Source organism: Janthinobacterium sp. PSRC1-1, from assembly GCF_049897525.1.
In the GTDB taxonomy this organism is placed as follows: domain Bacteria; phylum Pseudomonadota; class Gammaproteobacteria; order Burkholderiales; family Burkholderiaceae_D; genus Janthinobacterium; species Janthinobacterium tructae.
This window is the reverse complement of record NZ_JAFCWK010000004.1, coordinates 171986-227132: the sequence shown is the minus strand read 5'-3', so window position 1 is coordinate 227132 and position 55147 is coordinate 171986. Positions and strand designations below refer to the sequence as shown.

Sequence of the window (55147 nt, the reverse complement as noted above, 5' to 3'; positions counted from 1 at the left end):
CGGCACCGCTGGACAACAGCAGCGCTGCGCACAGCATGGCACCGGCGCGCCACGCCGGCAGGGATCGTTCAGCAGAGGGGGCGATTGCTGTGCCGCGGAAGAAAGACAACAAGTTACTTGGCCTTCCCTTGGTTCGCCACGGCCGCTTGCGCTGCCGCAATCGCTGCCGGGTCGCCCAGGTAGTAATGACGGATCGGTTTCAGGTCGGCGTCCAGTTCATACACGAGCGGCTGGCCGTTCGGGATGTTCAGGCCGACGATATCGCTGTCGCTGATGCCATCGAGCATCTTGATCAGCGCGCGCAGGCTGTTGCCGTGGGCCGAGATGATGATTTTCTTGCCGGCGCGAATGGCCGGGGCGATTTCCTCGTCCCAGGCCGGCATCACGCGCGCCACGGTGTCTTTCAGGCATTCGGTCAGCGGAATCGACGCTTTCGGCAAGCCGGCGTAGCGCGGATCGTTGAACGAGGCGCGCTCATCGTCTTCCGCCAGCGGTGGCGGCGGCGTGTCGTAGCTGCGGCGCCACACCAGTACTTGCTCGTCGCCATACTTGGCGGCCGTCTCGCCCTTGTCCAGGCCTTGCAGGGCGCCGTAGTGACGCTCGTTCAAGCGCCAGTCGTTCTTGATCGGCAGATACATCATGTCCATCTCGTCGAGCGCCAGCCACAGGGTGCGAATGGCGCGCTTCAGGACGGAAGTGTAGGCCACGTCGAACGTAAAACCTTCCTGCTTGAGGATCTGGCCGGCGGCCCTGGCTTCGTTGACGCCCTTTTCCGTCAGATCGACGTCGGTCCAGCCGGTGAAGCGGTTATCGAGATTCCAGGTGGACTCGCCGTGACGCATGAAAACGATTTTGTACATAGTTCTATCTTCTCAAGGGGTTCAAATCAAAAAAGCAAAACGTAAAAAGACCTCGTCCAGCTTCTATTTTATAATGCGCGGATTGACTTAAACCATTGGACCCTACGTGAAATTCATTATCGACCACATTTTTCTGTTTGCCATCGTCATTATTTCCGGCGGCGCCCTCCTCTGGCCACTGCTGTCGATGCGCGGCAAACGCGCGACCGTGCTGGAAGTCACGCAACTGATCAACCGCGGCAAGACCATCATTGTCGACGTGCGCAGCGCGGAAGAATTCGCCACGGGCCACTTGCCTGACGCAAAAAATATGCCGCTGCCGGAACTGGCAAAACGCCTGGGCGAGCTGGAAAAATTCAAAACGCGCCCCATTGTAGTGGTTTGCCAGAAAGGTTCGCGTTCGGCAACGGCCGTCGGCCTGCTGGGCAAAGCCGGTTTCGCCGAGGCAACGAGCCTGGAAGGCGGCATCGACGAATGGAAAAAGCAGGGTTTGCCATTGAAAACCTTGTCGCTGGCGAAGTAAGCCGGCCTTAACCGAAGGAATCATCATGACCGTACCAGTAATTGTTTACAGCACCGCCGTGTGCCCGTATTGCGTGCGCGCCGAGCGCCTGTTGGAAGCCAAGGGCGTGACCGTGCAAAAGATCCGCGTCGACCTCGACCCGGAAGAGCGCATCAAGATGATGGAACGCACGGGCCGCCGCACGGTGCCGCAAATCTATGTGGGCGAAACCCACGTGGGCGGATTCGACGATTTGTATGCGCTCGATCAAGCCGGCAAGCTGGACCCCTTGTTAAATGGCGCGGCAGCCTGATATAAAGCGGGTTCGAGAAATTGCTTGGTTTTTTGTCGTATTGTTTTGATACAATTGCCCTCGCACCTGATCTGGCCGCGCCTACCCGGCGCGGTTTGAATACCGCAAGCACCATATTTGAACGGTGTGCCGTTCTTGTCCTTTACAACGAAAGCGTTCCATGTCTGACGAAAATCTGCAACCAGTCTTCCAAATCCAACGCGTCTACCTGAAAGACATGTCGCTGGAACAACCAAATTCCCCAGCTATTTTCCTGGAACAAGAAGCACCAGCGATCGAAGTGGCTCTGGACGTGGGCGCGGCGCCTCTGGCCGACGGCATCTTCGAAGCCACCGTGACCATCACCGTGACCGCCAAAGTCGGCGATAAAGTCGCTTTCCTGGTTGAAGGCAAGCAAGCTGGTATCTTCGAAGCACGCAACATTCCTGCCGATCAACTCGATCCGCTGCTGGGAATCGGCTGCCCGAACATCATCTACCCTTACCTGCGCGCCAACATCGCCGACGTGATCACCCGTGCCGGCTTCCCGCCAGTGCACCTGGCCGAGATCAACTTCGAAGTGTTCTACCAACAACGTCTGCAAGCTATTGCTGACGCCGCTGCAGCAGCTCCAGCAGCCAGCGAAACGCACTAAGAACATCTCACCAAACCTGCTGCGCGGCGCGCCTTGCGGCCTGCGATGCTCGCTGTGCTCTAGCACAGCTGCGCTTCTCGGCCACAATGCACTGCCGCTCGCGACGGTTTTGTGAGTGTTCTATACTGCAGGTAAGAAACGGCGGCCTGGCCGCCGTGTTTCGTTAAGGTTCAAAATATCATGTTGAAAAGTGCGCTCTTGAGCAAGTTCCGCTGGATCGCCGGCGCCGTGCTGCTGCTGGCCACCGCCGCCAGTCACGCCGTCGATTTCAAAACGGTGGGCGCAAACCCCGTGATCCTGTACGACGCGCCGTCCGCCAAGGGTGGCAAGCTGTACGTGGCGCCACGCGGCATGCCGCTGGAAGTCGTGCTCAGCTACGGCGAATGGGTCAAGGTACGCGACGCCAGCGGCGAAATGGCCTGGACCGAAGCCAAGGGCCTGTCGGCCAAGCGCAACGTCGTGGCGCGCGCCGCGAACCTCAAGGTGCGCGCCAGCCCCGATGACACCGCCTCCGCCATCATCCTCGTCGACAAGGGCGTGCTGCTGGAAATGAGCGAGCAGCCAAGCGCCGGCTGGATTAAAGTGCGCCACAAGGATGGCCAGAGCGGCTACGTCAAGACCAGCGAAGTGTGGGGCTTGTAAGCACCGCGTCCGTCCCCCCTGCCCCGTTGAGGTTGCATGCAAGTTTCTCCTGAAGTCACTCCCGATAGTATTCCCGCCGCCCGCAAGATCACCATCCTGGGCGCCGGCGCCTGGGGCACGGCCGTGGCCATGGCCCTTGCCGGCCGCCACGACGTGCTGCTGTGGGGCCGCAACAGCGAAGCCATGGCCGCCATGGCCGCCAGCGGCGAAAACAGTTACTTGCCCGGCTTCCCTTTGCCGCCGCAACTGCGCATCAGCGCCGATTTCGACGCCGCCGTCGCGCATGCCGGCGGCGAACACGGCCTCCTGATCGCCGCCTGCCCCGTGGCGGGCCTGCGGCCGATGCTGCATCAACTGAAAGATCAACTGAAAGACAAGGCCATCGGCAACCTGGTGTGGCTGTGTAAAGGGTTTGAAGGCGGCACGGGCCTGCTGCCGCACCAGATCGTGCAGGAAGTGCTGGGAGATACCATCCCCGGCGGCGCCCTGTCCGGCCCCTCGTTCGCGCAGGAAGTGGCGCGCGGCTTGCCGTGCGCGCTGACCATCGCCTCGCACAGCGCCGCCTTGCGCGGCGCCGTCGTCTCGGCCTTGCATGGCGGCACCATCCGCGTGTATGCGAGCGAAGACCTGGTGGGCGTGGAAGTGGGCGGCGCCGTCAAGAATGTGCTGGCGATCGCCACCGGCGTGGCCGACGGCCTGGGCCTGGGCTTGAATGCGCGCGCCGCGCTGATCACGCGTGGCCTGGCGGAAATCACGCGCCTGGGCACGGCCCTCGGCGGCCAGACGGAAACATTCATGGGGCTGACGGGCATGGGCGACTTGATTCTGACCTGCACGGGCGACCTGTCGCGCAACCGCCGGGTCGGCCTGGGTCTGGCGCAAGGCAAGGCGCTGGCCACCATCGTGGCCGAACTCGGTCATGTGGCCGAAGGCGTGCCGTGCGCCAAGGCCGTGCGCGAACTGGCGCGCCGCATGGGCGTCGACATGCCGATCACCAACGCGGTGGCCGGCGTGCTGTTCGATGGCGATTTGCCGCACGTGATGGTGCAGCAACTGCTGTCGCGCGATCCGCGCGCCGAGGCGGCCTGAGCGGCCCCGGTCTACCGGCCCGCCTTGGCCATCAATATCGTCAGCAGCAACAAACTGTCTTCGCGCGCTTCCAGGGCATGCGCCTGGCCGCCGAGCAGATACAGCATCTGCCCCGGCCCCAGCAGGTGCACGCCGCCATGCGCCGTCACCGCCACCTGCCCTTGCAGGCACAGCAGGGTGATTTCACCGAAGACATGATGCTCGGGCATGGTCTTGCCCTTGGGCATGCACATGCGGATCAATTCCAGTTCGTCCGTCTTGGCCAGCGCGATGGCGGAAAACTGCGACAGGTCGTCGCCATCCCTGCGCAATACCTCGATCACCTGTCCTGAACTTGCGTGCTCCAGCGCCATCATGTGCTCCTTCGGCAATTACTCGGGGACTTCCTCCGGCTCTTTCGCGCCGCGCATCCACTCGACCAGCGGCCATGCGTCCTGCAAGCCTTGCGCCAGGGTCGGCAGCAGTTTCTCGGGCTCATTGACGGGCAGCGGTACTTCGGTCCAGACAAAAAAGCTTTTGAGCTTGATGAATTCGATATGTTCGGCGTCCGCGTCAAACCCCTTGGGCGGGCGCTGCAGCTTGCCCTCATTCTGGATGGTGCCGAAACGGGCCTTCAAGCGCTTATTTTTCAGCACTTTGGAAAAACCTGGCGCGTCGTTGACCATGTGTTCGCGCAGCGCCTTCAGGCGGCCTGGCGGCGGCATGTATTCGCCGGCGCCGAACAGTAAATGTCCCTGGCCATCGATCTGCAGATAATACGTGGGACCGCCCGCCTTGCTGGGGCGGCGCATGTCGTTCGGCGCGATGGCGGCCGAAAACCGCGTTTTATACGGGCTCTTGTCGTGCGCGAAACGCACGTCGCGGTTGATGCGGAACATGGCCTTCTTCGGATTGCAGTATTTCACGGCCGGGTCGAACTTGCCGAGTTCAGCAATGAGCGACGTCACCAGCGCCAGGAATTCCTCGCGCAGGATGTCGTAGCGGGGCTTGTTCATGACAAACCAGGGACGGTTGTTGTTGTCGCTCAGTTCACGTAAAAATTGGGTCAAATCACGCACATGCATGTGTCAAATTCCGATCAGCAACTATTTGGAAAGCTCTTTCGGGATGGGGCGCTTGCCCACCATCACGTCGAGCGCCGCTTCGCGATTCTTGCGCAGCACCGTCATTTTAGCTTTTTCGCCGGGCGGCAGTTGGGCGATCAGGTTCAGCATTTCCGTCGTGTCGCCGACGGGTTTGCCTTCCACCGTCAGCAGGATGTCGCCGGGCACGATGCCCGCCTTGTCGGCCGGGCCATTGCGCACCACGCCGGCGATGATGGCGCCGCTTGAGCGCTGCAAGTTGAAGCTTTGCGCCAGCTCGGGCGTGATGTCCTGCGTTTCCACGCCGATCCAGCCGCGCACCACGTGGCCATCCTTGATGATGGCTTCCATCACGGTTTTCGCCGTCGAGACGGGAATGGCGAAGCCGATGCCGACCGAGCCGCCGCTTTGCGAGTAAATCGCCGTATTGATGCCGATCAGATTGCCGCGCGTGTCGACCAGGGCGCCGCCCGAGTTGCCGAAGTTGATGGCCGCATCCGTCTGGATGAAGTTTTCAAAGCTGTTGATGTGCAGGTTGTTGCGGCCCAGCGCGGAGATGATGCCCATGGTCACCGTCTGGCCCACGCCGAACGGGTTGCCGATGGCCAGCACCACATCGCCCACGCGCGCCAGTTCCGACTGGCCCAGCACGATGACGGGCAACTTGTCGAGGTTGATCTTGATGACGGCCAGGTCCGTTTCCGGGTCCAGGCCGACGATCTTGGCAGGCGCCTTGCGGCCATCGGTGAGCACCACTTCGATTTCGTCGGCGCCTTCGACCACATGGTTGTTGGTCAGCACATAGCCTTCATGGCTGACGATGACGCCGGAACCGAGGCTGTTTTTCAAGTCCTCGCCATCCTCGGCGTCCGGGTCGCGCTCGCCGAAGAAACGTTTGAAGAAGGGATCGCGCGCCAGCGGATGGGCGCCGCGCTTGGGCACTTGCAGGGTGAGGATGTTGACGACGGCGGGCATGGCGCGCGCCGCCGCGTCGCGGTAGGAACCGGGCGCCAGGCTGCTCGACGCCGTTTCCACCACGGGCACCGGCTTGGCGGGAGAGCCCAGCTGCTGTACCCGGCTGGCCGGGCGCAGCGCGCCGTACACAAAGTACAGCGCCAACGCGATCGTCACGGTTTGCGCAAACAATAACCAGAATCGTCGCATAGTTCTCAGCCCAGGTCAGCCGGCCGGTGCCGGAACGACTTATTTTGCCAGATTGTTGCTGTTGCGTGCGTTCTGCTGCAGGGAATCGCGGATTTCACGCAGCAGCACGATGTCTTCCGGCGTGGCCGGCGCCGGTGCCGGCGCGACCGGTTCGCTGCGGCGGGCCTTGTTCATCAGGCGCACCATCTGGAAGATGATGAAGGCAAGAATGATAAAGTTGAGCAAAATGGTCAGAAAATTACCGTAGGCCAGCACGGCGCCCGCCTTTTTCGCTTCCACCAGCGTCATCGTCGTGGCTTGGCCATTCAGCGGCAGGTAGTAATTGGCGAAATCGAGGCCGCCGAAAATCCGGCCGATGGGCGGCATGATCACGTCTTGCACCAGGGAATCGACAATCTTGCCGAAGGCACCGCCAATGATGACACCGACCGCCAGATCGACGACGTTGCCTTTCATTGCAAATTCTTTAAATTCTTTCATCATTGCCATGAATTTCTCCTTTGGATAGATATAAAAACATGCCGATCATACTATTGATTCCTGGGGACACCAACTTGTGGTTGTCGGCGAGACCAATTCGTGCACAGCCGGACGCGTCTAGTTCGAAAGAACTAGCCACCTCCTGCAAAAGTATATAAATTATGGTACAAGCAACGTTTTTGTTCTATTCGTTGTTTGCTTCACTTATAATTTGCGGTTGCCAGAAGTGGATTTTTCACTTCCGGATAATCAACAAGAAACTGGCATGGGCTGCGCCATAGTCCGAAGTTCCGCAGGGATGTTGCCACTTTACCGCGCAAAGACGCGGGTTGCGGCAATCAGTGGGAAAGAGCTTCGGCGACGGGTTTTTCGCGGCTGCCACTCATAATAAAGATTCGCATTTTGACTGATTGGGGTTTGCATGAGTAACGAAAAGCAGGTCGATTCAGGCCGTCGCGGCTTGCTCGTCGCCACGTGCGCGGCGGGCAGTGTAGTTGGATTGGCAACCGCGGGAGCCTTGGTAAGCACCTTCCAGCCGTCGGAGCGCGCGAAAGCGGCTGGCGCGCCGGTCGAAGTAGACATCACCACCTTGCAACCCGGCGAAATGCGCACCGTCGAATGGCGCGGCAAGCCGGTCTGGATCCTGAAGCGCACGCCGGAAATGATCGCGTCCCTGAAAAAGACCGATGGCAAAGTCGCCGATGCCAATTCGCAACGCAATCCCGCCGAATTCACGCCACCGTACTGCATGAACGAAGCGCGCTCGATCAAGCCTGAAATTCTCGTCGCCGTCGGCATCTGCACCCATCTGGGCTGCTCCCCTTCCTCGAAATTTGCCCCCGGCCCGCAACCGTCGCTGCCCGATGACTGGGAAGGCGGCTTCCTGTGCCCTTGCCACGGCTCCACCTTCGACATGGCAGGCCGCGTGTTCAAGAACAAGCCGGCGCCGGACAACCTGCAAGTGCCGCGCCATATGTACCTGAGCGACACCAAATTGCTGATAGGTAAAGACGAGAAAGGCGAGGCTTGATCATGGCAGCTTTTAAAGAAACGAAATTCCCGGCAGACGCTCCCGTCGCCGAAAAAGCGCTGGGCTGGGTCGATGACCGCTTTCCCCTGACCAAGCTGTGGAACGACCAATGGGGCAAGTACTACGCCCCGAAAAACTTCAATTTCTGGTACATCTTCGGCTCGCTGGCCATGCTGGTGCTGGTCTTGCAGATCGTCACCGGCATCTTCCTGACCATGCACTACAAACCGGATGCGGCCCTGGCCTTCAATTCCGTCGAGTACATCATGCGCGAAGTACCGTGGGGCTGGCTGGTGCGCTACATGCACTCGACGGGCGCCTCGGCCTTCTTCATCATCGTCTACCTGCACATGACGCGCGCCCTGCTGTACGGCTCCTACCGCAAGCCACGTGAACTGATCTGGCTGTTCGGTTTCGCCATCTTCCTGTGCCTGATGGCCGAAGCGTTCTTCGGCTACCTGCTGCCATGGGGCCAGATGTCGTACTGGGGCGCCCAAGTGATCGTCAACCTGTTCGGCGCCATCCCGTTCATCGGCCCTGACCTGTCGTTGTGGATCCGCGGCGACTATGTTGTGTCCGACGCGACCCTGAACCGCTTCTTCGCCTTCCACGTGATCGCCATCCCGCTGGTACTGCTGGGCTTGGTTGCAGCGCACTTGATCGCCCTGCATGAAGTCGGCTCCAGCAATCCGGACGGCATCGAAGTGAAAGAAAACCTGGGCGCCGATGGCCACCCGGTCGATTCGATTCCGTCGCATCCGTACTACACCGTGCATGACCTGTTCGGCGTATCGATCTTCCTCGTCATTTTCAGCGCCGTCGTGTTCTTCGCGCCGGAAATGGGTGGCTACTTCCTGGAATACAACAACTTCCTGCCCGGCGACTCGCTGAAGACCCCGCTGCATATCGCGCCAACCTGGTACTTCACGCCGTTCTACTCGGTGCTGCGTGCCACCACGGCCGACTTCATGTACGTGCTGATGGGTGTCGTGGCGGCCTACGTGGTGTTCATCTGGCTCAAGTCGCGCCTGTCGACGACCGTCAAGTCGGCCATCGCCGGCATCGCCATCGTCGCCATCATCGGCATGCTGCCGCAAGTGCTCGATGCGAAATTCTGGGGCGTGGTGTTCTTTGGCGGTTCCGTCGTGATCCTGGCCTTCCTGCCATGGCTCGACCATTCGCCCGTGAAATCGATCCGCTACCGTCCGAACTGGCACAAATATGTGTACGCCATCTTCGGCCTGTCGTTCCTGATCCTGGGCTACCTCGGCACCCAGGCGCCAACGGATACGAAAACCATCGTGTCGCAAGTGTGCACCCTGATTTACTTCAGCTTTTTCCTGCTGATGCCATGGTGGAGTGCCATGGGCAAGTTCAAGACCGTGCCGTCGCGTGTGACGTTTCACCCGCATTAAGCCGCTCTCACGCCACGCTCAAAGGACATACATCATATGAAGATTGCAAAAAAACTGCTCGCCATCCTGGCCTTCGTGCCCGCCATGGCTCTCGCCAGCGAAGGCGGCTTTCCGCTGGACAAGGCTCCTGACCGCCAGACCAACATGGCAGCGCTGCAGCATGGCGCCAAATTGTTCGTCAATTATTGCCTGAATTGCCACGCCGCCGTGTCGATGCGCTACAACCGCCTGCGCGACCTGGGCTTGACGGAAGACCAGATCAAGCAGAATCTGTTGTTCTCCGGCGATAAAGTCGGCGACTTGATGACGACCAGCCTGGCACCGCAGGACGCCAAGGCCTTCTTTGGCGTCGTACCGCCGGATTTGTCGGTAATTTCGCGCGCGAAATCATCTTCCGCTGGCACAGGCGGCGACTACCTGTATACTTACCTGCGTACGTTCTATAAAGACGACACTCGGCCGACCGGCTGGAACAACATGGTCTTGCCGAATGTTGCCATGCCGCATGTATTATGGGAATTGCAAGGTGTCCAGACTGCCAAGTTCGTGGAAGAAAATGATCCGCACGAAGCTGGCAAGAAGATCCACAAATTTGCCGGCTTCGAGCAGGTCAAGCCCGGCACGTTGAACAAGATCGAGTATGACAATGCGGTAGCCGACCTGGTCGGCTACATGGAGTGGATGGCCGAACCGGCACAGCAAACACGCAAGCGCCTGGGCGTGTGGGTGCTGCTGTTCCTGTCGGTCTTTGCTCTGCTGGCATGGCGCCTTAACGCGTCGTTCTGGAAGGAAGTCAAATAAGTGAGGCGCCGGCCATAGGCCGGTTTATGCCTGTTTCTGCGTTGTCCGCATGAGTGGACAAGCGACCTGGGGTGAGCCGTTCGCGGCTTCACCCCCTTTGTTTCTAAGGAACTATAAAAAATGATGGTTCTCTATTCGGGTACAACCTGCCCATTTTCGCAACGCTGCCGCCTGGTCCTGTTTGAAAAAGGCATGGACTTCGAAGTGCGCGACGTCGACCTGTTCAACAAGCCGGAAGATATTTCGACCATGAACCCGTATGGCCAGGTGCCTATCCTGGTCGAGCGCGAACTGATCCTGTATGAATCGAACATCATCAACGAGTACATCGATGAGCGCTTCCCGCATCCGCAACTGATGCCGGCCGATCCGCTAATGCGTGCCCGCGCGCGCCTGATGCTGTTCAATTTCGAAAAAGAACTGTTCGTGCACGTGCACGTGCTGGAAAGCGAACGCGCCAAGAGCAACGACAAGGCCCACGACAAGGCACGCGCGGAAATCCGCGACCGCCTGACGACCCTGGCGCCGCTGTTCCTGAAAAACAAGTACATGCTGGGCGACGAATTCTCGATGCTCGACGTGGCTGTCGCGCCGCTGCTGTGGCGCCTGGACCACTACGGCATTGAACTGTCGAAGACGGCCGCACCGCTGATGAAATACGCCGAACGCATCTTCTCGCGTCCAGCCTATATCGAAGCGCTGACGCCATCCGAGAAAGTGATGCGCCGTTAAGATATTCCCGGCAAGCCACGCTTGCCGGGGTATCTGTGTCTTTTGAATTACCGGTGCGCCGCCTTGCGGGGGCGCTCCCGCCTCACAGTGCCTACCATGTCTGAAATCTCAACCAAACCCTATATGCTGCGCGCCATCTACGAATGGTGCACCGACAGCGGCTACACGCCTTATCTCGCGGTCAAAGTCGATTCGCGCACCACGGTACCGATGGAATACGTGAAAAAGGGCGAAATCGTGCTCAACATCAGCTTCGGCGCCACCAGCGGCCTGAAGATGGACAACGACGCCGTCCGCTTCCACGCCCGCTTTGGCGGTGTCTCGCGCGAAATCTACGTACCGGTCGACAACGTGATGGCCATCTACGCCAACGAAAACGGCCAGGGCATGGCCTTCGAGCCCGTGCTGGGCAACGATGACCCCGACGCGCAGCCGACCGACAGCCCGGCCTCCGCCGACCTGCCGCCGCCAGCGCTGGCCCCGGTCTCCAGCGCCCCGACCCTGTCGTCCGTGCCGACCAGTTCCCCCGAACAACGCGACAACGCCACGCCCGGCGACGACGAGCCACCAAAAAAAGGCGGCCGCCCGACCCTGACACGCATTAAATAGCGTATAATTCGCAACGCGCAGTTTTTGCCGACTTAGCTCATTTGGTAGAGCAGTTGATTTGTAATCATCAGGTGGCCAGTTCGAAACCGGCAGTCGGCACCAGAATATTAAGGGCTTACAGAAATGTAAGCCCTTTTCTTTTGGGCCAGTACCAACCAAGTGCCAACGCCAACTTATTTATAGTTGCGCCTCGCTTGATTACAAGCAATCACACCTCACGTACTACTTTCCATCTTGGATTCTTGTCAACGTCCCTGGCAACGATGGGCGTAAATCATCGTGGTTTCCAGACTGGCGCACAGTGGACCCCTTTTTGCCGCATGGCGACATGCAGGAGAACGTTGGCCGACGTCCCCGTCCAGCGACAAAGCCATCCAGCCGATACGCTGGCGCTTATCGATTTCGTTTGACAATTATCAAAAATACTGTACATTTATACAGTTAAACTGATTTAATCTACTTTCCGCACATATTGCATAGGCCAGAGCATCATGCACGGCAATATGTTGACAGCGATGTACTTTGTGCGTAGATTGATCTCAAATAGCTATCCAAATTGCTCAAAATTGATGCGATGGAGGCTCAAAATTATGCAAAACTTATACTCCGAAAAGAAGGCCGCGCAGGTTGCCGCCTACTTCTTATTTCAAGCCCAAGGCCGCCTTCCTGTACTTAAGCTAATGAAGTTGCTTTATCTAGCAGAACGGCGCTCATATGAAATGTACGGCGATCCGATCATTGGCGACAAGCTTGTTTCTATGGATCACGGACCAGTTCTGTCTCAAACATTGAATCGCATTAACGGAATGTCCTCATCTGAAGATAATGGGTGGGATGCGTGGATCGCGGATCGTGAGGACCATGCTGTGGCTTTGCGTGACGCAAGTCGGATTCGCTCGCCGGAGCAAGACCTTCTGGAATTATCTGAAGCCGAGTTTGAAGTTCTGGCAGAAACTTGGCAAGATTTTGGTCACTTGAGCAAATATCAGATTCGCGACCTCACTCACAAAATTTGTCCTGAGTGGGAAGATCCTGAAGGCTCATCAGTACCCATCACGTTAGAAAAATTGTTCGAAGTACTTAAATTCAATAATGAACAGACACGATTACTAAAAAAACAATTGCGTGAGCAGCAGGCGATCAACGCCGCTTTTACATCGGTGGCATGATGCCCGGGTGGTTACCGCAAGCCAAGGAAACACTCCTCATACCATCTGGCCCTGGTGGTTTGTTTCATTTATTTGTAGTACTAAATGACCCAGCGCCCATCGATGGCTATCCTGACAACATGTGCGCGCTGGTATGCGTTTGTTCGACCTATCCGAACGTCCCGTTCGATGCAACTTGTGAGCTTCAGGTCGGAAGCCATCCTTTCGTAGAACATCACAGTTACATCGCCTACAAGCATACTCGGCTGGAGCCCGCGGCAACATTGTCGCAATTGGTGAAGAGCGGGGTGTTTCGTGTGCATCGTCCTTGCGGAGACCCGCCTTTTTCAGAGATCAAAGCCGGGCTGAATGCATCGAAATTCACGAAGGGTGCCTTCAAACGACTACCAATTTAGTGGCGATCGAGGTGTCAACCCTGTATCAATGCCATAGTTAGATTACACGCAATAACTTCTTGCTTTGATAGGCACAGTTAGAGGATGTGATGATTTGGGTCCAGTTCGAAACCCATACCCGACACTAGAATTAAGTAGAAAATCATGGGTTACGTGCTTCGGCAGCTAACCCTTTTTCTTCTCAGGCGCCTGCGGGATGCTTCAGGTGCCATTGACGCTCATCGCGCCCCGAAGTGAGCACATAGCGTGGGACGCAACGCCGACTATCTCCACCCACACACCAACAAAATCAACTGAAGTCCGGGCTTTAACCGAAAACAATGTTGCCAGCATGATGGCAGCCTTCGCCAGATTCGCAATCGCATTGCTGCACCGCGCAATGACTATCAGCACATTTAGGCGCAAGATGAGCACGTGCTTGCGCAAAGCAGGCTCCCGATGTCTGGCTTGCCTACCTGGGAAACATCATGTCCGCACACACTTACAAGCTCATCGAACTGGTCGGCACGTCGACCGAGAGCAGCGATCAGGCGATACGCGATGCCATTGCCAAGGCGGCGCTGACGGTCAAGCATATGGACTGGTATGAAGTGACGGAATCGCGCGGGCATATCGTCGATGGCAAGGTGGCGCACTTCCAGGTCACGCTGAAGGTTGGCTTCCGGCTCGAATAGGGTAAGGTGGCAACTCACCGCCGCCCGACAACCGCCCGGCTCTCCAGCCACTCCCGGCCGCCGGCCTCCAGCGCGGCTTCGATCACCTTTTCCGGCAAGCTGTAGACGGTCGCCCAGCTGGCGCGGCCATCCTGCGTATTCGCGGGGAAACTGTGCGTCTCGATGGGCCAGTGGTATTTGCGTTTCAGCGCTTTGACGATGGCGGCCAGCGAGACGCGGCCTTGCAGCGGTTCGGCGCCGGACTGGTCGCGGTTCGACAGCAGCACGGCCAGGACCTGGCCGCGGCCCGTGCGCGCGCCGGGGAAGGTGGGGGTTTTGTTTGCCATGGCCTATTTTACCGGGCAATGTCGGACGAGATACGATGTGCCGCACCTTTGATCTGGCGCAAGCGCCGCACCAGCTTTGCGGCCACGATGGGTATTTCGCCAGGCGTGCCGGCGCCCCTCCGGCAGCCTGGGCCACTCATCACGGGGCACAGGAGCCTATCATGCACCGCCTGAACATCCACGCCATGCAATGGCAACCCGTTGCCGATATTTCCGCCGTCGACCCGCTGCTGCCCGCGGATCTGGCCTGCTTTCGCGAATTGCGCGACGTGCTGCAGCGCTATGGCGCACTCGACCGCTTCGGTATTTCCCTGATCCACCGCCATTTCGACATCGCCGACGACGAGGAGCTGATGGAATACACGGATGTGCAGCAACGCACCTTGACGGTCAAACCTGTCAAGAAAAGCGACATCGACTGGCAGCACACGACCATTACCAACTGGAAATTGACGGAAGGTGAGGAAGTGGCGCGCATCGGTTGCGGTTGCGCAAGCAATTCGGGTGGCCACCTGGGCTATCATCGCGGTACCTGAGGCGGGCCGGCGCCGCCCGCCAAGCGGCGTCGGCCTTTCTTACACTTCGCCCTATCCAGCTCAGCCCGCTTTGCGCAAGTAGTTGATTCAATTTACTTTTTTTGTGTGGCATGCAAGCTGCTTATCCCTGTCTACGAGATGAATCCAGGCAAGTCATTCTGGATTCTTTGTCCCCCGGATTTTCCGAGACTGACCACGATAAGAGGCTGCGATGAACGTCGATCACACACGAAGCAAGACCCTGGGCTGGCTGGGTGCACTGGCGGCGGCAAGTCTGCTGGCCAGCGGCCAGGCGCAGGCCGGCGCGTACGGCCTGGCCGTCAATGAGTTGAACAATTTCCGCATCACCACCAGCGCCGGCAGCTTGTCGCTGGCCGGCGCCAACCGCAATGCCAGCGACAGCGCCTTCTTCGAAGGTGGCGTGGCCGTCAATCCGCGCGCCGTCAATACGGGGCCGGCCGCCAACGCCGACGTGCTGCAAGTGTGTTCGGGGGGCGGCTGCAGCGGCTTGCCGCAAAACCACTACGCACCCAGTCCCAGTTCCACCCTGGAATTCGCGCGCGGTGATGCGCACGCCTTCGGCAATATGCTCAATGGCGGCGCCAGCGTGCAAGCCGTGGCGGAAGCACAGCGCAACACGGTCGGCGCCGCCACGGCCACGGCCGGCGACACGCTCACCGGTTCCGTCAACCTGACCCTGTCGAGCGCCGGCTTCATCACCTTCAGCTTCATGGGACGGCGCGACTTGCGCACCAGCGTGACGACCATGGGCGACAAGTCGAACGTGTCGATCATGGATATCTTCAATATCTCGTGCAATGCCGCCAGCCCCGCCGGCTGCCTGTCGCACGCGAACGCCGATGGCGTGATCTTCCAGTTCGCACCCGATGGCGATGCCAACAATGGCAGCGACGTCAATGGCAACCATACGGTCGGCAGCCTCGACCCGTTCAGCCTGAACATGACGGCCGGCACCAACGATCCCGCCACCGGGCGCGCCTTCACGAACGGCTTTTCGATGTTTTCCCTGACCTCGAATTTCGCCCTGCCCGCCGGCAGCTATACCTTGAACTTTGCCAAGTCCACGCGCACCGACATCGTCGTCATCGATCCCCAGGCCGTGCCGGAACCAGGCAGCCTGTTCCTGCTGGGCATGGGACTGGCGGCCCTGGCTTTTACGCGCCGCCGCCAGCCGACATAATCAGCAGTATGAAAAATACGCGGCGCCCGCAAAGGCGCCGCGTGTTTTTCATGCAGGCAGAAATGTTTTAACCTAGCCGCGCCAATGCCTGGCGCGCCAGTTGCAACTGCTGCAGATAATAGCGGTGCAACATGGCGGGGTCGCTCAGGTCGCGCCCCAGTACCAGGCGCAGCTCGCTGGCCGGGCAGTCGGCGGCCTGGGTCTGCACCTGGGTTTGCACTTGCAGCCCCAGCTGGCGGGCCAGCTGGCGCGCCGCCTGCTCTTGCGCGGGCCGGTATTCGACGCGCGTGCGCGCCACCTGGAAGCTGGTGTCATTGGCCAGGCGTACCACCTGCACGGGAGCGCCAGCCAGGCTGCGCGCCAGCGCGGCGGCCATGCCCGGCACGCCGTTGCCATTCACAATTTCCAGCCGCGGCTGCGGCGCGGACGCCGCCGGCATGGGCCGCTCGGGCACTGCGGCCGGTACGCTGCGCACCGCTGCCGGTACGCGCTGCAAGCGGGCCATGCCATCGCTCTGCGTGATCTCCACGCGCGCCATGGCGGGCGCCTCCGGCACCGGTGCAGGCGCGGGCACGGGCACAAGCTGCGGCGCCGCCGCGCCGCGCAAGACCGCCAGGTCGCGCCGCAAGTCGTGTTCCCGCAAGCTGGCCGCCTGGCGCCGCATGAGGGCGGCGCGCTCGTGCTGTCCCAGCCGTTCGAGTACCTGCGCCAGGTGCTGCCAGGCCAGCGCATTGAGCGGATCGAGCAGACACGCCTGTTCCAGCACAGGCAACGCTTGCGCATCGCGTCCGTCCAGAGAATAGGCATGGCCGAGATTGCTGAACAGATAGGCCTGCTGCGGCCGCGCCATACCCGTTTCCTGCGTCAAGGCCAGCCAATGGGTGATCGCCGCATCATGCTCGCCGCGCTGCGCGTGCAGCACGGCCAGGCCGTTGCGCGCGTTCACGTGGCGCGGCGCATGGCGCAGCGCTAGCTCATAGGCCGCCTGCGCGGCGGACAGGTCGCCCCGTTCGAAATGCTGGCGCCCCGCCACATAGGCGGCATCGGCGTCAGGCCACGCCGCCACCGGCGCATGCGCCAGTTGCGTGGTACAGGCGGCCAGGCCAAGGCAGGCACAGGCGGCGGCCAGGCGGGAGAGCGTCAAGCGCATGGTGACTCCTTTCAGCGGCTGGCCATGGCCGGCACGAGCACGCGATAGACTTCGATCACGGCCGGCCCCATGAGCACCAGCATCAGGGTGGGAAAGACGCAAAATATCAGCGGGAACAGCAGTTTCAGGGCGATCTTCGCCGCCGCCTCCTCGGCCAGCAGGCTGCGCTTGCCGCGCAGGTTTTCCGAATGCACGCGCAGCGAATCGCCCATGCTGGTGCCGAAGCGTTCCGATTGGATCAGCATGGCGACGAGGGTGTCGACATCTTCCACGCCACTGCGCAAGGCCAGGTTGCGCAGCGCCTTTTCCTTGGAAAAGCCGGCGCGCATTTCCATCAGTACCAGTTGCAATTCCTGCGCCAGCACCATGCTTTTGATGTGGATCTCGCCCGATACCTTGACCAGCGCACGCTCCAGGCTCAGACCCGCTTCCACGCACACGGTCAGCAAGTCGAGCGCATCGGGGATATTTTCAAAGATGTCGCGCTGGCGCCGCTTGGCCGTGCTGGCCAGCACCAGGTTCGGCAGGTAATAGCCGACCGTGGCGCTGACGCATAGCAGCAACAACAGCACGCTGCGCATCTGCGCCGCCATGGCGCTGGCCGCGTACAGCCCCAGCACGGTGGGAAACAGCAGGGCCAAGACGCTTTTCGCCGCAAAGTACAGGGCCGGCGCGCTCGCTTGCCGCCAGCCCGCATTCATGAAACGCGTGCGCAGCGGCGAGCGCTCCCAGCCCTCTTCCGGCAGCGACAGCTTGCTGAACGGCTGCGCCACGCGCGCCACGCGCTCCACCCAGCCAGAGTCGGCCACCGCATCGCTGGCCGCCGGCGCCGTGGCGCCGAACAGGCGCTGGCGCAAAGCGCCGGGAAAGAAGATCAGCCACGCCAGCAGGGCAAGCGCCACCACCACGACGAAGACAATCACGAGAAACAGCAGTTGCGAAGCGCTCATGCCACCCCCTGTTGTTATATCCTGATACGTATCACATTGCGCATCCAGACCACGCCCAGCGCCACCATGCCGGCCGCGTACCACAGCAATTTGATGCCGCTGGGATCGGTCCACAGCAGGCGGATGTATTGCGGGTTGACCAGCGCCATGACGCCGATCATCACCACCGGCATCAGTCCCAGCACCCAGGCCGACATGCGCCCCTCGGCCGACAGCACGCGCACCTGCCCCAGCAGTTTCAAACGGGCGCGGATGATGCGCGCGATGCTGACCAGCACTTCGGCCAGATTGCCCCCCGATTCGCGCTGCACCAGCACGGCGATGACGAGGTAGCGCAAGTCCGTCAGCGGAATGCGCGCGGCCAGGTTTTGCAGCGCCTCGTTCATCGGCACGCCGTAATTGATCTCTTCGTGCGCCATCTTGAATTCGCCGCTGATCGGCTCATTGAGTTCGTCGCCCACCATCTGCAGCACATTCGAAAACGAGTGACCGGCGCGCAGCGCGCGGGCCAGGAAATCGGCCGCTTCCGGCAACTGCGCCTCGATTTTTTTCAGCCGCGCCGCACGCGCGCGCAGCACCAACAGGCACGGTCCGCTCACGGCGCAAGACAGCAGCAGCAAGGCGCCAGGCAAGGGCATGGACCAGGCCGCCAGCAGCAGCAAGGCCGCCAGCAACAGGGCACTCGTGACGCCGATGAATTGCGCCACCGACCAGGACAAGCCCGATTGCAGCAGCAGGTGGTCGAGCTGCGCCGCCTGCGGCACGCGCCGCAGCAAGCGCTCGAGGCCGGGCGCACGCGCATAGCGGCGTTGCTTGAGGATGGAGATCCGCTCCCCACCCGCCTCGCCGCGCGCCGCCATCAGCCGCAAGCGCCGGTTGATGCGCCGCGCCGCGCTGCCATGCGTGCCCGACCACCACAGCCAGGCGCCTTCCACCATCAGGATGCAGGCGGCAAACAGCAGCACGGCAAAGCCGTAGAACACCAGGTCCATGCTGTCTCCTATTCGTAGATGCGGTCCGGATCAAAAACACTATCGGGTACCGGTGCGCCGAACATGCGCAGGCGCTCCGTGAAACGGGGCCGCACGCCCGTGGCGCAGAAGTGGCCCTGCACCTTGCCCTCGGCATCAACGCCCGTCTGCTCGAAGCGGAAGATTTCATGCATGGCGATGATGTCGCCTTCCATGCCCGTCACCTCCTGCAGGCTGACCAGCTTGCGCGCGCCGTCCGTCAGGCGCGACACCTGCATCACCACCGTCACGGCCGAGCAGATCTGCTGGCGCGTGGCGCGCGGCGTCAGGTTCACGCTGGCCATGCCGACCATGTTTTCCAGCCGCGCCAGCGCATCGCGCGCCGTGTTCGAGTGGATGGTCGCCAGCGAACCCTCATGGCCCGTGTTCATCGCCTGCAGCATGTCGAGCGCCTCGGCGCCGCGCACCTCGCCCAGGATGATGCGGTCGGGGCGCATGCGCAGCGCATTGCGCACCAGCGCGCGCTGGCTCACTTCGCCCTTGCCCTCGATATTCGGCGGGCGCGTTTCCAGGCGCACCACGTGCGGCTGGCGCAATGCCAGTTCGGCCGCATCCTCGATGGTGACGATGCGCTCGCTGCCGGGAATGAAGCCGGACAGCACGTTGAGCAAGGTCGTCTTGCCGCTGCCCGTGCCGCCCGAGATCAGGATATTGATCTTGGCCTGGCCCAGCGCCTGCAGCACCTGCACCATGGGCGGCGTCAGGCTCTTGTAGTCGAGCAGGTTGGCGATTGTCAGCGGTTGCACGGCAAAGCGCCGGATCGACAGGATCGGGCCATCGACGGCCAGCGGCGGGATGATGGCGTTCACGCGCGAACCGTCCGGCAGGCGCGCATCGACCATCGGACTCGATTCATCGACGCGCCGTCCCACGCGCGAAACGATTTTTTCGATGATCTTCATCAGGTGCGCATTGTCGTGGAACGTCACGTCCGTCAACTGCAGCCGCCCGCCCCGCTCGACATACACCTTGTCGCAGGTATTGACGAGGATGTCGGACACGCTGGCATCGGCCAGCAGGGGTTCGAGCGGGCCAAAGCCCAGCATCTCGTGCTGGATGTCGAGCACCAGGCTGTGGCGCTCATGCTGGTTCAGCACGATGCGCTCTTCCTCGATCACGCGCTGTACCAGCAGCGCCAGCTCGTGCTTGAACTGCTCCGCCGTCAGGCGTTTCAAGCGTTCCAGGTCGATACGGTCGAGTATCGTCTGGTGCATGGTTTTTTTGAGTTCCTGGTAGGCGTGCAGCGCCAGCGCCCCTTGTCCATTGCTGGCGGGGCGCACCGTTTCATTCGCCGCCAGGCGTTCGCGTAAAGTCATCTCGGCTCCCATGATGGCTCCCGGCGGGAGCCTTGACATCCATCCCTGTCCTAGGCCTCGCTGCGGCTGAACAAACGGTCGAACAGGCCGCGGCTTTCCGTCACGCGGCGCGCCGTCACCAGCTCCACCAGCTCTGCCAGGCTGCGCGCCACGGCGCTGGTGCGCGACAGCTGCAGCAGCGGGATGCCCTGGTTGACGGAGTCCGTGGCGGCGATGTAATCGTTGGGCACCGTGTGCACCACTTCGGCGCCCAGCGCCTGTTCCAGGTCCGCCAGGCGCAGGCGCCCGCCCTTTTCATAGCGGTTGACGATCAGGCGCAGGCGCTCGCCCGGATAGCCGAGCGAGCGGAAGATATCGAGCAGACGGCGCCCGTCGCGGATGTCGGGCAAGGCCAGCTGCAGCACCGGATAGATGGCGTCGGCATTGTCGAGCGCGCGCAGCGACAGCGCATCGATCTGGCGCCCCACGTCGAGCACGATGTAGTCGTAGTGCTGGCGCGCCACGGCCAGGATGCGGTCCATGTGCTCGGGCTGCATGTCGACCTTGTGCGCGGGGTCGTCGGCCGCCGCCAGCACGCCGAAGTTCGGCGTCACGTGCACCAGGCACGAGGCGAGAAAGGCGCCATCCATGCGCGCGATCTGCGCGCAGATATCGGACAGCGTCATGGCCGGCTTCTGGTCCGACACGTACAACGTGGCGTCGCCGAACTGGCCGTGCAGATCGATCAGCAGCACCTTGCAGCCGGCCAGGCTGGCCAGCGCGTAGGAAAAATTCGTCGACAGAAAGGTCGCGCCGCTGCCGCCCTTGCACGAAATGAAGGCGAGCACCTTGCCGTCGCGCATCTGCGTCACGCCGGCCTGGATATCGACCCGGTCCATCGCCTCGTGAAAGGCCTTGTGCACCAGCGGCAGCTGCAGTACTTCGCGCATGCCGGCGCGCATGGCGCGGATCAGCACATCCTGCTGCTGGCCGCGCGTGAGCAGCATCAGCACGGCCAGCGGATACTGGCGCGCCAGCCGCTCCAGCAAGTCCGCCTCCTCGGCGTCAAGGCCGCTGGCGTCGACGATCACCAGCTCGGGCGCTTCGGGCAGCATGCGCTCGACGGCGTCGCGCAGGCCGCTGCGCCGTTCCAGCAGGCGCAGCACGGGCATGCGGGCCGCGCCTTGCGCGGCGATTTCTTCATGCAAGCTGGCGTCGCGGCTAATCATCAAGGCTTTCATCGCACTTCCTCGCTTCTTTCAGGTCAACACAGTCGGCTGCCACCGTCTGACGGCGCTCAGGGACAGAAATTCGGGTTATCCGGATAGCCCAGCGACTCGGCCACCGCCATGGTGGTTCCGCTGGGCAAACGCACGGCCCCTGCGCCGGAGGGAAACATCATCCCCAGCAGGGGCAGCACGGGCCGGTATGGCACGCGCTCGCAGCGCGCGCCATCGCCCGGCACGCACAGGCGCGCGCGCACGAAGCGGATGCAGCTGGCGCCATGCGGATCGTCCAGGCAATTGATACGGTTGCGTTGCGGACAGCCCGGCATCACCGTCACCGGCACTGCCGCCAGCGCGGCGCCGCCGGCGGCCTGCGACAGATAATCGATGCGCACATACGCATCGCTGATGCCGCCACCGAGCGGCAGCGCGCCCGGCGTGGCGCGCAGCACGGCGTGCGTGCGTACGGCCTGCAGCGCGCCGGCGTCGCTGAAATCGGTCACGGCCGCGCCGCGCGCGGCGCGCCGGGTGATCTCATGCACCATATTCCACACGTACACGGCGCGCGCCACTTCCAACATGGCGAACAGGAACAGAAAGAACAGCACCGCCAGCATGGCGAATTCGACGGCGAACACGCCGCCCTGGCGCCGGCGCGCCCTGTACAGGTCAATTTTCATAGCGCAAGGTCGCGTTGGCACGCAACGGTATCGATGCCATCGGCGGCAGCCACTTGCTCAACAGGTCGGGCAACATGCCCAGGGGCATGTCGGCGCCGAACTTGACGCGCACCTGCAGCGGCTTGCTGGAAAAAGTGCCGCAGAGATAAGCATCATCGCTGTACACGCATTCCACGTGCACCTTGACCGGTTCCAGGTCGGGCCAGGTTTCCAGCAGCGAGTCCACCACCATCTGCCTGGCGAACGCGGCGCCCTGCTCCGCCGCAGTGGCGTTGGCCATCTGCGGCAGCGGCAAGGTGGCGATGTAGCGCGCCGCATCGTGCGCGCCTTTTTGCATGGCCGTATAGGCCAGCAGCGCACGGCCGAACAACAGCACCACGGGCAGCAAGCCCATGAAAAACAGCAGGATCAGCGCCAGCTCGATGGCGGCCACGCCGTCCTGGCGGCGTGGGCATGACTTGCGGCATGGCGCCTTCATTGCAGCAGCTCCGCCGGGCCGGCCAGCGCCTGCTCCGGCACCACGCCGGCAAATTCGGCGCTGAGCATGGCGCTGCTGGCCGGCGCCGTCATGAAAAAGCGGCCGACGGCCAGCACATTGGCCAGCACATCGCTGCCGGCCGGCAAGGGGCACGCCAGCAAGGCGATGTTGAGCACGCGCCGCTGCGCCACGCCCGTGTTGCCCACGGGCGCGGTCTGGAAGGCGGGCGCCAGATAGGGCGTGCCGCTGGCCGGATAAAAGCTGTTGCTGGCAGGCGCGCCGGGCAAGCCTGGATACAGGCTGCTCCAGGCGCTGTTGGGAAAGGCGACAAAATCGCCGGGCGGCTTCGGGTTGGCATACTGCACCGCCTTGGCGAACGACCACAGCGGCCCGTAGCTGGCGGCCGGGATGGTGGCCGGAACGCCTGCCGCCGCCGCCGGCAGGTCGGCCACGGAGAGCAGGGGCGTGCCGCCGCTGGAGGCGGCGCTGGAAGCGGACGGCATATTCATCCACCAGTTCGCCGCCGCGTTGGGAAAGACGCGGATATTCACGTCGGGCGGCGCCGTCAGCGGATGGCAGCCGCTGCCCGCATACTGGTTGAAGCGCGCGTTGAATGCCGGCCACAAGCCGGTGGGGAACGGACGGTGCGCATGAATGGCCGCGCTGCCGATGGCCGTGTGCAGCATGCTGCCGCTGCAGATGAACGGCGCCACGGCGGCGTTGCTTACCTGCGCCGACGGGCCGAGCGCGCCCAGCGGACCGAGCGGGTTGAGCACGAAGTGCTCGGGCGCGGCCCCCTGCGGATTAAGCTGAAACAGGTTATACGCGACGCCGCGGCGAAAGCCGTATTCCAGCGCCTCCTTGCGTTCGGGCGGCCCCGCATTCGTGCGCAGGCCAAGCGGCGCCGACGACAATGCGCAAATGGCCAGCGGCGCCAGGCGCAGGCTGGTGCGGCCCGCCACGGCGCGCGCGCCCGTGTCAAGCGTGCGCAGCGCCGGCGACCAGGCGCCCAGGAAGGCCGTCGCCACCTTGCCCAGCGACGGCGTGTTGTCGCGCGTATCGACGCGCACGAACAAGGCCGTGGCCGGGTTGGCCACCGCCGCCGCCACCTGCCACGCACTGGCCGGCGCGTCAAAGGCGCTGGCAAAGCGGATGCTCTCGTCGGACAGGATGGCGCCCTGCGTGCGGCGCCGATATGCGCTCTGCCCGGCCGCGCTGAGCTTGGCCTTCTCCACGGCATTGGCCAGGCCGGCGGCCGTGCCCACCAGTTCCGGCGCCGCCGCCAGCGCCGCGTTGTCGACCAGGTTCTGCAGTTCCGTCCTGCGGCCGACGACCATGCCCACATCCACGGCCAAGCCGATAAAGCCCAGCACCACGATGAGCAGGATGGAAAAGGCGATCAGCATCGCCCCGCGCTGGCGCTGGCGTCTATTTGCCATTGCCGCCTCCCAGCATGAATTGCACCGGCTGCGGCGCCTGGCCATTCGGTTCGGCAAACGAGGCGCGGTAGCGCTGCATGACGGCGTGCGCGCTGGGGCCATCGAGGCCATCGGCTGGCGTGCGATTGCCGGCGCTGGCCGGATCGCGCACCTGCTGCGCCATGGCCAGGCGCACGGCGTCGCCGAAGCGCCGGTCCAGCTGCGGCGTGCTGCCGTGCGCGCAGGCGGCCAGTTGCAGCGCCAGCAGCAGCGCCGCCAGGCGCCGCAGCGACATCATAAGCGAGTTCGGCATGGCATCTCTCCCCGTCTCATTTGAGCTCGAAACCGTTGGCCGCGCGCAGCGGCGGCACGGGCGGCGGCGCCAGCGTGCCTTCCATCTTGCCGCCCAACATCAAGTCCGTGCGCGAAGGCGGCACCAGCTGCGCCGTCGGCAGCACGGCGTCCGCCGGCAACGGTTTGACCAGGTGCGCGGTAATGACGAACAGCAATTCCGTGCGGTCATGCTGGAAATCCGTGCTGCGAAACAGCGCGCCGAGGATGGGCACTTCGCTGAGCCAGGGTACGCCCGTGATGTTGCTCACCTGGTTGTTCTTGATCAAGCCGCCGATGGCGTAGCTCTGGCCGTCGTACAGCTGTACCGTGGTCGAGGCGCGCCGCGTGGTGATGACGGGCAGGATCGAACGGCCGCTGACGCCGGCGGCGGAAATGCCGACGCCTTCGCGCGACAGTTCCGACACTTCCGGCGCCACCTTCAAATTGATGCGCCCGCCCGACAGCACGGTGGGCGTGAAGCGCAGGCCGACGCCATACTCGCGTTCTTCCAGCGTGATCTTGTTGTTGTCCTGGCCGACGGGAATGAAGATCTTGCCGCCAGCCAGAAAACTGCCCTCCTGCCCGCTGATCGCCATCACCGTCGGCTCGGCCAGGATGCGCACCAGGCCATCCTGTTTCTGCGCCTCGATGGTCAGCTGCTGGCGGCCATTCGACTTGCGCACGTCGAGCAATCCATTGGCCGTGCCGCTGAGGAAATTCGACAGCAAGGTGGTGGCCCAGCTGCCGGACGCAAAACGCAGGGTGGCGCCCACTTCCAGGCGTTCCAGCAGCGACTTCGACACTTCGGCAATCTGCACGGCCAGCATCACTTGCTGCGGTGCACTGACGTCGAGCATGTTGATGACGCGGCTGTGCGCGCCACCCGTGCCGCCAGCGGACGCCGTGGCCGCCGCCGGCGCGGCGGCGCCATCGGCGGGCTTGGGCAGCGCCAGCGGTGATGTTGCACGACGCACATACGCGTGCGCCAGCTCGACGGCACGCAGCACGGCGCCCGCATCCTGCACCGTGCCCGACAGCACCAGGGTATCGGCCACGGCCGTCACGCGGATGGCTTGCTCTTCCGGCATCAGGGCCGCCAGGGTCGCTTGCAAGCCGGCCGGGTCCATGCTGACGCTGACGTTCACCACGCTGCACACGCCACTCTTGCCCTGGATGATCATGTTGGTGCTGCCCACATCGACGCCGACCACATATAAAGTGTCGGGCGCCACCAGCATGGCTTGCAGCACGGCCGGATTGCCGACACTGCGGGCCAGCACCGCCTCGGGCAGGCGCAGCATGCTCGACTTGCCCACCTGCAGCTGCAGGTTGCCGGGTGTCGCCGCTTCGCCGCCGCAGCGCGGGCCAGGATCGGCCGCCGCGCCGGCAAGCGGCAACAGCAGGCAGCACAGTGTCAGCAGGGCGCGGTTCATGAGCGTGTCCATGGTTGGCTAAAAACATTCGCGCGACTGGCGCGTCCCGTCGATGACGCCGCTGCACTGGCGCGCCGCTTCCGGCACTGCCTTCGACACGCGCACCGGACGCGGCGCCACGGCAAGCACGGGGGCAGCGGCAGGCGCGGACTCGGCTTCATGCGGCCCGCCCAGCAAGGTCAGCTTGGTGGCACCCGCCGTCACGCCCGGCTGCGGGTCGACCTGGTTGCGCAGCACCAGCGACAGGCTGCCCACGCTGCGCGCCAGGTCCAGGTTTTCCGCCTGTTCCGGCGTCACTTCCAGGGTCACGGCATTGACCACGCGCGGCTTGGTCTCGTCGCGCCCCACTTCCTGCGCCACGGCCAGCACCAGGATGCGTTCGAGCACGATCTTCGAAATGTTGCGGCTTTGCGGAAACGCGCGGTCGCCGGCATCTTGCTGGGTACTCACGATGATGTCGACATAGTTGCCCGGCAAGGCGAAGCCGGCCACGCCGATCACGTCGTTGACGCGCACGGTGATGGCGCGCCGCCCTTCCGTGATCAGGGCCGACAGGCCGCCCAGGGTGCCCACCGGCGCCAGCTTGGCTTCGCTCAGCGGTTCGCCGCGCAGCACGCTGGTTTTCAGCACCCGTCCCGCCAGTGGCGCCGGGTCTTGCAGCGCGCCCTGCGGCAAGCTTTCCGCCGGCCATTCGGCCAGGCGCAGCATCTCGGGCGTCAGGCGCTGGCCCAGGTTGACATCGCTGGCGGCGACGACGATCTTGCCCTTGCCGGCAGGCGTCTGGCGCAGCAGCCAGTGCGAGGCCAGCAACACGGCCAGCAGGCCCAGCACCACAGCCAGACCCATCATCAGAAGGGCGCGCCGGTTCTTCATGCGATACGCTCGCACAGGCTGGCGGCCGGCATGTCGCAGCTGGCAAACAGGCTGCTCCAGGCCTGGTCCAGGGCGGCCACCGTCAGGCGCGCTTCACAGCCGGCAAAGCCGGCAAAGTCGCCTATGCGCGCCAGCAATTCACCAGGATAGCTGGCCAGCAAGGGCCGTCCCTGCGCGCCATGCAGCTGCAGCAGGTGATTCAGGGCCAGCTCGTCGATGGCCATGCCGGCCAGACGGCATTGCTGGCGAAACAGGGCGCGATAGGCGCTCTCGGCCAGCGGCCCCACCTGCACCTTGTAGCCGATGCGGCGCAGCAAGGCAGGATCGAACAGCTCGCCCGGCGGCACGTTCGTGGCCAGCACCAGGGCATTGTCGAACGGCACGCTGATCTGCACGCCGCCAGGCAGGCCCAGTTGGTCACTGCCCCGTGCCAGCGGCTGCATCAGCCGCGTCAACAGTTCTTGCGCACCCAGGCGCTGGCAGCCCAGGTCGTCAATGATCAGCATGCCGTTATTCGCCCGCACATGCGCTGGCGCCTGGTAGCAGCCGCCGCTGGCGTCATGGCGCAGCTCCAGCATACCCGCGTCGAGCTCGGCGCCCACGTGAATCACGGGACGCTGGCACAACACCCAGCGAATATCCGTGCTGCGCCGCTCCAGCGCCTGGCGCGCATGGCTGACATGCTGCGGCGCGGGCGGCAGGTGCTGCGCCGGATCGTACAATTGAATGATGTCCTGGCCGACGACGATGGCGTAGGGCACGGCGACGAGACCGTGCAGCAATTGTCCCAGTTGCAGCGCCAGGGTCGACTTGCCGCTGCCGGGCGGACCGTACAGCAGCAGCGAGCGCCCCGAATGCAGGGCCGCACCGACCACGTCGAGCATGCCCGGCCCCGCATGGGCGCTGCCCAGCACGGCGGCCAGGTCATCGCTGCCGACGCGCTGCTCCTGTACCAGCCACGACTGGCGCGCCACCATGGCGCGGTACGCTTCCAGGGTGACGGGGGCGGCGCCGATATACGCGCAGCGCTCAAGGAAGGCGCTGGCGCGCTGCTTGCCGGCGCCCGTTAGCTGATACTGCACGTCGATCTCGGATTCGCCGCGCCAGGCCACTTCGGCCATCTGCTCGGCCACCATGAAATCGAGCACTTCGCGCAAGACATTGATCGACAGGCGCAAGCGCGTCGTCATGGCGGACAGGTGCGTCTTGCCGCTCACATACATCAGCTTGGCGATCAGTTCAACCACCAGCGGCCGCTCCAGGCCCGTTTCGCGCAAGCTCTTCGGCTGCGGCGGCAAGGGCGGCATCAGGTTCGCGTCGGCGGGGCGCGGCGCACTCTCGGTGCTCATGGAATAGTCGACCTCGGTCATCCTGTGTCTCCAAGCCGGTTAAGACTGCATTGAACAGAATTCATTCTAGCCAGCGGGGACTGGCGCCCATTGATTCAGAGCAATGAATGCCAATTAGAAATAATACCGCCCTTGCACCACCAGGCAGCCCAGGGCAATGGCCAGTCCGTACGGCATGTTGCCCACGCTGGCGCCGCTGCCCAGTGCGGCGGGTGCCAGGGGTATGCCGGCCATGCGCGCGATCGTCGGCCACAGCAGCTGGCGCAGATTGCCCAGGCAGGCGCGCCACTTGCCCTGCCAGGTGATCATCAGCACGGCCATCAGGCCGCCCAGCACAAAGGTGGCGAAACAGATCTGCAGCACGGGCCACGGGCCGGCAAAGGCGCCCACCATGGCGATCAGCTTGACGTCGCCGGCGGCCATGCCGCGCAGCACATATAAAGGCAGGAACAGGAAGAAACCCGTCGCCATGCCGCCCAGCCACAACGACGGCACGCTTTGCGGCCACAGCCACAGGTGCAAGGCCAGCGCGGCGAGGATGCCGGACAGCACCAAACCATTCGGTATCTTGCGGCGGACCAGGTCGCTGACGGCGGCCCCCGTCACAAAACACAACAGCAGCAGGTCGCACAAGGCAGTTGCAGACATCGCATACCTCCTGAAAAAAACCCGCCACCAGCCGGCCGATGGCGGGCACCCGCTTAGGGCTTCAACACCAGGTTCGTGGAAATGTCGGTGAGGACGCTCAGCAGGTTGGTCTTGATCAGCAAGAAACCGGCCGTGATGGCCGTCGCCATCAAGGCCGCAATCAAGCCGTATTCGATTGCCGTAATGCCATCCTCATCTTGGACAAATTGCTGTACTGCCGACAGGAAGGTATGCATGACAAGCTCCCAAAAGTGAATCACAAGTCCCTGGCGCAATCGGGTGTGAAACATTGCCCATTCCTGCTAATATGTTTCCTGCCGTAAATTTCTGCGCCATTGCATTGACTATAAAGCGTCCATCATTTGGCAAATTGACGCGCCACAAGTTTCCATATGGAAATTATCAAACCTTGTTGAAATGACGGCGGACGCAAACAATTGTTGCGATCAGGATTGAAAGTCTGCGTCAAGGCAAGTTTTTTGCAACGCAGTGCATGAATCTCATGTATTTACATGAAATATTGCATACGTTAATTGCCTATTAGGCAAAAAGACATTATCCTGCTTAGCTCTTCTTTGGAACGGCCTCTCGCCCTGCGGTAAAGAGCGTCATGCCACCAAATAAATCTTGGCTTCTTGTAGACGGACGCGAACATGCTCTTGCTTGATGCAATGCTGCGATGACGACACTTGTGTGACTACTTTCCAGAGAACGACAATGGATTCCCTACTGAAACACATGGTGGACATGACCGGGCACCGCGACCACACGATGCTCGACATCTCCGTGATCTCGGCGGTTCAAGAGCTCGCTGCCGCGTCGCAAACCCGTGTGCTGGCACTGACCAGCGTGCGTGGCCAGGTGTTCGTGCGGTCGCGGGCCATCATCGTGGCGGGCAGCGTGGCCCGCATGGAAGAGCATAACGACCCTACCCTGCCAGGCGAACCGCTGTCCGACTACCCGGCCCTGGCCGCCTGCATCAAGCGCCATGAAGCGAGCGCCGACACCCTGTGCGCCGACGGCCGCCACCTGCTGTGGCTGCCCATCTGGATCGGCGACCAGGTCACCACCTGCCTGGAAATCACCAACCCCACGCCCTACACGGGCGCCACCATCCAGGTGATCGGCGGCATCGTCAGCGTGTACCGCAATTTCCAGAACCTGCTCGACTACAGCGAACGCGATTCGCTCACCGGCTTATTGAATCGCAAGACCTTCGACGATCAACTGGCGAAAATCCTGCACAGCCGCGGCGAACCGGAAGCGGACAAGCCGCTTCCCATCGATGAAGAGCGGCGCCACCATACGGACACGGAGCGGCAATGGCTGGCCGTGATCGATGTCGATCATTTCAAATTGGTTAACGATAAGTTTGGCCACCTGTATGGCGATGAAGTGCTGATCCTGATCGCCAACCAGCTGCAATCGTCGTTCCGCTCGCAAGACCGCATCTTCCGCTTCGGCGGCGAGGAATTCGTCGTGCTGCTGCGCTCGATCACCCTGGAAAATGCGCAGAAGATCATCGACCGCTTCCGCACCAATGTCGAAACGCACGACTTCCCGCAAGTGGGCAGAGTCACCGTCAGCGTGGGCTTCGTCAGCATCAACGCCTACGAGGCGCCCGTCATCATCCTCGGCCGCGCCGACCAGGCCCTGTACTACGCGAAAAGCCATGGCCGCAACCTGGCTTGCCATTACGACGAGCTGGTAGCGAAAGGTTTATTGACGACCGTCACCTCGAACGATACGGCGGAATTCTTCTAGGCATCCGCCAGCGATAAAAAGCGCATGGGATCGACTTGCCACTTGGCAGCCGACTCATGGCCGACGATCTTGTCGCCGCCGCCGAAGCCGAAGCCGCGCGACAGGTCGACTGTCTCGGGCTTGATGTAGGCATTGCTCTTCGTACTGAAAAACACATTCACCTTCGGCGCCAGCAGATTGCTCTCGTGCGCTTCGATGACGACGGCCAGGCGGCCCGATTCCAGCATGACCATGGTACCGACCGGATAGATCCCCACGCAGCGCATGAAGTCCTGCGCGAACACGGGGTTGAAATGGAATTTGCTCCATTCATAAATCTTGCGCAGGGCTTCGGCGGCGGCGATGCCCTTGTGGTAGCTGCGGTCGGACGTCAGCGCGTCATACACGTCGACGATGGCAGCCATCTGCGCCAGCTCGCTGATGGCGTCACCGGCCAGATGATCGGGGTAGCCGCTGCCGTCGCGCCGCTCATGGTGGTGCAAGGCGATGTCGAGGGGTATGGCGCCCAGCTCCGGCGAGCGGCACAGGATATCGTAGCCATCGCGCGGATGGCGCTTGATCAGAGAAAATTCTTCCGGCGTCAGGGGACCTGGTTTGTTCAGCACGCTATCGGGCACCAGCGCCTTGCCTGTGTCGTGCAGCAAGCCGCCCAGGCCGGCCTGGTGCGTGGTGGCGCCATCGACGCCCCGCGAGCGGCAAAACGCCACCAGCAGCGCGCACACGCTGACGGAGTGCAGGAAGGTGTAGTCGTCCTTGTTCTTGATGCGCAACAAGCCGACGAGGGCGCCGGGATTGCGCAGAATCGATTCGGTAATATCTTGCACCGTGTGCTGCACGCGGTCGATCTCGACGGCCTTGCCCAGGCGGACATCGGCCATCACCGTGCGCACCAGGCTCGATGCCTGCCGCCGCACCTGCGTGGCGCGCGCCAGTTCCATGCCCAGCGAAACGCGCGTGACCACCTGCGGCGCCGCCGCGGCGATCTGCACCAGTTCGCGTTCCGTCTCGGCCCGCGCCTGCGCCACGGTAGGCGCATCCTGCACATCGAGGCCCTTGCCGCTGTCGATCACCACGTCGTGGATGCCGGCTTGCACGATCTTGCGGATTTCATCGTCGCTGCGCAACAGGAAACGGTTGCGCACGAACGGATGGGTCATCCAGTCACAGCTGAGGTCGTGGACATACATGCCCACTTTTAATTGAGACGAATCAACTTTCTTGAGCATGCTGTCATCCCACAAGTACGCGTCTGGAGCACCGAAGGCGCTAGAATGAGTATAACAAAATTGTTATTCTGCTGGCCGCGTTCGGCGCTGCGGCGCAACACCCTTTTTTTCCGCTCACCGCACCCTCAACGCACCGCTCTTGGGACCCATGGAACTGCGCCAATTACGTTACTTTGTTGCCATCGTTGACCACGGCTCGCTGTCGCGCGCGGCCCTGGTCCTGCATGTGGCGCAGCCGGCCCTGACGCAGCAGCTGCGCCAGCTGGAAGAAGAACTGGGGGTACAGCTGCTGCACCGCTCGGCCCAGGGCGTGCTCAGCACGGACGCGGGCAAGGTATTTTACGAACACGCGCAAGCGATCCTGAAACAGGTGGCCGACGCCCGCTCGGCCGTCACGCAAAGCGCCTCGCGCCCGTCCGGCAATGTCACCCTGGGCTTGCCGCACAGTATCTCCGGCGCGCTGGCCCTGCCCCTGCTGCTGGCCGCGCGCGAACGCTACCCCGAGATCACCCTGCAACTGACGGAAGAAATCACGGGCAACCTCAATGAACAGCTCAGATCGGGCCGCATCAACCTGGCCGTGCTGTTCGACGATGGCCAACTCACGCCCTTTGCCTGCAGCCCCCTGGTGGAAGAAGAAATGCGTTTTATCTGCCGCAGCGATTCGCCGTTCGCGCCCGCCGGCCATGCCGTGTCGTTCCCGCAAGCGTTGAGCGCCACCCTGATCCTGCCGGGTCTGCAGCATGGCGTGCGCCCGCGCATCGACAGCCGCGCGCGCGAACTGGGCCTGGAAACGGCGAACGTGATCGAGATCAACTCGATCGCCATCCTGAAATCGGCCATCCTGGCCGGCATGGGCGCCACCATCTTGCCGGCCGCCCCCCTGCTGGCCGAACTCGACAGCGGCGCCATGCGCAGCTATGCCATCCACAGCCCCGTGCTGTCGCGCACGGTGGCCCTGTGTGCATCAAAAAACATTCCCCTGACGAATGCGGGCAACGCCGTGAAGCAGCTCGTGCTGCAAGTGGCCGCCGAGCTGTGCGGCAGCGGGCGCTGGGTGGGGGCACACGTGCTCTCACCCATGGCATAAGTATTTCTTATACCCCCATCGTCAAAGCGTATTTGCCCCTTCCCCGCAGTCGTTCTACACTGACCACATTAACTATTTTAAATTTAAAATAGTTATGTGCCGCCCATACGCGGCCATCCCGTCTGCACAGCGCGCGCCTTACCGGGTGCGCTCCTTGTACAGCCGTTATCTGAAACACCCTTTTGGAGACAGCCATGTCCGTGACCACGGAAAACGGCTCCGCAGCGTTCGTGAGAAACGCCGGTGCCGCGCCATCTACACCCCCCGACACTTCCCGTTTGACCAGCGTCAGCCTCGACGACAAATACACGGCCACTTCCGGCGCCATCTTCCTGTCGGGCATCCAGGCCCTCGTGCGCCTGCCCATGATGCAGCGCCTGCGCGACCAGGCCGCTGGCCTGAACACGGCCGGCTTCATCTCCGGCTATCGCGGTTCGCCCCTGGGCGGCCTCGATGAAAACCTGTGGAAAGCGAAAAAACAGCTGGAAGCGCACCACGTGCAGTTCGTGCCCGGCGTCAACGAAGACCTGGCTGCCACCGCCGTCTGGGGTTCGCAGCAAGTGGACCTGATCGGCCCGGCCAAGTACGACGGCGTATTCGCCATGTGGTACGGCAAGGGTCCGGGCGTGGACCGCTGCGGCGATGTCTTCAAGCACATGAACCATGCGGGCACATCCAAATTGGGCGGCGTGCTGCTGGTGGCCGGCGACGACCATGGCGCCTACTCATCGACCCTGCCGCACCAGTCCGACCATTTGTTCTCCGCCTCGATGATCCCCGTCTTGTATCCGTGCAATGTGCAGGAATACCTGGACCTGGGCATCCACGGCTGGGCCATGTCGCGCTTTTCCGGCTGCACGGTGGCCTTCAAGGCACTCGCCGACACGGTCGAATCGTCGGCCTCCATCGACGCCGATCCGTTCCGCGTGGAAGTCAAAATCCCGCACGATTTCATCATGCCCGAAGGCGGCCTGAACGCGCGCCTGTCGAGCATCCCGCTGGGCCAGCAGGCGCGCAATCAGGAAGCGCTGATGCAGGACTATAAGATCTACGCAGCCCTGGCCTACGCGCGCGAAAACAAGCTCAACCACACCACCATCGACAGCCCGAACGCCAAGCTGGGCATCATCGCCTCCGGCAAGTCTTACCTGGACGTGCTCGAAGCGCTGGAAGAGCTGGGCATCGACGAACAGATGGCGGCCGAGGTCGGCATGCGGCTGTTCAAGGTGGCCATGCCGTGGCCGCTGGAACCGGACAGCGTGCGCGAATTCGCGCAAGGTCTCGATGAAATTCTCGTGGTCGAAGAAAAACGCCAGATCGTCGAATACCAATTAAAAGAGCAGCTGTACAACTGGCGCGACGATGTGCGTCCGCGTGTCATCGGCAAGTTCGATGAAAAAGGCGAATGGGTGGCGCCGCGCGGCGAATGGCTGCTCACGTCCAAGGCGGACTTTTCCGTCTCGCAAGTGGCACGGGTCATCGCCAGCCGCATCGCGCGCCTGATTTCCGATCCCGTCACCTGCGACCTGATCAAGGCGAGATTAAGTTTCCTCGACGCCAAGGATGCGGTATTGAAAAAGGCCGTGAATACGCCGTTCCGCCCCGCGTTTTACTGCTCCGGTTGCCCGCACAACACCTCGACCAAGGTGCCCGACGGCAGCCTGGCGCTGGCCGGCATCGGCTGCCACGTGATGGCCACCTCGATCTACCCGGAAATGAACAAGCTGACCACGCACATGGGTGGCGAAGGCGCGCCGTGGATCGGCCAGGCCGCGTTTTCCATGCTGCCGCACGTGTTCCAGAACCTGGGCGACGGCACGTATTTCCATTCCGGCTATCTGGCCATCCGCGCCGCACAGGCGGCCAAGGTCAACATCACCTACAAAATCCTGTATAACGACGCCGTCGCCATGACGGGCGGCCAGCCCGTTGACGGCCTGATCACCGTGCCCATGATGGCGCAGCAGGTGGCGGCCGAGGGCATCGCGCGCATCGCGCTGGTCACGGAAGATTTATCGCGCTACAGCGACCGCAGCAACCTGCCCGCCCACGTGACCTTGCACGACCGCAAGGACATGGACGCCGTACAGCGCGAATTGCGCGAAGTAGCCGGCGTGTCCGTGCTGATCTACGACCAGACCTGTGCCGCCGAGAAACGCCGGAGAAGAAAAAAAGGCGAATATCCGGACGTGGCCAAACGCATGGTCATCAACGACGCCGTCTGCGAAGGCTGCGGCGACTGCGGCGTGCAATCGAACTGCGTCTCGATCCTGCCGAAGGAAACGGAATTTGGCCGCAAGCGCACCATCGACCAATCCTCGTGCAACAAGGATTACTCGTGCGCCAAGGGTTTCTGCCCCAGCTTCGTCACCGTCGAAGGCGGCAGCCTGAAGAAGACAAAAACGGGCGCTGGCAAGCCGGGCGAGACGGACAACTTCGGCCCGCTGCCGGAACCTCAATTACCCGCCTGCGACGCGCCGTACAACATCCTGATCAACGGCATCGGCGGCACGGGCGTCATCACCGTGGGCGCGCTGATGGGCATGGCAGCGCACCTGGAAGGCAAGGGCGCGTCCGTGCTGGATATGACGGGCATGTCGCAAAAGAACGGTTCCGTCACCTCGCACGTGAAAATCGCCAAGTCCCCTGCGCACATCCGCGCGCAGCGCATCGCCACGGGCGAAGCGGACCTGATTTTAGGCTGCGACATGCTGACGGCCGGCGCGCAGGATGCCGTGTCGAAAATGCGTCCTGGTAGAAGCCTGGCCGTCGTCAACCTGCACGAACAGCCGCCGGGCACGTTTGCGCAGAATGCCGACTGGCAATATCCAACGGCGGAAGTGCGCCAGCTGATCGAGGAATCCGTGGGCGGCGCGGACGCGGCCGACTTCATCGACGCCACAAAACTGGCTACCGCGCTGATGGGCGACTCGATTGCCGCCAACCTGTTCATGCTCGGCTACGCCTGGCAAAAGGGCCGCATCCCGCTGACGCAAGCGGCGCTGCTGCGCGCCATCGAACTCAATGGCGTGGGCATCGAGTCGAACAAGAAGAGCTTTTTGTGGGGCCGCCGCGCCGCCGTCGACGTGCGCAAGGTCACGCAGATCGCCACGCCGTCGCAAGCGATCCTGGTGCAGCTGCCGCAAAGCCTCGATAGCGTCATCAAGAAAAGAGTGGAGTTCCTCACCGCGTATCAAAATGCCGCGTATGCAGATGGCTATTTGACGTTGGTGAAACAGGTGCGCGACCGCGAAAACACCCTGGGACTGGGCCAGAAACTGTCGACGGCCGTGGCGAAAAACTACTTCAAATTGCTGGCCTACAAGGACGAGTATGAAGTGGCGCGCCTGTACACGGATGGCCGTTTCGTGGAGCAATTGCAGCAGCAGTTCGAGGGGAATTTCTCCGTGAAATTCAACCTGGCGCCGCCGCTGTTCGCGAAAAAGGATGCGAAAGGGCATCTGGTGAAAGCGGAGTTCGGTTCCTGGATGTGGCGCGCCTTCAAGCTGCTGGCGAAAGCCAAGGGCTTGCGCGGCAGCAGCTTCGACCTCTTCGGTTATACAGCCGAGCGCAAGATGGAACGCGCGCTGATCGTCGAATACCGCGAACTGCTGGCGGGACTGCTGGTCAAGCTGACGGCGGAGAACCTGGCCACCTGTGTGGAACTGGCATCCTTGCCCGAAAAAATCCGCGGCTTCGGCCACGTCAAGGAAGCCGCCGTCGCCACGTATCGCCAGGACAAGGCGCGATTGCTGGCGGTACTGGCTGATGGAAGCAAGCGCGCGGCCTAAGACTCTAAGCTACAGCACTTGATTCACGATGCGCTATGTCGGCAGCAGTACACACTGCCGGCATAGCGCATTTTTATTCAAGCCTGTACATTTTTTATCACACCAGAAAAACGACAAACACAAATTAACCATAAAAATCAGTCACTTACAATCACATGACAATACATTGGGTCATCCAGGCAATATCGTTGCTTAAATCCAGTCGCGACCCAGTGCCGCATGAGATCAATGAACTGGATTGGAAGCTGAGCCTGTCTGGCAATAAAGAGCGGCTTATCGAGCATCTGATTGCCTTCGCCAATCCCAATAGGACTCGTGATGGCGGCTTTTCAAGAAATATTAAATTGTTCATATTTTCAATAAAAATAATTTCATTTACGTTATCTAAATCGTCTCATAATTTTTCTCTGAATTTTCCTTTTTCATAAAATTCGATTTTCATTGCCATAAAGATGAAATTCGTGCAAAACTTATTCGTTCATTCTGTACGTCAACAGGAACGAGTACGTTCACGCATTTCTACCCACGTCATAGGAAAAGCAATGGATTTAATCGACCAACTCAGAGCACTTGCCTCCCGAATCGCAACGACCAAGGATATGATCCAAACGGAGGAAGCCACAAAAAACGCGATGATCATGCCTTTCATCCAGATGTTGGGCTACAACGTATTCGATCCCACGGAAGTGACACCAGAATTAATTGCCGATGTGGGCACAAAAAAAGGAGAGAAGGTCGATTATGCAATTCTCAGTGATGGCAAGCCAATTATTCTCTTCGAATGCAAGAAAAGTGGTGGAGACCTGAGCATCAATCATGCTGGGCAGTTGTTCAGATATTTCCATGTCACCGCAGCACGATTCGGTGTCTTGACAAATGGACTTACCTATAAATTCTTCACCGACCTTGAGCAACCCAACAAGATGGACGAAAAACCCTTCTTTGAGTTTAATATTCTGGACTTCAAAGAGCGGGATGTGGATGAACTCAAGAAATTTGCAAAATCCCAATTCGACGTCGATACCATATTGACGACAGCGAACGATCTAAAATATACGCGTGCCATCCAGAATCGCCTGGCAGAATGGACACTCAATCCCTCCGAAGAATTTGTAAAAATACTGTCATCAGATTTACTCGGAGGAAAGCGCTTTACACCCGCTGTCAAAGATCAATTTACCGTCATTACTAAACGGGCATTTGAGCAATTATTGGGGGAGCGCATCAATGATCGCCTCAAGGGTGCAATGACGCCGGAATCATCGCCGGCACAAGAACTGGCGCCAGTCATTCCTCCTGAAGGTGTCGTTGAAAACCCGATCATCACGACACCAGAAGAGATCGAAGGATTGCACATCATCCGCGCGATACTGCGCGGTGTTGTCAGTTCGCGCCGCATTGTCATGCGTGATTCGCAGAGTTACTGTGCAATCTTATTAGACGACAATAATCGTAAGCCAGTTTGCCGCCTACGCTTCAACAATACTGAAAAACTTGCCGTTGGCCTGTTCAATCAAAAGAGGGAAGAGGAAAAGTTCCCCATTGCCAGCCTAGACGATCTGTACACCCATGCAGAACAATTGAAGGCTACCGTCCTGATGCATTTGCCTGCGGAAGATGCCGAGAAAACAGCGTAAGAGATAGCATTAGATACCGTAGAACCAAGTCCGGGGCGAGTCCCGGACTTGCAATACATGCTGATTCAATCCGCGCAACGCCCCACGGTCGCTCCCGGCAACAACACCGGTTGCCAGATTTCCTGCAACCGTTCCGGCGGCGTGCCGGCCAGCAAGGATTGCAGCATTTCCACCATCTTGGCGCCGGCGCGGCGCAGGTCGGGCTGGTCGATGGTGGTGACGTTGATGCCGATCAAGGTGTCTTCCACATTGCCCCAGACGATGACGGAGATTTCCTTGCCGATCTCGATGCCCGCATCCATCAGCGCGCGCACCACGCCCACGCCGGACAGGTGGTTGTCGACGATGACGGCCGTGGGACGGGGCGAACAGGCCAGCAATTGCTGCATGGCCTGGTAGCCGCTGCGGCGATCAAAAGTATTGTCGAGCAGATAGTGGGGGTCCAGCGGCAACCCCGCCTGCGCCATGCAGCGGATAAAGCTTTCCTTGCGCTCATAGGCGAAATGCAAGTCCAGCGGCGCGCTCAGCAGGGCGATGCGCTGGTGGCCATGCGCCGCCAGGAAGGACACGGCCAGGTCGATGCCGGTGTCGTTGTCGTAATCAAAATACGCGTACGGCGCGTCGATGCGCGTGCGGCCATTCGCGACAAACGGAAAGCCCACCTTCGTCAGGTAGGCGATGCGCTCGTCGACCACCTTGGTGCGGCCCACCACCAGGCCATCGACCTGGCGCCCGCGCACCATGGTTTCATACGAGGGCTGTTCGTTCTGCGGCGACACGGGGGCGATGATGAGACTCATCTTCGACGCTTCCACGGCGTCCGACATGCCATTGACCACGGAAAGAAAGACGCTGTCGCCCAGGTCGCTGGGCAGCAGGGGATAGATCATGCCCAGCACATTGGTACGGCCGACGGCCAGGCTGCGCGCCAGCGGGTTGGGCCGGTAGCCGACTTTCTTGGCGGCGGCCAGGACGATTTCACGGGTGCGGGAATTGACTTCCGGATAGCCGTTCAACGCCCTGCTGACTGTCGTTTTCGACATGCCGAGGGCAATTGCGAGGCTCTTGAGATTCATGTGTTAACGACCTGTCTGTATGGCAAAAAAAACCAACTCTGGTCGTCAATTATAGCCCAGAGCGCCAAGCAGGCCGCGCATTACCGTGCGTCGTCATGGTAGAAAAACAACAACACATTGACTATTTAAAAAACAATGCTTTGAATGTGACCCGTCCCGCCATCTTCGCAGCGCGGCATCGGCCATGGCAGAAAGGAAAAGGCAAGTAGCCGAAGCGTGCACTCACTTTGAGCATCGCATCGCCATCGTCGTCATGCCAGTTCGGCAACACAGGGCGCACACGATAAAATTATCAAGAAAACATAATTAGCTGGAACTATGCGAGAATTTGTCCTACTCTTGATTCAGGTGAAGATTACCTGCAGACATGTCGCGCCCCCCGGCCTGCATTCTTCCTCTTCTGCGCACGCCTGGACATACTTTCTCAAAGGTGAACAATGTGGTCACGCTAACGTCCGTCAACAATCTGCAAGCCTCGCTGGCCACGGCGCAACGCCGGGTCGAGCAAGGCCAGAACCAGGTACAGCGCGACAAGGAGCAACTGGCGCAAAGCCGCCAGTCGCTGGCGCGGGAACAGGAGTCGCTGAGCCAGACGCAGCGCAGCAGCCAGCAAGCCCAGGCCGATGCCCCAGCCGCCGTGAAGGCGCCGCAACTGGATCAGGCGATCAAGCTGGCCGTGCCGCAGCAAGCGCTCCCCGCCACGCCGAAAAGCACGCCCCAGCTGAACAGCTATGGCCAGACCCTGGGCCGCCTGATCAACGTGACGGCCTGAACCAGCTTTACCGGGCCATTTCCTCTTCCAGCATCGCCAGCCACCACTTATTCCCCTTCTGCGGTTGCGTCAGGTCGACCGTCTCGCCCATCTGCGGCGTGGCCAGGTGCACACCCTGCTTGGCCGCCAGCCCCGTGATGCGGTCGAACGGTTCATGCCAGGCGTGCAGCCCCAGGTCAAAGGTGCCGTTATGCACGGGCATCAGCCACTTGCCGCGCACGTCCAGGTGGGCTTGCAGGGTTTCTTCCGGCTGCATGTGCACGTCCGGCCACAACTTGTCATACGCACCCGTCTCGATCATGGTCACATCAAACGGGCCGTACTTGTCGCCGATCTGCTTGAAACCGTCGAAATAGCCGGAGTCGCCGCTGAAAAACACGCGCACGTCCGGCGCGTCGATGACCCACGACGCCCACAGGGTTTGATTGCCATCAAACAAGCCGCGTCCCGAGAAATGCTGCGAGGGCGTGGCGACGAGTTTCACGCCGGCAATCGTGGTGCCCTGCCACCAGTCGAATTGCCGCACCTTGGCAGCCGGCACGCCCCAGGCAAGCAGGGTATCGCCCACGCCCAGCGGCGCAACAAAATGCTCGGTCTTGGCGGCCAGTTGCAGCACGGCGGCATGGTCGAGGTGGTCGTAATGGTCATGCGACAGGATGACGGCCTTGATCGGCGGCAAGTCAGCGATGCTGATGGGCGGCTGGTGAAAACGCTTCGGACCCGCCCATTGCACCGGCGAGGCACGCTCGGAAAACACGGGATCGGTGAGGAAGAATTCCTTGTTCAGTTTCAGCAGCAGGGTCGAGTGACCGAGGCGAAACAGGCTGTTGTCGGGCGCGGCCAGCAATTGCGCCTGGGTCAAGGCTTGCACGGGCACGGCAGCGGCCGGCACTGTGCTGTCGGGCTTGTCAAAGAAGAAGGTCCACATCAGCTTGAGCGTGGCTGCCGTGCCCAGCTTGTGCATCTGCACGGGATTGCGAAACTTGCCGTCCTGGCGTTGTGGCGATTCAGTCGGCGTGACAGGCGCCGCGCGCAAAGTGCAAGAACTCATGATGATCAGGACTCCCAAGAATAAGATGCGGTGCATATGCGATCCGGTCAATAAAACACAAGGATTAAATTACACTACACAGTGTAGTTCCTATTCCGGGCAAAGTAAACCAGGAGGTGTAAAATATTGTTTTCAAAGGAGATTTCCCGCCATGGCCGCACCGCAACGCCTCACCGACCGCAAGCGCGTCGCCATCGTCGATGCCGCCATCGCCGAGTTCCGCGAGCACGGTTTTGACGCGACCAGCATGGACAGGATCGCCGCCACGGCCGCCGTTTCCAAGCGCACCGTGTACAACCATTTCCCCAGCAAGGACGAGTTGTTCGCGGAAATCCTGCGGCGCATGTGGGAAAGCAGCGTGGCCCAGCCCGCCGTACCTTATCTTGCGGACCAGCCGCTGCGCCCGCAGGTGCTGGCCCTGGTCGAGCAGAAAATGGGCTTGCTGTGCGACCCGGCATTCATCGACCTGGCGCGCGTGATCTTTGGCGAAACCATCCACTCGCCCGCGCGCGCGCAAGCGATGGTGGCGCGCCTGAATGAAAAGGAAACGGGCCTGTATCTCTGGATCCGCGCGGCGCAGCAAGATGGACGCATCAAGGCGGGCGAGACGGTGGAAGTGGCGCACCTGCTGATGTCGCCATTAAAAACCTTTGCATTCTGGCCACAGATCACCCTCGGTGAACCTCTGCTGGGCCCGGCACGCCGGCGCGAAGTGGTGGAACTGGCCGTCGATATCTTCCTGTGCTACTACGGCGTGGCAAAACAGACGGCATAAACGGGCGGCAAGTGGGCAGAGATGGTCTGCCAATGCTCGCCCGCGTCGCTCGAATACCAGGCGCCGGCCGCATCGACATCGAACTGGAACAGCCCCTTGCGGGTGCCGAGATAGGCGCGTTGAGCCCTGCCTGGTCCCATGCTTGACCTCCAGAAAGTGCCTGCAGATATCGACTTGACTGTCAGGCCGCAAGGCGTCGTCGACGCATGTAGCCGCGCAGGCGCGGCGCGGCCACGTCCACGTCCACCGTGGGAGCGTCCAGGAAACGTGCCAGTTGCTGCGTAAAATGCGAGTGCGCCATGCTGCCTTCGACGTCATGGGCCTCGACTCATTCTCGTCCGCTTTGCCGACGATACAATGGCGCATGCCCTAAAATAGGGCCAAGCACACAAGGAGGCCAGGCATGACGATTACCCCGGAAGAACTAGCGGTGCTGATGCAGGAAGTGGAAGTGGCCGATCCCATCGATTTTGCCGACCTGCCTTTCGACGAGCAGGAATTGCGCGGACTGATCGCCAACCACCTGTGCGAGATGGCCGATGCGATGGAAAGCTTCAGCCCGGAAGACCGCAACCTGGCCCTGCTGGCCGTGGCGGCCAAGCTGGTGCTGGAAAACCTGGTACTGCACGTGCAGCTGCTGCGCCGCCACGGCTTGCCCGTGAGCGACAGCGTGGACGCGCTGCTGCAGCGTCTGAAGGGCGGCAAGCCCTTCTGAGTCAGGCGCCCGTGTGCACGGCACGCGCCTGCACCGTGAGATCGCTCTCGGCCACGGCCACGCAGGGCAGGATGTAGCCGTCGAGCCGTTCATCGGGGCTGATGCCGGGCCAGTCCACCGTGTAGCGTATCTTTCCTTCGGGCATGTGACAGAGGCAGGTACGGCAAGTGCCGTTGCGGCAGGAACTGAGCAGGCGGATGCCGGCCAGCTCGGCGGCGGCCAGGAGCGTCGTGCCCGCGTCGGCCGTGAATTGCCAGCCTTGCGGGACGATGGTGATGGTAAAGGTGGTGATGGTCAAGGGCGCGCTCATGCGCCCAGTGTAACAGTCAGCTTGCCAAGGTCGTCCACTGCGCGCCCGCCGCATGGCTGCGCAGCACGGCCTCGGCAAAGGCCAGGCCCGCCACGCCATCGGTGACGGTGGGCAGCCAGCGCGCCGCTTCCGGCACGGGCAAGCCCGATTGCAACGCGCGGATATGCAAGGCCGCGTCCAGGTACAGCTGGGCGAACGCTTCCAGATAGCCTTCCGGATGGCCAGCCGGCACGCGCGTGGCATGGCGCGCCGCCGCGCTGTCGACCCGCCCCGGACGCAAGAGCTGGCGGTTGCCGCCCTGCGGCGTACACCACAGCGCATTCGGTTGTTCCTGGTCAAAGTCCAGCTGCGCCTTGCTGCCGAACAGGCGCAATCGCACCGTGTTTTCACAGCCCGTCGCCACCTGGCTGGCCCACAGGGTACCCTTGGCCCCGTTGGCGTAGCGCAGCATCACCTGCACGTGATCGTCCAGTGTACGGTGCGGAACAAAAGTGGACAATTCCGCCAGCACGGCATGCGGCGTGAGTCCGCTGACGAATTGCGCCAGGTGATACGCGTGCAAGCCCACGTCGAGCAGGGTACCGCCCGGCCCCGCCTTGTGCGGGTCGTTATGCCAGTTGCCTTCGTTCATGCCGCCTGCCGCGATCGCATCGGCCAGCCAGTCCTGCGAATACTCGACTTGCACGAGGCGCAGCGCGCCGATCTCGCCCGCCTCGACCATGGCTTTCGCGTGGCGCAGCAGCGGATAACCGCTGTAGGTATGCGTGAGCGCAAACAGCACATTTTTCTGTTGCGCCAGCGCCGCCAGCGCCTGGCCCTCCGCCAGAGATATTCCTAGCGGCTTGTCGCAGATCACGTGAATGCCCGCTTGCAGGAACGCCGTGGCGACGGGCGCGTGCAAGTGATTCGGCGTGACGATGGCCACGGCCTCGATACCATCCGCGCGCTGGCTTTCGGCCTGCGCCATGGCGCGGTAATCGCAATAGCTGCGCTCGGGTGCCAGGTGCAGCGCGGCGCCGCTGTCACGCGCGCGCTGCGGGTCGGACGACAGGGCGCCCGCCACCAGTGCATATTGATCGTCGATGCGCGCCGCGATGCGGTGCACGGCGCCGATGAATGCGCCCTGCCCGCCCCCTACCATGCCCAGCCGTAAGCGTCGCTGCATGTCGTCTCCCTATTTCAAGCCAAGCAAGTGATGAATTTGCTCCTGGTCCACCGCGCTGCCGGCGAAATCGTCGAACGCGCGTTCGGCCACGTGGATGATGTGCTCGCGGATGAAACGCGCCCCTTCGGCCGCCCCATCTTCCGGATGTTTCAGACAGCATTCCCATTCCAGCACGGCCCAGCCTGGAAAGTCGTATTGCGCCAGCTTCGAGAAAATCGCCTTGAAGTCGATCTGCCCATCGCCCAGCGAGCGGAAGCGCCCGGCCCGGTCTTGCCAGTCGCCATAGCCGCCATACACGCCCTGGCGCCCATTGGGCCGGAATTCCGCATCTTTCACATGGAAGGCCTTGATGCGCGCATGATAAATGTCGATGAAAGCGAGGTAATCGAGCTGCTGCAGCACGAAGTGGCTGGGGTCGTACAAGATGGACGCGCGCGGATGATCGTTGACGGCGGCCAGGAAGCGCTCGAACGTCACGCCGTCGTGCAAATCCTCGCCCGGATGCAGTTCATAGCAAAGGTCCACGCCGGCCGCGTCGAACGCGTCGAGGATGGGCAGCCAGCGCCGGGCCAGTTCCGCGAACGCCGTTTCCACCAGGCCCGCCGGGCGCTGCGGCCACGGATACAGATACGGCCAGGCCAGCGCGCCGGAAAACGTCACGTGCGCCGTGAGGCCCAGGCGCTGCGAGGCGCTGGCCGCCCACAGCAGCTGCTGCGTGGCCCAGGCCGTGCGGGCGGCCGAGTCGCCGCGCACGTGCTCGGGCGCGAAGCCGTCGAACAGCGCGTCATACGCGGGATGCACGGCGATCAGCTGGCCCTGCAAGTGCGTCGACAATTCCGTCACCTGCAAGCCGTGGCGCGCCAGCAGGGCTTTCACGTCGTCGCAATATTGCTGGCTGGCCGCCGCCTGCTCCAGGTCGAACAGGCGCGGCGCCGTGGGCAGCTGCAAGCCCTTGTAGCCCAGGCCGGCCGCCCATTGCGCCAGGTGCTCGAGCGAGTCAAACGGCGGCTCGTCGCCGAGAAACTGGGCCAGGAAGATGGCCGGGCCCTGGATGGTTTTCATAAAAAGTCCTTATCAACCCCAAGGGCAAAATCCGGGGTCAGACCCGACGGGTCTGCCCCCAGCACTTGCTGTTGGGTGCATTACGAAAAAATCAAAAAGGCGAGTTCGGAAAGTAAAACTGCTTGGCGTTCTCGCGCGTGATCAGCACCGAAGGGATGATGGTGTTGGCCGGCAATTTATCACCTTTCAGGCGCGCTTCCGTCGTCAGCTTGATGGCGTCGTACATGAACTTGGGCGAGTACGACACGTCGGCCACGATCAGCGGGTCGGAACCGTCCATGATCTTCTTCACGGCGCCCTTCGCGCCCGCGCCGCCGAACACTTGCTTGATGTCCGTGCGCTTGGCTTGCGCGATGGCCTTCTGCACGCCGATGGCCATGTCGTCATCGGCGGCCCAGACGGCGTCGATGTGCTTGAAGCGGGTCAGGTAATCCTGCATGACCTTGAAGGCATCGTCGCGGTTCCAGTTGCCATACTTGGCGTCCAGGACCTTGATCTCGGGATGGCCTTTCATCACGGCAGAAAACGCATCGTAGCGCTCGTTGTCCAGGGTGGTTGGCATGCCGCGCAGCACGACGATATTGCCCTTGCCATTCAAACTTTTCGCCAGGTATTCGGCCGGCAGTTTGCCAAACGCCGTGTTGTCGCCCGCGATGTAGGCATCCTGCGACTGCGTGTTCGTCAAGCCACGGTCCACCACCGTCACGTAGACACCCTTGTTTTTCACTTGCGCCACGGGCTGCGTCAGGGAAGCCGATTCGATGGGGAAGATCACCAGGGTGTTGATCTTGTTCACCGTCAACATGTCCTGCAACTGGTTCGCCTGCTCGGGCGCCGTGGCGGCCGTCTTGACGATGATTTTCACGCCCGGATGGGCTTTTTCCAGCTCCGCCTTGGCCTGGTTCGCCCACCACACGATGCCGGACGTGAAACTGTGCGTGGCCGTGGGGATGGCCACACCGACGACCAATTTCTCTGCCGCCTGCGCCTGCCCCATCGGCAGCGCCCACGCCTGCATCACCAGCACTGCCATCCCTGCTACCCCTGCTACCCGTCTAAAGCTCTTCATGCTGCTCTCCTCCAAGGTTGTGGGCGCCCGTTGGCCGCCCTTTCAGAACGCCGCTCTTGTTTTATTTGCGGCCTCGCTGCAGGAAGGCGACGGCGATGATCACCACGCCTTGCACTGCGGCATTCAGGTAGACACTGATGATGCTGGTCAAATTCAGGATATTGCTGATCACGGAGAGCAGGATGGCGCCGATGACGGTGCCGACGATGCGCCCTTCTCCCCCTTTGAGGGCCGTGCCACCGACGACGACGGCGGCGATCGCTTCGAGTTCCCACAGCAAGCCCGTGGTCGGCGTGGCCGAGCCCAGGCGCGGCACGTACAGCACCGTGGCGATGCCCACGCAGACGCCCAGCAGCATGTAGGTGGCGATCTTCACCTTGTCGACATTGATGGCCGCATAGCGCGCCACTTGCTCGTTGGAACCAATCGCCTGCACATGGCGGCCGAACGTCGTGCGGTTGAGAATGATGGCGCCGGCCGCCGCGACGAACAAAAAGATCCAGATCGGGATAGGCGCGCCCAGCACGCTCGTGTAGTAGACGGGGCTGTACAGCTCGGACAGGGTGGCGTCCAGGGTCAGGGCGCCGCCATCGGCCAGGTACGTCAATACGGCGCGGAAGATGCCGAGCGTGCCCAGCGTCACGATGAAGGGTTCGATATTGCCCTTGCTGATCAACAAGCCATGCATCAGGCCGAATCCGGCGCCCAGGATCAAGGCCATGGCGATGCCCAGCACCAACATGGTGATCGGCGCCAAGTCGCCGCCCGCCCCTTGCGCCAGCGCATTCATGAAATAGATCATGCAGCCGGCGATCAGGGCCGCCATCGAACCGACCGACAGATCGATGCCGCCCGAGATAATCACGAAGGTCATGCCCACGGCGATGATGCCGATGAACGCCGTGCGCGTGAGCACGTTCATCAGGTTGTCCAGGGTGGCGAAGTCGCCATTGAGCAAGGTGCCCGCGATGCACAGGGCCAGCAGGCCCAGCACGGGGCCAAATCCCTTGATGCGCGCGCCGAATCGAGCTATCGGGGATACAGTGGTGTCAGTGCGTGCCGGTTGCATGGGCAATCAACTCCTCTTCGGTAAGGTGGTCAGCAGACAGGGTGGCTTGCAAGGTGCCGGCGCGCATCACTGCGACTCTGTGGCACAGGCCAATCAATTCGATCAGTTCCGATGAAATCACGATCACGGCGCGCCCTTCGGCGGCCAGGCGGTGGATCAGAAAGTAAATGTCGCGCTTGGCGCCCACGTCCACGCCACGGCTAGGTTCATCGAGCACGACGACACGGGGGTCCGAATGCAGATATTTCGCCAGCGCCAGCTTTTGCTGATTGCCGCCCGACAGCATGCGCGCGCGGCTGTCCAGGTCGCCCGTGCGGATATTGAAGTCCAGCACCGCCTTGGCCAGCGCCTGTTTCTCTGCCTTGACATCGAGCCACGGCCGCGCATAGCGCTGCAGCGTCATCATGGTGAGGTTTTCGCGCAATCCCAGATTCACGTGCAAGCCTTTGCCCTTGCGGTCTTCGCTCAGATACGTCATGCCATGCTGCATGGCCTGCCTGGGCGTGCGGATGTCGACGGGCTGACCATTGAGCTCGATCTTGCCCGCGCTGCGCGGGCGCAAGCCCAGCAGCGCCTCGAACGATTCCGTGCGCCCCGCGCCCACCAGTCCCGCAAAGCCCAGCACTTCGCCCGCGCGCACCTCGAACGACAGGTCCTTCGACCAGCCGGGCACGCACAAACCCTCCACTTTCAGCAACACAGGAGCTTCTTTCGCCAGCGCCACTTTCGCGGGGAACATGTCGGACAATTCGCGCCCCACCATCAGGTTCGCCATCTGCTGGCGCGTCAGGCTGGCCGTCGGTTCGCGCGTGACGAAACGCCCGTCGCGCATGACGATGACTTCGTCCGTGTTGCGCTCCACTTCATCGAGCTTGTGGGAAATATAGAGGATGGTGACGCCGTCCGCTTTCAGCTGCGCCATGACGGCGAACAATCGCCGGGTTTCCGACGACGTCAGGGTGGCCGTGGGTTCGTCCATGATCAAAAATCGGGCGCGGCGTGACAGGGCCTTGGCGATTTCCACAAGCTGCTTTTCAGCCACGATCAGGTCGCGGATTTTGCTGTCGGGCGAGACCTCCAGCCCCACCTGTTTCAAATAGCGCGAGGCTTCTTCGCGCATGGCGGCCTCGTCCAGCAGCCAGCCGCGCGTTTTCTCATGGCCCAGGAACATGTTTTGCGCCACCGTCAGGTGCTCGGCCAGGTTGAATTCCTGGTGGATCAGCACGATACCGGCAGACTCCGCCGCGCGCGAACTGCTGAAGCGCTGCGGCTGGCCATCGATCAGCAGCTGGCCTTCGCTCACGCTCTCATAGCCGGCGAGGATTTTCATCAGGGTCGACTTGCCGGCGCCATTTTCGCCCAGCAAGCCATACACGCGCCCGGGCGACAGGGTAAAGCTGACGCCATGCAAAACGCGCACGGGACCGAAATCCTTGCAGACCCCATCAAAACCGACGGCAACGCTCACTATGCACTCCCTCGCAGAATTAACCGGTGTGGCAGCAGCACGCCAGGCACGCTGGCCGCCGGGTTGGCCAGGCGCTGCAGCAACAGTCTCGCTGCCGTCTCGCCCAGTTCGCGCATCGGTTGCGCGATGGTGGTGAGGCCGGGGTCGATCTGTGCGGCGATGGCGATATCGTCGAAGCCGATGACGGCCACTTCTTCCGGCACGCGTTTCTTCAGTTGGCGCAGCGCGCTCAAGACGCCGATGGCCAGGGTGTCGGACACGGCAAAGATGGCCGTGGGCGCATCCGGTCCCGCCATCATGCGCAGGGTGGCGGCCGTGCCCGCTTCATAGTCGAGGCTTTGCACCGTGTGCACCCACTGCGGCTGCACGGGCAGGCCGGCGCCCGCCAGGGTGTCCAGATAGCCTTGCTGGCGTTGCCGCGCGTACAGATAGCGCTCGTCCGAATTGATCAGGCCGATGCGCGTATGGCCGCGCGCCAGCAGATGCGCGACGGCGTCGGAGGCGGCGCGGTGGTTGTCGATGCCGACATAGGGCACGGCCACGGCGGGGTCGAATTCGCAGCACGCCACCCACGGCAGGCTGACGGATTCATGCGACAGCGCATGCTGCACCGTGTCCGGATCGAGGCAGATGGCGCCGTCGGCGCGGTGCATGCGCAGCAAGTCGAAATACGAGCGCTCGCGGCCCGCATCGGCGCCCGTGTCGCACAGCAGCACGAAGTAGCCGTGTTCGCGCGCCACCGTGTCGATACCGCGCACGATCTGCGCATAAAACGGGTTGCCCACGTCGGGCACCATGGTCAAGAGCATGCGGCTCTCGGCCGTGCGCAGGCTGCGCGCCAGGTGGTTCATGCGGTAGCCGAGCGCCGCCACGGAAGCGAGCACCTTGTCGCGCGTGGGCGCCCGCACCCCGGCCTGCTCGTTCATCACGCGCGAGACGGTGGCCACCGACACCCCCGCATGCGCGGCGACGGCGCTGATGGAGACGGTTTCTGTCGGCAAGGAAGACGGGACGGCTGGCGGCATGGGGAGTTTCACATAAATGTAATCGATTACATTTATAGGCCAGTCGCGCGCGCGATGCAAACATTATCGATGCTGCGGTGCGCAAAAAATGGGCAAAAACCGGCCCGGCGCGGGCCGTTGGACGCGGCTATTTCTGGGGCTGCAAGGCGCTCTGCTGCACGGCAAAACCGCCGTGCAGCAGATCAGGGAGTACTTATTTCATCATCGCGCAAAACGTTTCGGGATTGCCGTCAAGAATGACGCCGCTGGGCCAGCGGTGGCTGCGTTGCCGGGCGCGCAGCAAGGACGCGGCCAGGGCCGAGTCGCCATCGACGGCGTAGACGAAGACGGGCATGCTCAGGCTGGCCGCGTCGGCCAGCAGATTCGGATTGGCGTCCAGGCTGCGCGCATCGACGTGCACGCCGACGGGCATGCCGATCTGCTGCTGCACGCGCTGCAGCCACGGTTTGTCGAGCTTGGGTGGGCGGGCATTTTTCGCGATATAGCGGCTGACCCGGTTCGCGCCAGCCGCCTGTGCATTGCGCGCGTCAAACACGAGCAAGCCCAGATAACCCTGCGGATCGGCGCGGCGCGCGCACGCCAGGTTGTTCGGCACGCCCGAGGTCAGGAACCAGTTGCCATGCTTGATGTTTGCCCGCAATTGCCCCACCAGGGTGGCGATCGGCGCGCACGACGACACGACATCCTTGATTTCCGCGTTCAGGGTCTTGTTCGGGAACGCCGTCGCCAGGCCGGCGATATCGCTGACGAAGGGCGGCGTTTCCGCCGTGACCACGCCGCGGTTCTTCATGCTGGCGGCGCGCCAGTCGTCGGCCGTCAATTGTTTCACGGTGCGGGGCGAGCCCGTATCGACGACTCTGCCCGTCAGCAAGTCGTGGTGCACCACCCAGCTGCCGTCGCCCAGCAGCTGCAAATCCGTCTCGACGCCGTCCCAGGTACCGAAATACGTGTTGCGCAGCGCGCTCAGCGAGTTTTCCGGCGCATTGCCGGCGCCACGGTGGGCATGCACCTTCATGCCCAGGCAGTCGGCCTGTACCGCCGTGCTGGTCATGCAGAGCAGCAAGGCCAGTGCGGCCGCCTTATTTTTGTTGCGGATGATAACCATATTCGATTCCCTGCAAAACGTGGATGCGGATCGCTTCGTTGACGGGGTAGCTGTAACCCTGCCCCACCGCCACGACATGCGTGATATTGGCCAGCAAGCCCTTGCCGGCGATTTGCCAGCGCGTGCTGTCGTCGGCCGCCTGGCGGTTCCAGTCCAGCATCTGACGGAACAAGTCGCTCTTCGTGACGTTGTTGTCGAGCAGGGACAAGATGCCCCAGGTGCCCAGGAAGGCGCCGGCCAGCACGCCCGTGGCGATCCAGGCGGAACGGCGGCTCAGCTGGCCGTCGGCGCCCGCCTGCTCGCCCCGGCGCGCCGCCAGCACCAGCAAGCCCACCGTGGCGATCAGGTACAGCAGTTTCGAAAAGTGGCCGATGGCGCCCAAGAGCGAAAAGAACAGGGCCACGGGCGGCACGATGGCCGCGCGCGCCGCTTCCTTGCCCTCTGCATAGTACTTGCCACCCACCTCGAAGTCGCTGCGGCTGGCGCGGTACTCCACCAGCTTTTCCGCCGTCTGGCGCGCGGCGAACTGATCGAACAGACGGCTGAACTCGGCGGGACTGGCATATGTGTCCTGCACCACGGCGCCCTTGGGCAAGCGCAAGCCCTTGCTCGCTTCGCTGCCGTCGCCGCCGTCCGGCCCGTCGCGCAGCACGGCCTGGATGCCGGGGCGCGCCACGAAGGCGGGGAAGGACAAGCCGGGCGGAATGCGGTCGCCCTTGATGTTCAAACCCTTGCTGGCCGCTTCCGACGCATAGCGGCGCTTGACGGCGGCGCGGAAACTCAATTGATCGGCCGGATGCCAGTTGGCCGAGACGGGCACCTTCTTGCGCACATTGTTGACCACGGCCGCCTTGCGCCGTGCCGGCACGGAATGCGGCTGCCAGCCATGGCGCGACAGGCTTTGCCGGTAATCGTTCCAGGCCGATTCCTGCTGCTGGCGCAAGCCCGCATCGTCGTCGGGAATGATGCCCGAATACAATTTCCACTTCTCGTGCACCTCGCCGATCGCCTGCTGGTACTTGTCGTAGTAACCGGCCGCGCCGCCGGCGATCTTGCGGACATTAAAATTGATCAACTGTTCCTTGGCCGGCTCCATGCGCTCGTCGAGGTGGCCGACCGAGACGGCCAGGAAGGGGAACAGCGCCAGGAAGGCCTTGCCTTCGGGCTTGGCGAACAGGGTGGGATCATCGACCAGGCCCTGCAGTTGCAGGCTGCCGCCCACCAGCGAGCGCTGCATCAGGGTAGTATTGAAAGCCAGGCGGCGAAACTGCGCATCGCGCGTTTCCACCAGCACCGTGACCGTGGTCTTCAAAATGCCGAAGACGACCGCCGCCGTGGCGACGCAGCAGAAGATGATCTTTTTCCAGCTGGGGCCGCTGCCATTGTTCTTCAGGCGGCGGCGCCACATCAGTTGCAGCACCACCAGCGCGGCGGCGATGCCCGACAGGCTGCGGCCATAGAATTCCACGCCCTCCACGTCGTGCGGCTTGACGTCGCCGCCCACCACGTCGAGCAGGCGGGCATTGAAGCCCAGCTCGAAGCACAGATACATGATCGTCAGGACGATCAGGATCAAGGTCTGCCGGATTTGCAGACTGCGCAAACTCGCGGCCATCTTATTTCCTCAGATCGATGACGACGGGCTTGATCTCTTCGGCCTGGAAGATCATCGGCGCCGCAGGGGCAGCCGCTGCGGCACGCGGCGCGGGCAGGCTGATGGCGGCGGGCGCCCTGGCCGGGGTCTCCTGGCGGCGCGGCCTGGCGCTGGCTCGGTTACCCGCTTTCGGCGCGGCGGCGGGCGCCGGGGCGGCTGCCGGCGGCGCCGGAATCACGCGGCCGCTGCCGTCGCCAGCCGGCAAAGTCGTCATGACGGGACCCGTGGCGCGCAAGGCGTCGTCGGCAAACGGCTGGGCGCGCGTATCGACGCCGGGCGGCACGGCCACGCTGGCGTTGAGCAGGCGGTTGTCCGTGTAGATCATGCGTGACAGGCGGTTGTAGTTGGGAAAGTCGATATTCAGCGATTTCGCGTCCGCCGCCAGTTCCACGCGGGGGCGGTCCTTGCAATTGCCCACCGTCCACTGCAGCACATCCGTGCCCTGGAAAGCCAGCACTTCATAGCGGTAGGCGCAGCCGCGCTCCTGCGTTTCCACGATCACCACGGTGCGCTCGCCCACGTTTTCCACCCTCGCCACGCGGGCCGTCATCGCATTGGCCAGCGGCACGACGCGAAACGCCTGCGACAGCTTGATCGAATACTTGCCTTGCGGGTCCTTGCGCAAGGTGCCTTCCGTGCCGTCGCGCAAGCGGAAGGTGGAAATCGGCGTGCCGAACAGCTCGGCCGTATCGAGGCCCACCATCACGCCGCCACGACCGTTCGGCGTCATGGCGCAACCCGTCAACAGGACGCCGGCGGCCAGGCCAGCCATCAGCTTGCGCCAGTGCGCGGATGCAAAACTCTTATACATTGTCATGCTGGATAACTTTCTCTTATTTCTGGGTCAGGGATTGATCACGGCCAGCGGATTGCCCGGGCCTGGCGGCGGCAAGATTTTCTGGCGGTCGCGCGATAGCACAGTGAAGGCGCCCAGGGTGTCCGGGCCGGCGACGATTTCCAGCTGCTCGCGCTGCAGCCAGGTGCGGATTTCCGCCTCCGTGGCCTCGGCGCGGAACAGCACGCGCATGCGCACGCCCGTCTCGACGCCGCTGCCGCCATTGCGGAATTCCGCATTGCCGACCACGGCCTGATCTTTCGGCAGGAACAGCCAGGCCGATTGCACCACCATCACGCTGGCGGCCACGGCGGTGACGAGCTTCAGCCAGCGGCTGGCATTGGCCGCCTGCATGGGCACCTTCGCTGGTGCCGCGGCGGCATCGGCCGGGGCGATCTGCAACTGCTGCAGCCCCTGGCGCAGCAGTTGCCGGTAGGCCACGCGGCCATCCTTGCCCAGTTCGCTCGACAAGGGCGTGCCCGTCAGCGCATAGTCGCCGCCGGGCAGGGCCACGCGGGCGATCACGCCGGGCGCCGCGGCGGCCCGATTCGCGCGGCCATGCGCTTCCAGCCAGCGCGCCGCCTGCAGGCGCTCCTGGCTGAACACGCCCAGGCAGGCGCCCAGGTCCGTCACGGCCAGGGTCACGGGCATGTCGCACAGCACCAGCCCCGCGCGCGGGTCGGCGGGGGCGTCGCGCTGCTCGACCACCAGGCCGCAGGCATCCGCATACGAAGCATCTGGCGTGACGATCCAGCCGCGCCAGCGCTGCCGCGAGCTGTCCCAGGCATCGAGCAGCACGGCGCCAAAGCCGGGACGGCGCGCCAGCAAGTGGATCTGTCCGCCCGCGATGGGCCGCGCGGCCAAGGGTGCCGCATCGCTGCGGCGCGCAAAGCGTTGCATTAAGTGTTCCGGCACGGCAATGCCACGCCAGTCGGGGGTATCGCCGCTCACCTCGGCGTCCAGCAATTCGGCGGACGATGGGGCAGATGGCAGGCGCGCGGCAACGATGGCCAGCGAGGGCGTCAATGCAGTCATGCCGGTGGCCTTTCATCAGGGTTCGGGGAGGTGGCTATCGGGTCGAGCTGCAGGGATAACGCGGCCAGGCACAAGATATCCAAAACTATTTGCGCCGCCTGCATGTCGCGCGCGGTCAGGGCATCGCCCACGCGCAGCTTGAGCAGGCTCAAGACCCAGCTGCCCAGCAGAGTAGAACGGTGGGCCGGCTCAACCACCTGGCGGCCAGCACTGTCGGGATCGCCCTTCTGCCGGTGCACCAGGCCCAGCTTGCCGCCATGGTAATGCGCGGAGGCGATCTGCTCGGCCAGTTCCTTGACGGGCATGCCGCCGCAGCCGCAATGGCGCAGCAGCAAGATCAAGTCACGCGGCAAGGTGGCGATAAACACGTCGGCCGCCTCGCGCACCTGCCGTGGCGTCAGCTGGTAGTCGCGCAGCGGTTCGGCATAGGCGTCGGGCGCCGGCAAGTCGCAGCCCTCTTGCGCATCGGCATCGTCGTCATCACGCTGCTTGCGCAGCTGGTCGATGATGAAACGCTTGAAGTAGAGGAACAAGGCACCGACGTGGTGGGGCGCCGCCTCGCTGTCGCTGTGCAGAACTTTTTCGATGAAGAACTGGTGGCGCAAATCGGCCAGGGAATCACCGAGCGACGCCGCCTCGCGCGGGCGGCATGGGGCCAGCGCGGCGATGACGCGCTGGTAAAATTCGCCCAGTTCGCCTTGTGTCAGCTGATGGCGGCGGGTCCAGAAAGCATGAATCCGTTCAAATTGTTCCGATTGCACAGCCGGTCCGATCGTGTGTTGGGCGGCACGCGCCACTGGCCGGCGGCGATGCGCACAGGCAAACTAGCAATGCGCTGGCCAGACAAGAGAAACTTGTCAGTAAGGTAAAATGCATTTAAGCAATTTTCTCATATCACAGTAAAAATCGCTAACTTTTGTTACTTTCACGACAAT

58 protein-coding genes and 1 tRNA gene (1 of these 59 only partly in view) are annotated in these 55147 nt (G+C 62.4%); 22 read left to right on the top strand and 37 right to left on the bottom strand.

Going from position 1 to position 55147, the window contains the following annotated elements; translation table 11 throughout:
* Both ACP7DW_RS10365 and gpmA read right to left on the bottom strand, forming a co-directional pair.
* On the bottom strand, positions 1-37 hold the start of the coding sequence (locus tag ACP7DW_RS10365) for a murein hydrolase activator EnvC family protein (RefSeq protein ID WP_426055042.1). Its footprint begins 1433 nt before the window's first position; only the first 37 of its 1470 coding nucleotides appear in the window; the start codon lies at positions 35-37; its stop codon lies beyond the left edge, outside the window.
* A gap of 76 nt (positions 38-113) precedes the next feature.
* Positions 114-860, bottom strand: coding sequence for a 2,3-diphosphoglycerate-dependent phosphoglycerate mutase (gene gpmA / locus ACP7DW_RS10360; RefSeq protein WP_071079849.1), 747 nt, complete (start codon positions 858-860; stop codon positions 114-116).
* A 106-nt stretch (positions 861-966) separates the two neighbouring features.
* Here gpmA and ACP7DW_RS10355 point away from each other — a divergent pair, with 106 nt between their 5' ends.
* The 5 genes from ACP7DW_RS10355 to ACP7DW_RS10335 all read left to right on the top strand — a co-directional run bounded on the left by ACP7DW_RS10355 (position 967) and on the right by ACP7DW_RS10335 (position 4040).
* The gene (locus ACP7DW_RS10355; RefSeq protein ID WP_071079850.1) at positions 967-1383 is read left to right on the top strand and encodes a rhodanese-like domain-containing protein; all 417 of its coding nucleotides are present in this window, start codon (positions 967-969) and stop codon (positions 1381-1383) included.
* A 25-nt stretch (positions 1384-1408) separates the two neighbouring features.
* The gene (grxC, locus tag ACP7DW_RS10350; RefSeq protein ID WP_426055043.1) at positions 1409-1675 is read left to right on the top strand and encodes a glutaredoxin 3; all 267 of its coding nucleotides are present in this window, start codon (positions 1409-1411) and stop codon (positions 1673-1675) included.
* Positions 1676-1835: 160 nt separating this feature from the next.
* Positions 1836-2309, top strand: a complete 474-nt coding sequence (gene secB / locus ACP7DW_RS10345) for a protein-export chaperone SecB (RefSeq protein WP_010394167.1) — start codon at positions 1836-1838, stop codon at positions 2307-2309.
* A gap of 180 nt (positions 2310-2489) precedes the next feature.
* The gene (locus tag ACP7DW_RS10340) at positions 2490-2951 is read left to right on the top strand and encodes an SH3 domain-containing protein (RefSeq protein WP_426055044.1); all 462 of its coding nucleotides are present in this window, start codon (positions 2490-2492) and stop codon (positions 2949-2951) included.
* 36 nt (positions 2952-2987) lie between these two features.
* Entirely contained in the window at positions 2988-4040 is a 1053-nt protein-coding gene (locus tag ACP7DW_RS10335) for an NAD(P)H-dependent glycerol-3-phosphate dehydrogenase (protein ID WP_426055045.1), read from the top strand.
* An 11-nt stretch (positions 4041-4051) separates the two neighbouring features.
* On the opposite strand, the gene ACP7DW_RS10330 is transcribed toward ACP7DW_RS10335, so the two are convergent.
* From ACP7DW_RS10330 to mscL, 4 genes are read right to left on the bottom strand one after another with little or no spacing between them, the layout of a single operon-like run.
* Complete coding sequence (locus ACP7DW_RS10330; protein ID WP_426055046.1) at positions 4052-4396, bottom strand: cupin domain-containing protein; 345 nt, start codon at positions 4394-4396, stop codon at positions 4052-4054.
* A 15-nt stretch (positions 4397-4411) separates the two neighbouring features.
* On the bottom strand, positions 4412-5104 hold the full coding sequence (locus ACP7DW_RS10325; RefSeq protein ID WP_426055047.1) for a DUF2461 domain-containing protein: 693 nt from the start codon (positions 5102-5104) through the stop codon (positions 4412-4414).
* A 21-nt stretch (positions 5105-5125) separates the two neighbouring features.
* Entirely contained in the window at positions 5126-6286 is a 1161-nt protein-coding gene (locus ACP7DW_RS10320; RefSeq protein WP_426055048.1) for a Do family serine endopeptidase, read from the bottom strand.
* A gap of 39 nt (positions 6287-6325) precedes the next feature.
* Entirely contained in the window at positions 6326-6775 is a 450-nt protein-coding gene (gene mscL / locus ACP7DW_RS10315) for a large conductance mechanosensitive channel protein MscL (protein ID WP_070223752.1), read from the bottom strand.
* A 412-nt stretch (positions 6776-7187) separates the two neighbouring features.
* Between mscL and petA the strand changes: the two genes are divergently transcribed.
* The 8 genes from petA (at position 7188) to ACP7DW_RS10275 (ending at position 13591) form a co-directional block, all read left to right on the top strand.
* Positions 7188-7796 carry a ubiquinol-cytochrome c reductase iron-sulfur subunit gene (gene petA / locus ACP7DW_RS10310; protein ID WP_086139939.1) on the top strand — a complete coding sequence of 203 codons (609 nt, stop codon included), beginning with the start codon at positions 7188-7190 and terminating at the stop codon, positions 7794-7796.
* Positions 7797-7798: 2 nt separating this feature from the next.
* Positions 7799-9211 carry a cytochrome b gene (locus ACP7DW_RS10305; protein WP_101483498.1) on the top strand — a complete coding sequence of 471 codons (1413 nt, stop codon included), beginning with the start codon at positions 7799-7801 and terminating at the stop codon, positions 9209-9211.
* Between the two features lie 36 nt (positions 9212-9247).
* Positions 9248-10012, top strand: a complete 765-nt coding sequence (locus ACP7DW_RS10300; protein WP_101483497.1) for a cytochrome c1 — start codon at positions 9248-9250, stop codon at positions 10010-10012.
* A gap of 120 nt (positions 10013-10132) precedes the next feature.
* Positions 10133-10744 carry a glutathione S-transferase N-terminal domain-containing protein gene (locus ACP7DW_RS10295; protein WP_010394154.1) on the top strand — a complete coding sequence of 204 codons (612 nt, stop codon included), beginning with the start codon at positions 10133-10135 and terminating at the stop codon, positions 10742-10744.
* Positions 10745-10840: 96 nt separating this feature from the next.
* Positions 10841-11353 (top strand): ClpXP protease specificity-enhancing factor, encoded by a 513-nt coding sequence (locus tag ACP7DW_RS10290; protein WP_071079859.1) that lies wholly within the window; start codon positions 10841-10843, stop codon positions 11351-11353.
* A 26-nt stretch (positions 11354-11379) separates the two neighbouring features.
* Positions 11380-11455, top strand: a tRNA-Thr gene (locus ACP7DW_RS10285).
* A gap of 488 nt (positions 11456-11943) precedes the next feature.
* Complete coding sequence (locus tag ACP7DW_RS10280) at positions 11944-12522, top strand: Panacea domain-containing protein (protein ID WP_426055049.1); 579 nt, start codon at positions 11944-11946, stop codon at positions 12520-12522.
* Positions 12523-13384: 862 nt separating this feature from the next.
* Positions 13385-13591, top strand: coding sequence for a dodecin (locus tag ACP7DW_RS10275; RefSeq protein ID WP_034753599.1), 207 nt, complete (start codon positions 13385-13387; stop codon positions 13589-13591).
* 14 nt (positions 13592-13605) lie between these two features.
* Here ACP7DW_RS10275 and ACP7DW_RS10270 read toward each other — a convergent pair whose 3' ends face one another.
* Positions 13606-13917, bottom strand: coding sequence for a hypothetical protein (locus tag ACP7DW_RS10270; RefSeq protein ID WP_099761015.1), 312 nt, complete (start codon positions 13915-13917; stop codon positions 13606-13608).
* Between the two features lie 161 nt (positions 13918-14078).
* Here ACP7DW_RS10270 and ACP7DW_RS10265 point away from each other — a divergent pair, with 161 nt between their 5' ends.
* Positions 14079-14453, top strand: coding sequence for a hypothetical protein (locus ACP7DW_RS10265; RefSeq protein ID WP_426055050.1), 375 nt, complete (start codon positions 14079-14081; stop codon positions 14451-14453).
* Positions 14454-14664: 211 nt separating this feature from the next.
* On the top strand, positions 14665-15654 hold the full coding sequence (locus ACP7DW_RS10260) for an EDSAP-1 family PEP-CTERM protein (RefSeq protein ID WP_426055051.1): 990 nt from the start codon (positions 14665-14667) through the stop codon (positions 15652-15654).
* A gap of 67 nt (positions 15655-15721) precedes the next feature.
* Here ACP7DW_RS10260 and ACP7DW_RS10255 read toward each other — a convergent pair whose 3' ends face one another.
* From ACP7DW_RS10255 to ACP7DW_RS10190, 14 genes are all read right to left on the bottom strand, one after another.
* Positions 15722-16804: a LytR C-terminal domain-containing protein gene (locus ACP7DW_RS10255; protein ID WP_426055052.1), complete on the bottom strand. Its 1083-nt coding sequence runs from the start codon at positions 16802-16804 to the stop codon at positions 15722-15724.
* A gap of 11 nt (positions 16805-16815) precedes the next feature.
* Entirely contained in the window at positions 16816-17754 is a 939-nt protein-coding gene (locus tag ACP7DW_RS10250) for a type II secretion system F family protein (protein WP_071079864.1), read from the bottom strand.
* A gap of 14 nt (positions 17755-17768) precedes the next feature.
* On the bottom strand, positions 17769-18746 hold the full coding sequence (locus ACP7DW_RS10245; RefSeq protein ID WP_426055053.1) for a type II secretion system F family protein: 978 nt from the start codon (positions 18744-18746) through the stop codon (positions 17769-17771).
* Between the two features lie 8 nt (positions 18747-18754).
* The gene (locus ACP7DW_RS10240; protein ID WP_081344952.1) at positions 18755-20101 is read right to left on the bottom strand and encodes a CpaF family protein; all 1347 of its coding nucleotides are present in this window, start codon (positions 20099-20101) and stop codon (positions 18755-18757) included.
* Positions 20102-20151: 50 nt separating this feature from the next.
* A complete protein-coding gene (locus ACP7DW_RS10235; protein WP_099761020.1) occupies positions 20152-21321 on the bottom strand; it encodes an AAA family ATPase in 1170 nt (389 codons plus the stop codon).
* Between the two features lie 56 nt (positions 21322-21377).
* Positions 21378-21986, bottom strand: a complete 609-nt coding sequence (locus ACP7DW_RS10230; protein WP_426055054.1) for a TadE/TadG family type IV pilus assembly protein — start codon at positions 21984-21986, stop codon at positions 21378-21380.
* The gene (locus ACP7DW_RS10225; protein ID WP_426055055.1) at positions 21976-22464 is read right to left on the bottom strand and encodes a TadE/TadG family type IV pilus assembly protein; all 489 of its coding nucleotides are present in this window, start codon (positions 22462-22464) and stop codon (positions 21976-21978) included. The genes ACP7DW_RS10230 and ACP7DW_RS10225 overlap by 11 nt, the downstream gene beginning before the upstream one ends.
* Positions 22461-23903 carry a pilus assembly protein TadG-related protein gene (locus ACP7DW_RS10220; protein WP_426055056.1) on the bottom strand — a complete coding sequence of 481 codons (1443 nt, stop codon included), beginning with the start codon at positions 23901-23903 and terminating at the stop codon, positions 22461-22463. The genes ACP7DW_RS10225 and ACP7DW_RS10220 overlap by 4 nt, the downstream gene beginning before the upstream one ends.
* Positions 23893-24195: a hypothetical protein gene (locus tag ACP7DW_RS10215; protein ID WP_426055057.1), complete on the bottom strand. Its 303-nt coding sequence runs from the start codon at positions 24193-24195 to the stop codon at positions 23893-23895. The genes ACP7DW_RS10220 and ACP7DW_RS10215 overlap by 11 nt, the downstream gene beginning before the upstream one ends.
* A 16-nt stretch (positions 24196-24211) precedes the next feature.
* Entirely contained in the window at positions 24212-25648 is a 1437-nt protein-coding gene (locus ACP7DW_RS10210) for a type II and III secretion system protein family protein (protein ID WP_426055058.1), read from the bottom strand.
* Positions 25649-25666: 18 nt separating this feature from the next.
* Positions 25667-26521, bottom strand: a complete 855-nt coding sequence (cpaB, locus tag ACP7DW_RS10205; protein WP_426055059.1) for a Flp pilus assembly protein CpaB — start codon at positions 26519-26521, stop codon at positions 25667-25669.
* Entirely contained in the window at positions 26518-27891 is a 1374-nt protein-coding gene (locus ACP7DW_RS10200) for an ATP-binding protein (protein ID WP_426055060.1), read from the bottom strand. The genes cpaB and ACP7DW_RS10200 overlap by 4 nt, the downstream gene beginning before the upstream one ends.
* A 93-nt stretch (positions 27892-27984) precedes the next feature.
* Positions 27985-28518, bottom strand: coding sequence for an A24 family peptidase (locus ACP7DW_RS10195; protein WP_426055061.1), 534 nt, complete (start codon positions 28516-28518; stop codon positions 27985-27987).
* Between the two features lie 53 nt (positions 28519-28571).
* The gene (locus tag ACP7DW_RS10190; protein ID WP_426055062.1) at positions 28572-28754 is read right to left on the bottom strand and encodes a Flp family type IVb pilin; all 183 of its coding nucleotides are present in this window, start codon (positions 28752-28754) and stop codon (positions 28572-28574) included.
* A 481-nt stretch (positions 28755-29235) separates the two neighbouring features.
* On the opposite strand from ACP7DW_RS10190, the gene ACP7DW_RS10185 reads away from it, so the two are divergent.
* Positions 29236-30282 (top strand): GGDEF domain-containing protein, encoded by a 1047-nt coding sequence (locus tag ACP7DW_RS10185; protein ID WP_426055063.1) that lies wholly within the window; start codon positions 29236-29238, stop codon positions 30280-30282.
* Here the strand turns inward: ACP7DW_RS10185 and ACP7DW_RS10180 are convergent.
* The gene (locus ACP7DW_RS10180; protein WP_426055064.1) at positions 30279-31508 is read right to left on the bottom strand and encodes an HD-GYP domain-containing protein; all 1230 of its coding nucleotides are present in this window, start codon (positions 31506-31508) and stop codon (positions 30279-30281) included. The two genes, ACP7DW_RS10185 and ACP7DW_RS10180, sit on opposite strands and share 4 nt — an antisense overlap.
* Before the next feature lie 148 nt (positions 31509-31656).
* Here ACP7DW_RS10180 and ACP7DW_RS10175 point away from each other — a divergent pair, with 148 nt between their 5' ends.
* From ACP7DW_RS10175 to ACP7DW_RS10165, 3 genes are all read left to right on the top strand, one after another.
* Complete coding sequence (locus ACP7DW_RS10175; protein ID WP_426055065.1) at positions 31657-32598, top strand: LysR substrate-binding domain-containing protein; 942 nt, start codon at positions 31657-31659, stop codon at positions 32596-32598.
* A gap of 194 nt (positions 32599-32792) precedes the next feature.
* Positions 32793-36389 carry an indolepyruvate ferredoxin oxidoreductase family protein gene (locus ACP7DW_RS10170; RefSeq protein ID WP_426055066.1) on the top strand — a complete coding sequence of 1199 codons (3597 nt, stop codon included), beginning with the start codon at positions 32793-32795 and terminating at the stop codon, positions 36387-36389.
* 542 nt (positions 36390-36931) lie between these two features.
* Positions 36932-38026 (top strand): type I restriction endonuclease, encoded by a 1095-nt coding sequence (locus tag ACP7DW_RS10165; RefSeq protein WP_426055067.1) that lies wholly within the window; start codon positions 36932-36934, stop codon positions 38024-38026.
* Positions 38027-38091: 65 nt separating this feature from the next.
* Here the strand turns inward: ACP7DW_RS10165 and ACP7DW_RS10160 are convergent, their stop codons facing one another.
* Complete coding sequence (locus ACP7DW_RS10160) at positions 38092-39102, bottom strand: substrate-binding domain-containing protein (RefSeq protein ID WP_426055068.1); 1011 nt, start codon at positions 39100-39102, stop codon at positions 38092-38094.
* A 439-nt stretch (positions 39103-39541) separates the two neighbouring features.
* Here ACP7DW_RS10160 and ACP7DW_RS10155 point away from each other — a divergent pair, with 439 nt between their 5' ends.
* On the top strand, positions 39542-39874 hold the full coding sequence (locus tag ACP7DW_RS10155; RefSeq protein ID WP_071080179.1) for a hypothetical protein: 333 nt from the start codon (positions 39542-39544) through the stop codon (positions 39872-39874).
* Between the two features lie 7 nt (positions 39875-39881).
* Here ACP7DW_RS10155 and ACP7DW_RS10150 read toward each other — a convergent pair whose 3' ends face one another.
* A complete protein-coding gene (locus tag ACP7DW_RS10150; RefSeq protein ID WP_426055069.1) occupies positions 39882-40925 on the bottom strand; it encodes an MBL fold metallo-hydrolase in 1044 nt (347 codons plus the stop codon).
* Between the two features lie 151 nt (positions 40926-41076).
* Here ACP7DW_RS10150 and ACP7DW_RS10145 point away from each other — a divergent pair, with 151 nt between their 5' ends.
* Entirely contained in the window at positions 41077-41700 is a 624-nt protein-coding gene (locus ACP7DW_RS10145) for a TetR/AcrR family transcriptional regulator (RefSeq protein ID WP_426055070.1), read from the top strand.
* On the opposite strand, the gene ACP7DW_RS10140 is transcribed toward ACP7DW_RS10145, so the two are convergent.
* Positions 41673-41840, bottom strand: a complete 168-nt coding sequence (locus tag ACP7DW_RS10140) for a hypothetical protein (RefSeq protein WP_426055071.1) — start codon at positions 41838-41840, stop codon at positions 41673-41675. The two genes, ACP7DW_RS10145 and ACP7DW_RS10140, sit on opposite strands and share 28 nt — an antisense overlap.
* Positions 41841-42103: 263 nt before the next feature.
* On the opposite strand from ACP7DW_RS10140, the gene ACP7DW_RS10135 reads away from it, so the two are divergent.
* Positions 42104-42415: a hypothetical protein gene (locus ACP7DW_RS10135; protein WP_426055072.1), complete on the top strand. Its 312-nt coding sequence runs from the start codon at positions 42104-42106 to the stop codon at positions 42413-42415.
* Position 42416: 1 nt separating this feature from the next.
* On the opposite strand, the gene ACP7DW_RS10130 is transcribed toward ACP7DW_RS10135, so the two are convergent.
* The 12 genes from ACP7DW_RS10130 to ACP7DW_RS10075 all read right to left on the bottom strand — a co-directional run bounded on the left by ACP7DW_RS10130 (position 42417) and on the right by ACP7DW_RS10075 (position 54973).
* Positions 42417-42713, bottom strand: coding sequence for a 2Fe-2S iron-sulfur cluster-binding protein (locus ACP7DW_RS10130; RefSeq protein ID WP_426055073.1), 297 nt, complete (start codon positions 42711-42713; stop codon positions 42417-42419).
* 28 nt (positions 42714-42741) lie between these two features.
* The gene (locus ACP7DW_RS10125) at positions 42742-43890 is read right to left on the bottom strand and encodes a Gfo/Idh/MocA family protein (protein ID WP_426055074.1); all 1149 of its coding nucleotides are present in this window, start codon (positions 43888-43890) and stop codon (positions 42742-42744) included.
* A 9-nt stretch (positions 43891-43899) separates the two neighbouring features.
* Positions 43900-44952, bottom strand: a complete 1053-nt coding sequence (locus ACP7DW_RS10120) for a sugar phosphate isomerase/epimerase family protein (RefSeq protein ID WP_426055075.1) — start codon at positions 44950-44952, stop codon at positions 43900-43902.
* 91 nt (positions 44953-45043) lie between these two features.
* Entirely contained in the window at positions 45044-45985 is a 942-nt protein-coding gene (locus tag ACP7DW_RS10115) for a substrate-binding domain-containing protein (protein ID WP_141172894.1), read from the bottom strand.
* Positions 45986-46082: 97 nt separating this feature from the next.
* Positions 46083-47090 carry an ABC transporter permease gene (locus ACP7DW_RS10110; RefSeq protein WP_426055076.1) on the bottom strand — a complete coding sequence of 336 codons (1008 nt, stop codon included), beginning with the start codon at positions 47088-47090 and terminating at the stop codon, positions 46083-46085.
* Entirely contained in the window at positions 47071-48558 is a 1488-nt protein-coding gene (locus tag ACP7DW_RS10105) for a sugar ABC transporter ATP-binding protein (RefSeq protein WP_426055077.1), read from the bottom strand. The genes ACP7DW_RS10110 and ACP7DW_RS10105 overlap by 20 nt, the downstream gene beginning before the upstream one ends.
* Entirely contained in the window at positions 48558-49583 is a 1026-nt protein-coding gene (locus ACP7DW_RS10100; protein ID WP_426055078.1) for a LacI family DNA-binding transcriptional regulator, read from the bottom strand. Before ACP7DW_RS10100 ends, ACP7DW_RS10105 begins: the two co-directional genes overlap by 1 nt.
* Before the next feature lie 193 nt (positions 49584-49776).
* The gene (locus ACP7DW_RS10095; RefSeq protein ID WP_426055079.1) at positions 49777-50688 is read right to left on the bottom strand and encodes a glycerophosphodiester phosphodiesterase; all 912 of its coding nucleotides are present in this window, start codon (positions 50686-50688) and stop codon (positions 49777-49779) included.
* Positions 50663-52303 (bottom strand): hypothetical protein, encoded by a 1641-nt coding sequence (locus tag ACP7DW_RS10090; RefSeq protein ID WP_426055080.1) that lies wholly within the window; start codon positions 52301-52303, stop codon positions 50663-50665. Before ACP7DW_RS10090 ends, ACP7DW_RS10095 begins: the two co-directional genes overlap by 26 nt.
* Position 52304: 1 nt before the next feature.
* Positions 52305-53159, bottom strand: a complete 855-nt coding sequence (locus tag ACP7DW_RS10085) for a hypothetical protein (protein WP_426055081.1) — start codon at positions 53157-53159, stop codon at positions 52305-52307.
* Between the two features lie 27 nt (positions 53160-53186).
* Complete coding sequence (locus tag ACP7DW_RS10080) at positions 53187-54212, bottom strand: hypothetical protein (protein ID WP_426055082.1); 1026 nt, start codon at positions 54210-54212, stop codon at positions 53187-53189.
* A complete protein-coding gene (locus ACP7DW_RS10075) occupies positions 54209-54973 on the bottom strand; it encodes a hypothetical protein (RefSeq protein WP_426055083.1) in 765 nt (254 codons plus the stop codon). Before ACP7DW_RS10075 ends, ACP7DW_RS10080 begins: the two co-directional genes overlap by 4 nt.
* Positions 54974-55147 lie beyond the last annotated feature (174 nt).

What these genes read in the sequence shown, in the direction of transcription:
- gpmA (WP_071079849.1), bottom strand. Translation starts at nt 860, where the DNA reads ATGTACAAAATCGTTTTCATGCGTCACGGCGAGTCCACCTGGAATCTC.
- grxC (WP_426055043.1), top strand. Translation starts at nt 1,409, where the DNA reads ATGACCGTACCAGTAATTGTTTACAGCACCGCCGTGTGCCCGTATTGC.
- secB (WP_010394167.1), top strand. Translation starts at nt 1,836, where the DNA reads ATGTCTGACGAAAATCTGCAACCAGTCTTCCAAATCCAACGCGTCTAC.
- ACP7DW_RS10340 (WP_426055044.1), top strand. Translation starts at nt 2,490, where the DNA reads ATGTTGAAAAGTGCGCTCTTGAGCAAGTTCCGCTGGATCGCCGGCGCC.
- ACP7DW_RS10335 (WP_426055045.1), top strand. Translation starts at nt 2,988, where the DNA reads ATGCAAGTTTCTCCTGAAGTCACTCCCGATAGTATTCCCGCCGCCCGC.
- ACP7DW_RS10330 (WP_426055046.1), bottom strand. Translation starts at nt 4,396, where the DNA reads ATGATGGCGCTGGAGCACGCAAGTTCAGGACAGGTGATCGAGGTATTG.
- ACP7DW_RS10325 (WP_426055047.1), bottom strand. Translation starts at nt 5,104, where the DNA reads ATGCATGTGCGTGATTTGACCCAATTTTTACGTGAACTGAGCGACAAC.
- ACP7DW_RS10320 (WP_426055048.1), bottom strand. Translation starts at nt 6,286, where the DNA reads ATGCGACGATTCTGGTTATTGTTTGCGCAAACCGTGACGATCGCGTTG.
- mscL (WP_070223752.1), bottom strand. Translation starts at nt 6,775, where the DNA reads ATGGCAATGATGAAAGAATTTAAAGAATTTGCAATGAAAGGCAACGTC.
- petA (WP_086139939.1), top strand. Translation starts at nt 7,188, where the DNA reads ATGAGTAACGAAAAGCAGGTCGATTCAGGCCGTCGCGGCTTGCTCGTC.
- ACP7DW_RS10305 (WP_101483498.1), top strand. Translation starts at nt 7,799, where the DNA reads ATGGCAGCTTTTAAAGAAACGAAATTCCCGGCAGACGCTCCCGTCGCC.
- ACP7DW_RS10300 (WP_101483497.1), top strand. Translation starts at nt 9,248, where the DNA reads ATGAAGATTGCAAAAAAACTGCTCGCCATCCTGGCCTTCGTGCCCGCC.
- ACP7DW_RS10295 (WP_010394154.1), top strand. Translation starts at nt 10,133, where the DNA reads ATGATGGTTCTCTATTCGGGTACAACCTGCCCATTTTCGCAACGCTGC.
- ACP7DW_RS10290 (WP_071079859.1), top strand. Translation starts at nt 10,841, where the DNA reads ATGTCTGAAATCTCAACCAAACCCTATATGCTGCGCGCCATCTACGAA.
- ACP7DW_RS10280 (WP_426055049.1), top strand. Translation starts at nt 11,944, where the DNA reads ATGCAAAACTTATACTCCGAAAAGAAGGCCGCGCAGGTTGCCGCCTAC.
- ACP7DW_RS10275 (WP_034753599.1), top strand. Translation starts at nt 13,385, where the DNA reads ATGTCCGCACACACTTACAAGCTCATCGAACTGGTCGGCACGTCGACC.
- ACP7DW_RS10270 (WP_099761015.1), bottom strand. Translation starts at nt 13,917, where the DNA reads ATGGCAAACAAAACCCCCACCTTCCCCGGCGCGCGCACGGGCCGCGGC.
- ACP7DW_RS10265 (WP_426055050.1), top strand. Translation starts at nt 14,079, where the DNA reads ATGCACCGCCTGAACATCCACGCCATGCAATGGCAACCCGTTGCCGAT.
- ACP7DW_RS10260 (WP_426055051.1), top strand. Translation starts at nt 14,665, where the DNA reads ATGAACGTCGATCACACACGAAGCAAGACCCTGGGCTGGCTGGGTGCA.
- ACP7DW_RS10255 (WP_426055052.1), bottom strand. Translation starts at nt 16,804, where the DNA reads ATGCGCTTGACGCTCTCCCGCCTGGCCGCCGCCTGTGCCTGCCTTGGC.
- ACP7DW_RS10250 (WP_071079864.1), bottom strand. Translation starts at nt 17,754, where the DNA reads ATGAGCGCTTCGCAACTGCTGTTTCTCGTGATTGTCTTCGTCGTGGTG.
- ACP7DW_RS10245 (WP_426055053.1), bottom strand. Translation starts at nt 18,746, where the DNA reads ATGGACCTGGTGTTCTACGGCTTTGCCGTGCTGCTGTTTGCCGCCTGC.
- ACP7DW_RS10240 (WP_081344952.1), bottom strand. Translation starts at nt 20,101, where the DNA reads ATGACTTTACGCGAACGCCTGGCGGCGAATGAAACGGTGCGCCCCGCC.
- ACP7DW_RS10235 (WP_099761020.1), bottom strand. Translation starts at nt 21,321, where the DNA reads ATGAAAGCCTTGATGATTAGCCGCGACGCCAGCTTGCATGAAGAAATC.
- ACP7DW_RS10230 (WP_426055054.1), bottom strand. Translation starts at nt 21,986, where the DNA reads ATGAAAATTGACCTGTACAGGGCGCGCCGGCGCCAGGGCGGCGTGTTC.
- ACP7DW_RS10225 (WP_426055055.1), bottom strand. Translation starts at nt 22,464, where the DNA reads ATGAAGGCGCCATGCCGCAAGTCATGCCCACGCCGCCAGGACGGCGTG.
- ACP7DW_RS10220 (WP_426055056.1), bottom strand. Translation starts at nt 23,903, where the DNA reads ATGGCAAATAGACGCCAGCGCCAGCGCGGGGCGATGCTGATCGCCTTT.
- ACP7DW_RS10215 (WP_426055057.1), bottom strand. Translation starts at nt 24,195, where the DNA reads ATGCCGAACTCGCTTATGATGTCGCTGCGGCGCCTGGCGGCGCTGCTG.
- ACP7DW_RS10210 (WP_426055058.1), bottom strand. Translation starts at nt 25,648, where the DNA reads ATGAACCGCGCCCTGCTGACACTGTGCTGCCTGCTGTTGCCGCTTGCC.
- cpaB (WP_426055059.1), bottom strand. Translation starts at nt 26,521, where the DNA reads ATGAAGAACCGGCGCGCCCTTCTGATGATGGGTCTGGCTGTGGTGCTG.
- ACP7DW_RS10200 (WP_426055060.1), bottom strand. Translation starts at nt 27,891, where the DNA reads ATGACCGAGGTCGACTATTCCATGAGCACCGAGAGTGCGCCGCGCCCC.
- ACP7DW_RS10195 (WP_426055061.1), bottom strand. Translation starts at nt 28,518, where the DNA reads ATGTCTGCAACTGCCTTGTGCGACCTGCTGCTGTTGTGTTTTGTGACG.
- ACP7DW_RS10190 (WP_426055062.1), bottom strand. Translation starts at nt 28,754, where the DNA reads ATGCATACCTTCCTGTCGGCAGTACAGCAATTTGTCCAAGATGAGGAT.
- ACP7DW_RS10185 (WP_426055063.1), top strand. Translation starts at nt 29,236, where the DNA reads ATGGATTCCCTACTGAAACACATGGTGGACATGACCGGGCACCGCGAC.
- ACP7DW_RS10180 (WP_426055064.1), bottom strand. Translation starts at nt 31,508, where the DNA reads ATGCTCAAGAAAGTTGATTCGTCTCAATTAAAAGTGGGCATGTATGTC.
- ACP7DW_RS10175 (WP_426055065.1), top strand. Translation starts at nt 31,657, where the DNA reads ATGGAACTGCGCCAATTACGTTACTTTGTTGCCATCGTTGACCACGGC.
- ACP7DW_RS10170 (WP_426055066.1), top strand. Translation starts at nt 32,793, where the DNA reads ATGTCCGTGACCACGGAAAACGGCTCCGCAGCGTTCGTGAGAAACGCC.
- ACP7DW_RS10165 (WP_426055067.1), top strand. Translation starts at nt 36,932, where the DNA reads ATGGATTTAATCGACCAACTCAGAGCACTTGCCTCCCGAATCGCAACG.
- ACP7DW_RS10160 (WP_426055068.1), bottom strand. Translation starts at nt 39,102, where the DNA reads ATGAATCTCAAGAGCCTCGCAATTGCCCTCGGCATGTCGAAAACGACA.
- ACP7DW_RS10150 (WP_426055069.1), bottom strand. Translation starts at nt 40,925, where the DNA reads ATGAGTTCTTGCACTTTGCGCGCGGCGCCTGTCACGCCGACTGAATCG.
- ACP7DW_RS10145 (WP_426055070.1), top strand. Translation starts at nt 41,077, where the DNA reads ATGGCCGCACCGCAACGCCTCACCGACCGCAAGCGCGTCGCCATCGTC.
- ACP7DW_RS10140 (WP_426055071.1), bottom strand. Translation starts at nt 41,840, where the DNA reads ATGGGACCAGGCAGGGCTCAACGCGCCTATCTCGGCACCCGCAAGGGG.
- ACP7DW_RS10135 (WP_426055072.1), top strand. Translation starts at nt 42,104, where the DNA reads ATGACGATTACCCCGGAAGAACTAGCGGTGCTGATGCAGGAAGTGGAA.
- ACP7DW_RS10125 (WP_426055074.1), bottom strand. Translation starts at nt 43,890, where the DNA reads ATGCAGCGACGCTTACGGCTGGGCATGGTAGGGGGCGGGCAGGGCGCA.
- ACP7DW_RS10120 (WP_426055075.1), bottom strand. Translation starts at nt 44,952, where the DNA reads ATGAAAACCATCCAGGGCCCGGCCATCTTCCTGGCCCAGTTTCTCGGC.
- ACP7DW_RS10115 (WP_141172894.1), bottom strand. Translation starts at nt 45,985, where the DNA reads ATGGCAGTGCTGGTGATGCAGGCGTGGGCGCTGCCGATGGGGCAGGCG.
- ACP7DW_RS10110 (WP_426055076.1), bottom strand. Translation starts at nt 47,090, where the DNA reads ATGCAACCGGCACGCACTGACACCACTGTATCCCCGATAGCTCGATTC.
- ACP7DW_RS10100 (WP_426055078.1), bottom strand. Translation starts at nt 49,583, where the DNA reads ATGCCGCCAGCCGTCCCGTCTTCCTTGCCGACAGAAACCGTCTCCATC.
- ACP7DW_RS10095 (WP_426055079.1), bottom strand. Translation starts at nt 50,688, where the DNA reads ATGGTTATCATCCGCAACAAAAATAAGGCGGCCGCACTGGCCTTGCTG.
- ACP7DW_RS10090 (WP_426055080.1), bottom strand. Translation starts at nt 52,303, where the DNA reads ATGGCCGCGAGTTTGCGCAGTCTGCAAATCCGGCAGACCTTGATCCTG.
- ACP7DW_RS10085 (WP_426055081.1), bottom strand. Translation starts at nt 53,159, where the DNA reads ATGACAATGTATAAGAGTTTTGCATCCGCGCACTGGCGCAAGCTGATG.
- ACP7DW_RS10080 (WP_426055082.1), bottom strand. Translation starts at nt 54,212, where the DNA reads ATGACTGCATTGACGCCCTCGCTGGCCATCGTTGCCGCGCGCCTGCCA.